Annotated in this window: 47 protein-coding genes and 1 pseudogene (1 of these 48 only partly in view); 15 read left to right on the top strand and 33 right to left on the bottom strand. The window is 62.9% G+C overall.

Annotated elements, in window-relative coordinates; genetic code table 11:
• The 4 genes from adhP to RIF72_RS06490 form a co-directional block, all read right to left on the bottom strand.
• Positions 1-924, bottom strand: the 5' portion of a protein-coding gene (adhP, locus tag RIF72_RS06505; RefSeq protein ID WP_309074037.1) for an alcohol dehydrogenase AdhP. The gene continues 99 nt to the left of window position 1, outside the view; 924 of the gene's 1,023 nt are visible here — the first part of the coding sequence; its start codon is at positions 922-924; its stop codon lies beyond the left edge, outside the window.
• Positions 925-958: 34 nt separating this feature from the next.
• Positions 959-2,482, bottom strand: coding sequence for an aldehyde dehydrogenase family protein (locus RIF72_RS06500; RefSeq protein WP_309074036.1), 1,524 nt, complete (start codon positions 2,480-2,482; stop codon positions 959-961).
• Between the two features lie 96 nt (positions 2,483-2,578).
• Positions 2,579-3,922 carry a GAF domain-containing protein gene (locus RIF72_RS06495; RefSeq protein WP_309074035.1) on the bottom strand — a complete coding sequence of 448 codons (1,344 nt, stop codon included), beginning with the start codon at positions 3,920-3,922 and terminating at the stop codon, positions 2,579-2,581.
• A gap of 89 nt (positions 3,923-4,011) precedes the next feature.
• A complete protein-coding gene (locus RIF72_RS06490; protein ID WP_309074034.1) occupies positions 4,012-5,445 on the bottom strand; it encodes an FAD-dependent oxidoreductase in 1,434 nt (477 codons plus the stop codon).
• A 116-nt stretch (positions 5,446-5,561) separates the two neighbouring features.
• Between RIF72_RS06490 and rarD the strand changes: the two genes are divergently transcribed.
• Entirely contained in the window at positions 5,562-6,647 is a 1,086-nt protein-coding gene (gene rarD / locus RIF72_RS06485; RefSeq protein WP_309074033.1) for an EamA family transporter RarD, read from the top strand.
• 98 nt (positions 6,648-6,745) lie between these two features.
• Here the strand turns inward: rarD and gabT are convergent, their stop codons facing one another.
• Complete coding sequence (gabT, locus tag RIF72_RS06480) at positions 6,746-8,101, bottom strand: 4-aminobutyrate--2-oxoglutarate transaminase (RefSeq protein ID WP_309074032.1); 1,356 nt, start codon at positions 8,099-8,101, stop codon at positions 6,746-6,748.
• A 46-nt stretch (positions 8,102-8,147) separates the two neighbouring features.
• Positions 8,148-9,578, bottom strand: a complete 1,431-nt coding sequence (locus RIF72_RS06475; RefSeq protein WP_309074031.1) for a gamma-aminobutyraldehyde dehydrogenase — start codon at positions 9,576-9,578, stop codon at positions 8,148-8,150.
• A gap of 144 nt (positions 9,579-9,722) precedes the next feature.
• Here RIF72_RS06475 and RIF72_RS06470 point away from each other — a divergent pair, with 144 nt between their 5' ends.
• The 3 genes from RIF72_RS06470 (at position 9,723) to RIF72_RS06460 (ending at position 13,204) form a co-directional block, all read left to right on the top strand.
• On the top strand, positions 9,723-11,165 hold the full coding sequence (locus RIF72_RS06470) for a PucR family transcriptional regulator (RefSeq protein WP_026005258.1): 1,443 nt from the start codon (positions 9,723-9,725) through the stop codon (positions 11,163-11,165).
• Between the two features lie 75 nt (positions 11,166-11,240).
• Positions 11,241-12,527: an MFS transporter gene (locus tag RIF72_RS06465; RefSeq protein WP_309074030.1), complete on the top strand. Its 1,287-nt coding sequence runs from the start codon at positions 11,241-11,243 to the stop codon at positions 12,525-12,527.
• A complete protein-coding gene (locus tag RIF72_RS06460) occupies positions 12,524-13,204 on the top strand; it encodes a FadR/GntR family transcriptional regulator (RefSeq protein ID WP_207594331.1) in 681 nt (226 codons plus the stop codon). The genes RIF72_RS06465 and RIF72_RS06460 overlap by 4 nt, the downstream gene beginning before the upstream one ends.
• 12 nt (positions 13,205-13,216) lie before the next feature.
• On the opposite strand, the gene RIF72_RS06455 is transcribed toward RIF72_RS06460, so the two are convergent.
• From RIF72_RS06455 to RIF72_RS06430, 6 genes are all read right to left on the bottom strand, one after another.
• Positions 13,217-14,596 (bottom strand): MBL fold metallo-hydrolase, encoded by a 1,380-nt coding sequence (locus RIF72_RS06455; protein ID WP_309074029.1) that lies wholly within the window; start codon positions 14,594-14,596, stop codon positions 13,217-13,219.
• Positions 14,597-14,690: 94 nt separating this feature from the next.
• Positions 14,691-16,157: an FAD-dependent oxidoreductase gene (locus RIF72_RS06450; protein ID WP_309074028.1), complete on the bottom strand. Its 1,467-nt coding sequence runs from the start codon at positions 16,155-16,157 to the stop codon at positions 14,691-14,693.
• 102 nt (positions 16,158-16,259) lie between these two features.
• Positions 16,260-17,531 (bottom strand): uroporphyrinogen-III C-methyltransferase, encoded by a 1,272-nt coding sequence (cobA, locus tag RIF72_RS06445; RefSeq protein WP_309074027.1) that lies wholly within the window; start codon positions 17,529-17,531, stop codon positions 16,260-16,262.
• Between the two features lie 90 nt (positions 17,532-17,621).
• A complete protein-coding gene (locus RIF72_RS06440; protein WP_309074026.1) occupies positions 17,622-18,362 on the bottom strand; it encodes a DNA alkylation repair protein in 741 nt (246 codons plus the stop codon).
• Between the two features lie 15 nt (positions 18,363-18,377).
• A complete protein-coding gene (locus RIF72_RS06435) occupies positions 18,378-19,289 on the bottom strand; it encodes a glutaminase (protein ID WP_309074025.1) in 912 nt (303 codons plus the stop codon).
• 4 nt (positions 19,290-19,293) lie between these two features.
• Positions 19,294-20,940: a helix-turn-helix domain-containing protein gene (locus RIF72_RS06430; protein ID WP_309074024.1), complete on the bottom strand. Its 1,647-nt coding sequence runs from the start codon at positions 20,938-20,940 to the stop codon at positions 19,294-19,296.
• Between the two features lie 337 nt (positions 20,941-21,277).
• On the opposite strand from RIF72_RS06430, the gene RIF72_RS06425 reads away from it, so the two are divergent.
• Both RIF72_RS06425 and RIF72_RS06420 read left to right on the top strand, forming a co-directional pair.
• Positions 21,278-22,756: an amino acid permease gene (locus tag RIF72_RS06425; protein ID WP_309074023.1), complete on the top strand. Its 1,479-nt coding sequence runs from the start codon at positions 21,278-21,280 to the stop codon at positions 22,754-22,756.
• A 28-nt stretch (positions 22,757-22,784) separates the two neighbouring features.
• A complete protein-coding gene (locus RIF72_RS06420; protein ID WP_309074022.1) occupies positions 22,785-25,502 on the top strand; it encodes an aminotransferase class I/II-fold pyridoxal phosphate-dependent enzyme in 2,718 nt (905 codons plus the stop codon).
• Here RIF72_RS06420 and RIF72_RS06415 read toward each other — a convergent pair.
• Together RIF72_RS06415 and RIF72_RS06410 are read right to left on the bottom strand one after the other, a co-directional pair.
• Positions 25,499-26,536: an LLM class flavin-dependent oxidoreductase gene (locus RIF72_RS06415; RefSeq protein ID WP_309074021.1), complete on the bottom strand. Its 1,038-nt coding sequence runs from the start codon at positions 26,534-26,536 to the stop codon at positions 25,499-25,501. The two genes, RIF72_RS06420 and RIF72_RS06415, sit on opposite strands and share 4 nt — an antisense overlap.
• A 35-nt stretch (positions 26,537-26,571) precedes the next feature.
• Entirely contained in the window at positions 26,572-27,129 is a 558-nt protein-coding gene (locus tag RIF72_RS06410; protein WP_309074020.1) for a dihydrofolate reductase family protein, read from the bottom strand.
• Between the two features lie 702 nt (positions 27,130-27,831).
• Between RIF72_RS06410 and RIF72_RS06405 the strand changes: the two genes are divergently transcribed.
• The gene (locus RIF72_RS06405; protein WP_309074019.1) at positions 27,832-28,452 is read left to right on the top strand and encodes a DUF305 domain-containing protein; all 621 of its coding nucleotides are present in this window, start codon (positions 27,832-27,834) and stop codon (positions 28,450-28,452) included.
• A 125-nt stretch (positions 28,453-28,577) separates the two neighbouring features.
• On the opposite strand, the gene RIF72_RS06400 is transcribed toward RIF72_RS06405, so the two are convergent.
• The 9 genes from RIF72_RS06400 to RIF72_RS06360 form a co-directional block, all read right to left on the bottom strand.
• Positions 28,578-29,519, bottom strand: coding sequence for an ABC transporter permease (locus RIF72_RS06400; protein ID WP_309074018.1), 942 nt, complete (start codon positions 29,517-29,519; stop codon positions 28,578-28,580).
• Positions 29,509-30,240 (bottom strand): ABC transporter ATP-binding protein, encoded by a 732-nt coding sequence (locus RIF72_RS06395; protein WP_309074017.1) that lies wholly within the window; start codon positions 30,238-30,240, stop codon positions 29,509-29,511. Before RIF72_RS06395 ends, RIF72_RS06400 begins: the two co-directional genes overlap by 11 nt.
• Positions 30,241-30,300: 60 nt before the next feature.
• Positions 30,301-31,449, bottom strand: coding sequence for an ABC transporter substrate-binding protein (locus RIF72_RS06390; protein WP_309074016.1), 1,149 nt, complete (start codon positions 31,447-31,449; stop codon positions 30,301-30,303).
• 150 nt (positions 31,450-31,599) lie between these two features.
• Positions 31,600-32,553, bottom strand: a complete 954-nt coding sequence (mmuM, locus tag RIF72_RS06385) for a homocysteine S-methyltransferase (RefSeq protein WP_309074015.1) — start codon at positions 32,551-32,553, stop codon at positions 31,600-31,602.
• Positions 32,554-32,651: 98 nt separating this feature from the next.
• Positions 32,652-34,064, bottom strand: coding sequence for a GTP-binding protein (locus tag RIF72_RS06380; RefSeq protein WP_309074014.1), 1,413 nt, complete (start codon positions 34,062-34,064; stop codon positions 32,652-32,654).
• Positions 34,065-35,126 carry a sulfate adenylyltransferase subunit CysD gene (cysD, locus tag RIF72_RS06375; RefSeq protein ID WP_309074013.1) on the bottom strand — a complete coding sequence of 354 codons (1,062 nt, stop codon included), beginning with the start codon at positions 35,124-35,126 and terminating at the stop codon, positions 34,065-34,067.
• On the bottom strand, positions 35,123-35,875 hold the full coding sequence (locus RIF72_RS06370; protein WP_309074012.1) for a phosphoadenylyl-sulfate reductase: 753 nt from the start codon (positions 35,873-35,875) through the stop codon (positions 35,123-35,125). Before RIF72_RS06370 ends, cysD begins: the two co-directional genes overlap by 4 nt.
• Positions 35,872-37,614 carry a nitrite/sulfite reductase gene (locus tag RIF72_RS06365; RefSeq protein WP_309074011.1) on the bottom strand — a complete coding sequence of 581 codons (1,743 nt, stop codon included), beginning with the start codon at positions 37,612-37,614 and terminating at the stop codon, positions 35,872-35,874. Before RIF72_RS06365 ends, RIF72_RS06370 begins: the two co-directional genes overlap by 4 nt.
• 153 nt (positions 37,615-37,767) lie before the next feature.
• Positions 37,768-38,535 (bottom strand): sirohydrochlorin chelatase, encoded by a 768-nt coding sequence (locus RIF72_RS06360; protein ID WP_309074010.1) that lies wholly within the window; start codon positions 38,533-38,535, stop codon positions 37,768-37,770.
• On the opposite strand from RIF72_RS06360, the gene RIF72_RS06355 reads away from it, so the two are divergent.
• Complete coding sequence (locus tag RIF72_RS06355; RefSeq protein WP_309074009.1) at positions 38,536-39,207, top strand: TRIC cation channel family protein; 672 nt, start codon at positions 38,536-38,538, stop codon at positions 39,205-39,207. It begins immediately after the preceding gene.
• Between the two features lie 13 nt (positions 39,208-39,220).
• Positions 39,221-39,646 (top strand): hypothetical protein, encoded by a 426-nt coding sequence (locus RIF72_RS06350; RefSeq protein WP_309074008.1) that lies wholly within the window; start codon positions 39,221-39,223, stop codon positions 39,644-39,646.
• Between the two features lie 183 nt (positions 39,647-39,829).
• On the opposite strand, the gene RIF72_RS20090 is transcribed toward RIF72_RS06350, so the two are convergent.
• The 5 genes and pseudogenes from RIF72_RS20090 to RIF72_RS06330 all read right to left on the bottom strand — a co-directional run bounded on the left by RIF72_RS20090 (position 39,830) and on the right by RIF72_RS06330 (position 44,531).
• On the bottom strand, positions 39,830-40,294 hold the full coding sequence (locus RIF72_RS20090; RefSeq protein WP_375164204.1) for an endonuclease domain-containing protein: 465 nt from the start codon (positions 40,292-40,294) through the stop codon (positions 39,830-39,832).
• Between the two features lie 276 nt (positions 40,295-40,570).
• A pseudogene (locus RIF72_RS20085) lies at positions 40,571-40,699 on the bottom strand (hypothetical protein); the annotation flags it as partial.
• A 585-nt stretch (positions 40,700-41,284) separates the two neighbouring features.
• Positions 41,285-42,388: a polyprenyl synthetase family protein gene (locus RIF72_RS06340; protein ID WP_309074006.1), complete on the bottom strand. Its 1,104-nt coding sequence runs from the start codon at positions 42,386-42,388 to the stop codon at positions 41,285-41,287.
• 9 nt (positions 42,389-42,397) lie between these two features.
• Complete coding sequence (locus RIF72_RS06335; RefSeq protein ID WP_309074005.1) at positions 42,398-43,741, bottom strand: geranylgeranyl reductase family protein; 1,344 nt, start codon at positions 43,739-43,741, stop codon at positions 42,398-42,400.
• A 28-nt stretch (positions 43,742-43,769) separates the two neighbouring features.
• Positions 43,770-44,531, bottom strand: coding sequence for a demethylmenaquinone methyltransferase (locus tag RIF72_RS06330; RefSeq protein ID WP_309074004.1), 762 nt, complete (start codon positions 44,529-44,531; stop codon positions 43,770-43,772).
• Positions 44,532-44,622: 91 nt separating this feature from the next.
• Between RIF72_RS06330 and RIF72_RS06325 the strand changes: the two genes are divergently transcribed.
• The 4 genes from RIF72_RS06325 (at position 44,623) to RIF72_RS06310 (ending at position 48,628) form a co-directional block, all read left to right on the top strand.
• A complete protein-coding gene (locus RIF72_RS06325; protein WP_309074003.1) occupies positions 44,623-45,978 on the top strand; it encodes an isochorismate synthase in 1,356 nt (451 codons plus the stop codon).
• A 158-nt stretch (positions 45,979-46,136) separates the two neighbouring features.
• Complete coding sequence (locus tag RIF72_RS06320) at positions 46,137-46,934, top strand: ABC transporter substrate-binding protein (RefSeq protein ID WP_309074002.1); 798 nt, start codon at positions 46,137-46,139, stop codon at positions 46,932-46,934.
• Positions 46,935-47,033: 99 nt separating this feature from the next.
• Positions 47,034-47,825 carry an amino acid ABC transporter permease gene (locus tag RIF72_RS06315; protein WP_309074001.1) on the top strand — a complete coding sequence of 264 codons (792 nt, stop codon included), beginning with the start codon at positions 47,034-47,036 and terminating at the stop codon, positions 47,823-47,825.
• 11 nt (positions 47,826-47,836) lie between these two features.
• Positions 47,837-48,628: an amino acid ABC transporter ATP-binding protein gene (locus RIF72_RS06310; protein WP_309074000.1), complete on the top strand. Its 792-nt coding sequence runs from the start codon at positions 47,837-47,839 to the stop codon at positions 48,626-48,628.
• A 103-nt stretch (positions 48,629-48,731) separates the two neighbouring features.
• Here RIF72_RS06310 and RIF72_RS06305 read toward each other — a convergent pair whose 3' ends face one another.
• The 5 genes from RIF72_RS06305 to RIF72_RS06285 form a co-directional block, all read right to left on the bottom strand.
• On the bottom strand, positions 48,732-49,685 hold the full coding sequence (locus tag RIF72_RS06305; protein WP_309073999.1) for a hypothetical protein: 954 nt from the start codon (positions 49,683-49,685) through the stop codon (positions 48,732-48,734).
• Positions 49,686-49,935: 250 nt separating this feature from the next.
• Positions 49,936-51,645 carry a 2-succinyl-5-enolpyruvyl-6-hydroxy-3-cyclohexene-1-carboxylic-acid synthase gene (gene menD, locus RIF72_RS06300; protein WP_309073998.1) on the bottom strand — a complete coding sequence of 570 codons (1,710 nt, stop codon included), beginning with the start codon at positions 51,643-51,645 and terminating at the stop codon, positions 49,936-49,938.
• A 531-nt stretch (positions 51,646-52,176) separates the two neighbouring features.
• Complete coding sequence (locus RIF72_RS06295; protein WP_309073997.1) at positions 52,177-54,264, bottom strand: PhoX family phosphatase; 2,088 nt, start codon at positions 54,262-54,264, stop codon at positions 52,177-52,179.
• Between the two features lie 76 nt (positions 54,265-54,340).
• On the bottom strand, positions 54,341-55,357 hold the full coding sequence (locus RIF72_RS06290) for an o-succinylbenzoate synthase (protein ID WP_309073996.1): 1,017 nt from the start codon (positions 55,355-55,357) through the stop codon (positions 54,341-54,343).
• Between the two features lie 61 nt (positions 55,358-55,418).
• On the bottom strand, positions 55,419-56,027 hold the full coding sequence (locus tag RIF72_RS06285; protein ID WP_309073995.1) for a hypothetical protein: 609 nt from the start codon (positions 56,025-56,027) through the stop codon (positions 55,419-55,421).
• A 100-nt stretch (positions 56,028-56,127) separates the two neighbouring features.
• On the opposite strand from RIF72_RS06285, the gene RIF72_RS06280 reads away from it, so the two are divergent.
• Complete coding sequence (locus RIF72_RS06280) at positions 56,128-56,754, top strand: DUF2510 domain-containing protein (RefSeq protein WP_309073994.1); 627 nt, start codon at positions 56,128-56,130, stop codon at positions 56,752-56,754.
• Between the two features lie 78 nt (positions 56,755-56,832).
• A partial coding sequence (locus tag RIF72_RS06275; RefSeq protein ID WP_309073993.1) for a LacI family DNA-binding transcriptional regulator occupies positions 56,833-57,671 on the top strand: 839 nt, incomplete at its 3' end.

Below are 57,671 nucleotides of genomic sequence, written 5' to 3'. Positions count from 1 at the left end.
GATCTTTCCCTGGGCGTAGAATTCCAGTGCTTCCTCGAGGTCCTGCCGTGTTCCCACGATCGAGCCGCGGACCGTAAGGCCCTTGAGGACGATCTCGAAGATCGGCGCCGGGAAGTCTCCCGGAGGCAACCCATTGAAAACGATCGTTCCACCACGGCGCGCCATACCGATCGCCTGGCCGAACGCCGAAGGGTGAACCGCTGTCACCAGGACACCATGGCAGCCACCCGTTTCACGTTGGATGACCTCTGCCGGATCCTCATGCAAGGCGTTGACGGTCAACTCGGCGCCGTGTTCGCGGGCCAGTGCCAACTTGTCATCGGCAATGTCCACTGCCGCGACCCGGAGCCCCATGGCCACCGCATACTGCACGGCGATGTGCCCCAGTCCCCCGATGCCGGAGATGGTGACCCACTGACCAGGCCTGGCCTCGGTCATCTTCAGGCCCTTGTAGACCGTGACCCCGGCACACAGAACCGGCGCGACTTCCACCGGGTCCGAGCCTTCCGGGATGCGGGCAGCAAAGCGCGTGTCAACCAGCATGTACTCGCCGAACGAGCCGTCAACGCTGTAACCACCGTTCTGCTGAGACTCGCACAGGGTTTCCCAACCGGTGCGGCAATACTGGCAGTCTCCGCAGGCGGACCACAGCCAGGCGTTCCCCACAAGATCGCCCACGGCAACGTCCGTGACGCCCTCGCCAAGGGCCACAACTTCGCCCACTCCTTCATGGCCAGGAATGAAGGGTGGTGTCGGCTTGACCGGCCAGTCGCCTTCGGCGGCGTGGAGATCTGTGTGGCAAACCCCCGACGTTATGACGCGGACCAGCGCCTGGCCGGGACCCGGCGTCGGGCGTTCCACCTCCTTGACTGTAAGGTCGGTTCCGAATTCCGTAACTACTGCAGCTTGCATGGTTGTGGACATTGACGATCTCCTTTGATCGGTGAACAGGACTGGTTTAGAAGAAGCCGAGCTTGTTCTCGTTGTAGCTGACCAGGAGGTTCTTGGTCTGCTGGTAGTGGTCCAGCATCATGGCGTGGTTCTCACGGCCAATACCTGAGGACTTGTAGCCACCGAAGGCGGCACCTGCCGGGTAGGCGTGGTAGTTGTTGACCCACACGCGGCCGGCCTGGATTTCCCGGCCCGCGCGGTAGGCAACGTTTCCGTTGCGCGACCATACTCCGGCACCCAAACCGTAGAGGGTGTCGTTGGCGATGCCGATGGCGTCGTTGTAATCGCTGAACTTGGTGACGGATACTACCGGGCCGAAGATCTCTTCCTGGAAAATCCGCATCCGGTTGTGGCCCTCGAAAATGGTGGGTTGGACGTAGTAGCCGCCGGCGAGGACACCGGAAAGCTCGGCCCGGGCGCCGCCGGTGAGCACCTTGGCGCCCTCCTGCTTTCCGATGTCGATGTAGGACAGGATCTTCTCCAGTTGGTCGTTCGAGGCCTGGGCGCCAACCTGGGTTTCTGTGTCCAGCGGGTTGCCCTGGACGATCTTGTTGGTCCGGGCAACGACGTCCGTCATGAAGGAGTCGTAGATGCCTTCCTGAACCAGTGCACGGGACGGGCAGGTGCAGACCTCGCCCTGGTTGAAGGCAAAGAGTGTGAAACCTTCCTGGGCCTTGTCATAGAAGGCATCGTTCTGCGCCGCGACGTCGTCGAAGAAGATGTTCGGGCTCTTGCCGCCGAGTTCCAAGGTGACGGGAATGAGGTTGTTGGACGCGTACTGGCTAATGAGTCGGCCGGTGGTGGTTTCACCCGTGAAAGCGATCTTACGGATCCGGGAGCTTGAAGCGAGCGGCTTTCCAGCCTCAACACCGAAGCCGTTGACCACGTTCACCACACCTGCCGGCAGGAGGTCGCCGATGAGTTCCATGAGGACCAGGATGGACGTGGGCGTTTGCTCGGCGGGCTTGAGTACCACGGCATTGCCGGCTGCCAGTGCCGGCGCCAGCTTCCATACGGCCATGAGGATGGGGAAGTTCCACGGAATGATCTGGCCGACAACGCCCAGCGGCTCCTTGAAGTGGTAGGCGGTGGTGTCCTCATCCAGCTGGGAGAGGTGGCCTTCCTGCGCACGGACGGCTGAGGCGAAGTAGCGGAAGTGGTCGGCCGCCAACGGGATGTCGGCGTTGAGGGTTTCGCGGACGGGCTTGCCGTTGTCCCAGGTTTCCGCGACCGCCAGGAGCTCCACGTTCTCATCGATGCGGTCGGCAATCTTGTTCAGGACGGCTGCGCGCTCCGTGGCGGAGGTCTTGCCCCAGGAAGGTGCCACTTTGTGGGCGGCGTCCAGCGCCAGCTCGATATCCTCGGAGGTGCCGCGGGCAACTTCGCAGAAGGCCTTGCCCGTGACGGGGGTGATGTTCTCGAAGTAGGCGCCCTTGACCGGGGCAACCCACTCGCCGCCGATCCAATTCTCGTAGCGGTCCTTGAAGGTGACCTTGGAACCCTCGGCACCTGGCTGTGCATAAACGGTCATTGCTAGCTCCTTTGCTGCGAATCACGGTGGCTGTCGCCGTTGATCCGAGCCTAGGAGCGGGGAGGTTGCAGCTACGTTGCAACCGTGTGAGTCAGCTCACGCTTTGAGTTCCGTTTCGATCCGTTCAAGGTCAGCCACGACGGCGGCCCGCTTGGGTGAGCGCGGCGGCAGCAGCTTCAGGACGGCAAGGCGGAGGTCGACGTCGTACTTCGCCTCGGGCAGCTCAGCGTACTTGAGGAGCGAATCGACGCTGCCGTCGCTGAGCAGCGCCTCGCGCAGCAGGTGCGAGACCCGTTCGCGCAACTGCACGACGCCGGGCGCCTCCGAGCGTGGCAAGAGCCCGCCTTTGTAGATTTCCAGGGCAATGCGGTGGGCGCCGCGCTGGAGGCAGCTGAGGACCTGGCCGGAGTCGGGCAACAGCTCAACCGGCAGGCGGTAAGGACGGGATCCGGGGACCGCCTCCGGGCTGAGATCCTGGATGACTTTGCGGAGCCGCACCATTTCCGCCCGCAGGGTCACGTTGGAGCCGTCGCCCGGATACAGCTGCGTGCACAGGTCTTCAGCGCTGAGCCCGGCAGGGTGGTTGCTCAGGATGGCAAGAATTTCGCTGTGCCGGGCAGACAGGGAAACCGTCCGTCCGTTGATACTGAGCAGGGCTTGGTCACGGCCCAACAACTGGAGACTGTTCCGGTAGAGCGCGTGACCAGAGGCAGCGACCGCGCTCCGGCGTCGAGGTTTGTCCTTGACGGCGGCGGCGAGCGTCAGTCGTTCAATGCGGAGCTGCGCCTGGGCGGCGGCAACGGTAGCCTCCACCAACGAAAGGGTGTGCGCGGCGACGGCAGTTTCCGTGCCAGTGATATCCACAACGCCCAGGACGGCACCGGAGTCGGGGTCGTGAAAAGGAACCGCCGTACAGCTCCAAGGATGGACGGAGCGCTTGAAGTGTTCCGCCCCTGAAATCTGGATGCTGCGGTCCAAGGCCAGCGCAGTCCCGGGTGCGCTGGTCCCCACGGAGGCCTCGGACCAGTCGGCACCGGCGACGAACATCATGCCTTCGGCCCGGCGCTGCATCACAGGATCGCCATCCACCCACAGGAGCCGGCCGACGTCGTCACCCACTGCCACCAACAGGCCGCTGTCATGGCTGGGCTGAACCAAAAGCTTCTTGATCACCGGCATGATCGTGGCCAAGGGGTGCTGCCTGCGGTACTCCTCAAGCTCATCGCGGTCCATTGCGAGCGGCGCCTCGGCCACGTCCGGGTTGGCCTGCAGAGTTGCCGAGCGTTGCCAGGATTCTCGTACCAACCGGCGCAATCCGACGATGTCCTCAGGCATCCCGAGGCGCAAGGAGTCCAGACGCTCGTGGCCCGTGAGGGCACGCTTCTGCAACAGCTCCGCGGCATCGCTGCCCGGAACCGGCGGATGGACTGGATTCCTCATCGAACTCCCTGGTAGTCCGCAATTACAGTGCGCTGCACATGTGGTGGGCGGGACGGTACCGAGAAGTCTAGTTCGGGTGGAGATGAATGTCAGCCTCGGGAGATCCGGATCATTTCCTCGCGTGGCACAACCTTGATGCGCTCGCGGACCACACCGTTATCTTCGCCGGCGGTCCACTCAGCACCAAGGGCGGCTTCGTGGGCGTCAAGCCTGTTCCAGCCTTCCCACGTGGTGTATTCGACGCCGCGTTCCTCAAGGAGGTCGATGATGGCTTGGGGGTCCGGGTTTTCCGCCGGGGGCAGATTGAGCCTGTCCTCGAGGAGGAAGCCGATGGTCTCCAGGGCATCACCCTTCGTATGCCCGATCAACCCCACCGGTCCCCGCTTGATCCACCCCGTGGCGTAAATTCCCGGGACGGGCTTGCCGTCGGCATCCAGGACGCGACCGCCGTCGTTCGGTATGACGCCGCGGCGCGCATCGTATTCAAGTTCCTCCAAAGGGGAACCGTGGTAGCCGATGGCGCGGTAGACGGATTGAACGGGGTATTCGATGAACTCGCCGGTGCCCTTGACGTTGCCGGTTCCGTCCAACTGCATGCGCTCAAACTTGATGCCGGAGACCTTGCCGGGCGTCTCAGGCGCGTCGAGGATCTCCACGGGGCTATGCAGGAAGTGCAGGTGCAGGCGCCGCGACGACGGCTGCTCCGATTCTGCGTGCTCCTCCACCAGCCAGTTGGTCATGGTGTTGACCATGGTCTTGATCTGGTTGTTCGTCTTGATGGCTTCATCCGAGGCTTCGTCGAACTCGAAGTCCTCCGGATACAGGACGATGTCCACGTCCTTGCAGTGGGACAGCTCGCGCAGCTCCAAAGGCGTGAACTTCACCTGGGCAGGGCCCCGGCGGCCGAAGACGTGAACGTCGGTGACCGGCGACTTCTTGAGCCCCGCGTAGACGTTGTCCGGGATCTCGGTGACCAGGAGTTCCTCGGGGTGTTTGACCAGCATGCGGGCCACGTCCAATGCCACGTTGCCGTTGCCGATCACGGCAATTTCCTTGGCATCCAAGGGCCAATCCCGGGGAACGTCAGGGTGTCCGTCGTACCAGGAAACGAAATCCGCGCCGCCAAAAGAGCCCTGCAGCTCGACGCCGGGGATTCTCAAGTCAGCGTCTTTGATGGCACCCGTGGAGAAGATCACGGCGTCGTAGAAAGCACGGAAATCGTGGAGAGTAAGGTCCTTGCCGTAAGTCACGTTGCCGAGGAAGCGGATATCGCCGCGGTCCAACACCTTGTGCAGCGCGTTCACGATCCCCTTGATCCGTGGGTGATCGGGCGCCACGCCGTAACGGATCAGACCATACGGTGCCGGATATGCCTCGAAAAGATCGATGCTGACCTCCACATGCCCGTCTTTGACCTCGTTCGATTTCGTCAGGATGTCCGCGGCGTACACGCCCGCGGGTCCTGCACCAACGATCGCAACGCGAAGCGGACGATTGGGGGTTGTTGCGGCTGAGTTGGACACCGATACCCTTCCGAAGCAGTGAGCCACGCCGTTGTTGGGGCGCGCAGATTCCAATTCTAGATGTCGACCCTACGCCGGACCGCCTATATGGCAGGAGTCACGGAAATTGCTAAAGATTGCGGAATATTGCGCGCGCAGGTGGTGTTGGCGACAATGTGTCGACTCCGGAACAGATAGCTGCCAACTCTCCCTCTTCAAACCAGCCAACGACGACGACGGTCGGGGGCGGCGGTGGAGGTACAGGCGGTCCTGCTAAATCGCGCAGCAAGCCCGTGCGGAGCGAGTCGACGGCGGGAATCCTGTTCGGTATCGGCGCTTACGGCCTGTGGGGCCTGCTTCCGCTGTACTTCTTCATCCTCATGCCTGCCAGTGCAATCGAGATCGTGGCGAACCGGATCGTTTGGTCCTTGCTCTTCTGTGCGCTGCTCATCACCATCACGCGGGCCTGGAAGACACTCTGGGCGGCCGTGAAAGATGGCAGCGTTTTCGGTCCTCTGGCGCTGGCGGCAGTTCTCATCGCCATCAACTGGCTCACCTACACTTTCGGGGTCACCACGGGCCATGCCGTTGAGACGTCGCTGGGCTACTTCATCAACCCGTTGGTCTCGGTTTTGCTCGGCGTTTTCGTCCTCAAAGAAAAGCTGCGTCCCCTGCAGTGGGCAGCTGTGGGCATAGGCTTCGTGGCCGTGGGCGTCCTGACGTTCTCCTATGGGCAACTACCCTGGATTGCGCTGATCCTGGCCTTCAGCTTCGGGCTTTACGGCTTCGTGAAGAAGCGCGTGGGGCCCAAGGTGGACGCACTCACGAGCCTCAGTGTGGAAACTGTGGTGCTGGCCCCCTTTGCCGCTATCACCATGGTTGTTCTCGCTGTAACCGGCGTCGAAACTCTGACCACGCTGGGTGCGGGCCACTTCTGGCTGCTGGTGGCTTCCGGTGTCATCACGGCCGTACCACTTCTGTTCTTCGGCGCCTCAGCCCGCCGTCTGCCCATGACCACCATCGGCTTGCTGCAGTACTTCGCACCGGTGCTCCAGTTCGTTGTGGCGCTGACCGTGTTCAACGAGACGATGACCACTGCCCGCTGGATCGGTTTCTGCGTGGTGTGGTTGGCGCTGGTGTTGCTGACAATCGACATGCTTCGGGCAACACGGAAGAACTCGGTACTCAAAAAGCAGGCCCGCTTGGCCGCTGCTGGCTCGTGAGGCGCACTTCTGCGGTGCGCCACGGCGGCGCACCGCTTTAAACGCGGAAGGAGGGCCGGGTAGAAACCCGGCCCTCCTCCTAAAACAAGCGATGAAACTTACGCGTGAGCCTTGATGGCTGCTGCGAGGACCTCGAGGCCGTCGATGAGCAGGTCGTCGCTGATGACCAGCGGCGGAAGCAAACGGATCACATTGCCGTAGGTGCCACAGGTCAGGATGATGACGCCTTCCTTGAGGCAAGCGGCAGCAACAGCCTTGGTGAGCTCAGCGTTCGGTTCCTTGGAGCCGGGCTGTACGAGCTCGATGGCCAGCATGGCGCCGCGGCCACGGATGTCGCCAACCACGGAAACTTCTTCAGCCAGTTCGCGGAGCTTGCCCAAGGCGAGCTCTTCGATGTGGCGGGCACGGCCGTTGAGGTCGTGCTGTTCCATGGTGTCGATCGCTGCGAGTGCTGCGGCGCAAGCAACCGGGTTGCCACCGTAGGTGCCGCCGAGTCCGCCCGGGTGGACGGCGTCGAGCAGGTCTGCGCGGCCGGTGATAGCGGACAGCGGGAGGCCGCCGGCGATGCCCTTGGCCATGGTGATGATGTCCGGGACAACACCCTCGTGGTCAACGGCAAACCATTCGCCCGTGCGGCAGAAACCGGACTGGACCTCGTCAGCGATGAAGACGATGCCCTTTTCCTTGGCCCAAGCGGACAAAGCCGGGAGGAAGCCCTCGGCCGGGACGATGAAGCCACCCTCACCCTGAATGGGCTCGATGATGATCGCGGCAACCTGGTCGCCACCGATCTGCTTCTCGATCATGGTGATGGCGCGCTTGGCAGCCTCGGCACCGGTGATCTCCGGGTTCTCTTCACGGAACGGGTAGCTCATGGGCATGCGGTAGACCTCCGGCGCGAACGGGCCGAAGTTGGTCTTGTACGGCATGGCCTTGGCAGTCAGCGCCATGGTCAGGTTGGTGCGGCCGTGGTAGGCGTGGTCGAAAGCTACTACGGCGTCGCGACCGGTTGCGAGACGTGCAACCTTGACGGCGTTCTCCACAGCTTCAGCGCCGGAGTTGAACAGGACCGTGCGCTTAGCGTGGTCGCCCGGGGTAAGGCGGTTGAGCTGCTCGGCAACTGCAACATAGCCCTCGTACGGGGTAACCATGAAGCAGGTGTGCGTGAAGTGCGCAGCAGCTTCCTGGACAGCGGCGACGACGGCGGGATCGGATGCGCCGACGCTGGTCACGGCGATGCCGGAACCAAGGTCGATGAAGGAGTTGCCGTCGACGTCGCGGATGATGCCGCCGTCGGCGTCTTCAACGTAAACGGGAACGCCCGAGGCGACGCCGGCAGCAACGACGGCGGAGCGGCGCTCGGCCAGTGCCTGCGACTTGGGGCCGGGGAAGGCGCCGTTGATGTTGCGCTTCTGCTCGATGCGGTACGAGAGTTCGTTCGCGGTTGTAGTCATGGGGTGGTTGCCTTTCTGGGAAATTCGTACGGGTTACGCGAACGCGCTATGCGTCGAGTGCAGACATGACGTGCTTGATGCGCGTGTAGTCCTCAACGCCGTACATGGAGAGGTCCTTGCCGTAGCCGGACTGCTTGAAGCCGCCGTGCGGCATTTCAGCCGTCAGCAGGATGTGGGTGTTGATCCAAACCGCACCGAAGTCCAGGTCGCGGCTCATGCGCATCGCCGTGCCGTGGTCGGTGGTCCAGACGCTTGAAGCCAAGGCGTATTCGACGTCGTTGGCCAGCTCGAGCGCTTCTTCTTCGGTGCTGAACTTCTGGACGGTGATAACCGGGCCGAAGGTTTCCTTCTGCACGATGTCGTCAGTCTGCTTCGCACCGGAGACGATGGTGGGCTCGAAGAAGAAGCCCTTCTCGCCTGCGCGGTGGCCACCGGTTTCGATCTTGCAGTTGGCCGGAAGGTTCTCCACCACGGACGTCACAGCGTTGAAGTGGTTCACGTTGTTGAGCGGGCCGAAGTAGTTGTCTTCGTCGTTCTGCGAACCCGTGCGCAGGGTCTTGGTGTGCTCCACCATTGCCGCCACAACGTCGTCGTGGACGGAGTCCTCCACCAACACGCGGGTGATGGCCGTGCAGTCCTGGCCTGCGTTAAAGAACGCGAACTCGGCGATGGCGGCTGCGCTCTTCTTGATGTCGGCATCCTTGAAGACGATGGCGGGAGCCTTGCCACCAAGTTCCAGGTGGGCACGCTTGAGGCCCTTGGCTGCGCCGCTTGCCACAGCGATGCCTGCGCGGACGGAACCTGTAATGGACACCAGGCCGGGGACCTTGTGGTCAACCATCATTGCGCCGGTTTCGCCGGTGCCCAGGACAACGTTGAGGACACCGGCCGGGAAGATCTCGCTGGCCAGACGTGCCAGGACCAAGGTGGACTCAGGGGTGGTGTCGGAAGGCTTCAGGACAATGGTGTTGCCTGCGGCCAGGGCGGGGCCGATCTTCCAGATGGCCATGAGGAACGGGTAGTTCCACGGAGCAACCTGGGCTACGACGCCGATCGGTTCGCGACGCACGTAGGAGGTGTGGCCCTCGAAGTATTCACCTGCGGACTTGCCTTCCATGATGCGTGCTGCACCGGCGAAGAAGCGGAGCTGGTCAGCACCTGCGGCAACTTCTTCGGAGGCAATCAGGGATCGGACCTGCCCGGTGTTGCGGTGCTGAGCTTCCACGAGTTCGTCGCTGTTGGCCTCGACGGCGTCTGCAAGCTTGAGGAGCATCAGCTGGCGCTGGCCAGGTGTGGCCTTCTTCCACGACTTGAAGGCCTGATTGGCCGCGGTCATGGCGGCGTCCACATCGGCCTGAACCGAAATGGGCGACTTGGCAACGATTTCCCCGGTGGCGGGGTTCACGATGTCGAGAAGACCCGTACCTGCCGGCGTAACGAATTCGCCGTTGATGAAGTTCTGCAAGGTTTGAACCACGGTGTGCAACCCTCTTTCGGAGTCTGGGCATGGGTTTAGCTGATCAGAGCCTATGCCAGGGAGGGGGTCCAAGGAATAGCCAGCTGCACACACAAGGACCCCCCGCTTAGTGCGCTTGACCAGTGCCGGGTTACGCTTTAAAGCATGGCAATGTCCCTCGCTTCGCTCGTCGCTGTTCCCTCCCTGAAACTCCGCCAAGCCGGCCTTGCCGAAACCACGTGGAACCAGGACATCAGCTGGGTTGCCGTGACGGAACTGGAAGATCCCCAGCGCTTCCTCAGCGGCGGAGAATTGGTCCTCACCACCGGCCTGCGCCTCAAAAGCGCCGCCGACCAGCGGCGTTTCGTCCGCCAAGCCCAACGCGCTGGTGCCGTGGGGATCGGTTTTGGCATCGGCCTCACCCACGAGTCCGTTCCGGAAGCACTCATCGCAGAAGCCAACCGCTGGGGCCTGCCCTTGGTGGAAGTCCCCTACGAGATCCCCTTCATCGCCATCGGTAAACTCGTGGCGGAATCACATTCTGCCGACCATTACTCCAATCTGGAGCGACTCCTCGCCGGGCATCAGATCCTGGCACGCTCGCTGCTCACTGGTGGAGGCCTGAACGAACTCCTCAAGCAACTGGGCAGCATGCTCCGCACTGACGTGGTGCTTACCCAGTTCAGCGCGCAGCTCTACAACAGCGTGGCGGGGAAACCGGCGCCGACGGCGGATGGCTGGGCTTCGTATCCGATTCCCACCGGCCGTAGGGACGCCTGCACGCTCTGGCTGCGGCAACCCTTCGTCGACTCCGGAATCGTCAGCTACGCGCAGAACCTCATCAGCGTGGAGCTCAACAACATGGTCAAGCAGCGGCAGGCCCAGCGCGCCATGGCAGGTCAGGTGCTGGACGACGTCATTCACGGCACCCTTGAGAGCATCGAGGCCGCCCGGCGACTGGCAGGCGTGGGCATCAACAGCACGCGAAAGAACGTCGTTCTAGTGGCAGAGTCCACTGCACACCACAAACAACTGATCAGCATTTCGCTGCCCCAAGCGCTGGAGGCCGGCGTCAGCGCCGTCGTCGGGAAGGACCTGGTCACGGTCATCAGCGACGACGGCAGCTCGGCTACCGCCTTGGCCAAGAGCCTCAGCGACCACCTGCAGGAAGCCGGTATCCACGCCGTTATTGGTATCGGCGGCGCCTACACCAAGCCGAACGGCCTGCGTTGGAGCTACTTTGAAGCGCGCGACGCCGTGGCGCATGGCTTGCCGGTCAACGAGCCGGAGCGCCTGAGCCTGACATCCCTGCTGCTTGCCAGCGAGGATGTTCCGCTGGCGGACATGGCCAGCGAATCCCTGACCCCGCTGCGGAAGTTCGACGCCGCCCACGGGGCCGAACTTGTGGCCACTTTGGAAAGCTACCTGAACCACAACGGGTCAGTGGCGGCCGTGGCCGAAGCCCTCACCCTGCACCGCAACACTGTGCGTTACCGTTTGGCACAGATCACCGAATTGACGGGCTACGACCCCTCCCAGACACAGGACCGTGTGCAGCTTTGGTTGGCGTTGGCGGTCCAACGATTGGGGTCGCGCAACCCCCGCTAGCCCCTCCACGAACCGGCGCGGAGAGCTTCGCCACAAAACCCTAGACATTAGACGTCAAACGTCTAACCTTTAGATATGGCCGCGACGACTCCTCTTACCCCCAGCACCGGAAACATCCCTACTGTGAGCCCTGCCCAGGCCGCCCCTGAGCTTTCGGCAAGTTCCGCAGTCCCCAAGACGCGCGTCGTCGCCGTCGTCGGCATTATTGCCGTGGTGCTCATCGGCCTGAACCTGCGCGCCGGCATCACCAGCGCCGCCGCCCTGTTCCATGACCTGCAACAGGTGCTGGGTTATGGCGCCCTGGTGGCGTCCATTCTGCCTTCCATCCCGCTGCTGTGCTTTGCGGTTGCGGGCATGGGAACGTCCTGGCTGACCCGCCGGGTGGGTGTTGAAAAGGCCATCGCCATCGCGTTGGCCCTGCTGGCCGGCGGATTGCTGGTCCGTGGCGTTCCGGTGACGGGCGCACTCCTCGGAGGCACCGTCCTGGCGATGTCCGGCCTGGCCGTGTGCAACGTGGCCATGCCGTCGTTCATCCGTGAGCACTACTCAGAGCGCACCTCCATGATGACGGGTCTCTACACCTTCACCATGTCCGGCGGCGCTACCTTCGCCGCTGCCGTGAGTGTTCCGCTGGCGCACGAGCTCGGCTCGCCGTCCATGGGCTTGGCAGCTTGGGGAATCCTGGGCGTCGCGGCCCTGCTGGGCTTCCTGCCGGTTGTCCTCCACACCCACCGCAACTCCACCAAAACGGACCGGCCGCGGGTGTCCATGTGGCCGTTGCTGCGTACCCGCCTCGGCATCCTGATTACCGCGATCTTCACCTTCCAGGCATTCCTTGCCTACGCCGTGATGAGCTGGTTCGCCTACATCCTGACCTCGCAAGGTCTCAGCGCCTCCGAAAGCGGCCTGCAGTTCGGTGTGATGCAGTTGGTCTCCGTCGCCGCCGGCATGATCCTGCTCGCCTTCGGCTCCCGCCCCCGCATGCTCCGCCCCGCGCTGTATCTGGCCAGCAGCTCCACCTTGCTGGCCATCGCCGCAATGGTCTGGCTGCCGACGTCGTTGGCGGTTGTGCCTGCCGTGCTGTTCGGCTTCGGCTTGGGCATCTTCCCGCTCGTCTTGGTGATCATCAGCCGCAGCGGGCGTTCGACGGCGGAAACCACCGCGCTCTCCACCATCGCCCAATCGCTGGGATACTTGATAGCGGCAATTGGCCCGTTCGGCATGGGCCTGCTCCACAGCGCCACCGGCGGCTGGGTGCTGCCGCTGAGCCTGCTGTCCATCGTGGCGGTAGCGCTCATGGTTACCTGCCACCTGCTCACGAGCAAGCGCACTGCCACCAAGACCGGACCGAGGACAGCATGACCCTGACCCCTTCGCATCGCCCGGCCCTTGCCGAGGAGATCACCGCCAAGCTGCGGGACATGATCAAGTCCGGTGAGTGGCCGCTTCAGGAGCGAATCCCTGCCGAGCCCGAGCTCATGTCCACTCTTGGTGTTTCGCGGGGAACTTTGCGCGAGGCCATCAAGGCGCTGGCCCACTCCGGCATGCTGGAAGTGCGGCGAGGGGACGGCACCTATGTGCGGGCCAACAGTGAGATGTCCGGCGCGGCGCAGCGCATGTACCTGGAGCACACTCAGGAGCACATCGTGGAAGTCCGGCTCGGCCTGGATACCCAGGCTGCCCGATTGGCCACCAAGCACGCTACCGCTGAGGACCTGGCCGAAATGCGCCGCCTCCTCGCGCTCCGCCACGACGCCTGGCAAGCCGAGGACTACCCCACGTGGGCCAGCGCCGACTGGGAATTCCACGAACGCGTCGCCTTGGCTTCAGGAAACCCCTTGCTCCACCAGCTCTATGTTTCGTTCGGCGGCGTATTCCACAACGACCTCCTCCGCCAGCAACGAAAGGGTGGCTTCAACGGCATCCCCCGCGAAGGCCACGACGAACTGGTTGACGCACTGGAAGCACACGACCCCGATGCCGCCGTCCAGAGCGTGTACCGGAACTTGGACTACTGCTCCGACCAGGCGCCGCGGTAACTCAGCCAGTGTTTACGGCGTGGTCTCGACTCCTGCACCGGATGCGTCCTTGAACCTGGCGTTGATGAGCACCACCTCGCGCCCGGCCCTATCCAGCAAACTCGCTGCGACACTCGCCCGATATCCCGTGGCACAGTGCACCCAGATCCTCGCGTCCGGCAGCTCTGTGATTCTGCTGAGCAACTCGTAGACCGGAATGTTAATCGCTCCTTTGACGTGGGAGGCCTTGTATTCGTCCGAGCGGCGAACGTCCAGGACCATGTCCTCACTGGTCCTGTTACTGAGGAGAGCAGCCCAGTCCCCGTGCTCGTAGCTCGCCTGGGGATGGTCAGGTGCCAACGCTCCAACGTTCAGAACTGCGGCTTCAGGCCCGACGGCGGCATCCGGGCTGTCGATGCCGATCCTCGCCAAGTCACGGATCGCCTTTTCAACCTCGTCGATGGGCCCCAACAGCGTGAGCGGCTGGTTCCACGGAATCACCCAACCGAGGTAGCTGGTGAAGTTGTCCCCACGGCCGTACTCAAAACTCACGCTGCCTTGGAGATGACTGTCCGCGAAAGCCACGCGATGCCGCAGATCCACCACCCACTCTCCTGCCCTCAAGCGCCGGCCCAGTTCCTCAGCGTCCACGGAGTCCGGCACGTCCAGGATTGCCGGGTACGGACCGGCGGCATTCAGCGGGCTCATGTGGGCGTAGTACGCGGGGTAGGCCGTGATGTTCTCCAGCAACTGCGACACAAAGTGTTCCTCGTCCGGATCTGTCAGGGCGTGATTGGACCCGGTTTGCTCACTGATCGTCGAGCTCTCTTGATGGCTCGCCGGGCCGATGGAACAGAACGAGCCGAATCCATGCGTTGGGTAGAGGGCTGCTTCGGGCGTCGCCGAGTCCACCAGGCGCCGGACCGAGGAGTACTGATCATGGGCCAACTTCGCGGTGTCCTGCGGGGAGACCAGGTCCGTCCTCCCGACTGAACCGTAGAGCAAGCTGCCGCCGGAAAACACAGCCTCCATGCCGCCGTCGTACGTGTCGTCCCGCACCACATAGGAGAGGTGCGTGTGCGTGTGGCCAGGCGTGGCCACCACCGTCACGGAAAGCCGGCCAATCCGAAGCACCTGGCCGTCCGTGACAGGGACACGCCTGAAAGAGACCTCGTCAGCGGCGTTCACCAAGTATGCAGCGCCCTGCTTCTCCGCCAGGACGAGGCCGCCTGTGACGTAGTCGTTGTGCAGGTGCGTTTCGGCAACATGCGTGATCCGTACGCCAGCCTTAGCAGCCGCCGCTTCCACCCGGTCGATGTCCCGCTGGGGGTCGATCACCAACGCCACTGAGCCGTCGTGCACCAAGTAGCTGCGATCACCCAGCTGCGGAGTTTCAATGACGACGACGTCCATGACTCAGGGTACCGCCGGGTGCCACAGTGGCGAGCCTAAAAGCAAAGCGGGGCCACTCAGATTGAGTGACCCCGCCAGCCGTGAAACGGAAGAACTAGACCTGTGCGGCTACGCCATCACGGGAAATGTTGACCATGTCCTCGCGCGGCACAACCTTGATGCGCTCACGCTTGACCTCAACGCCGTGGGAGGTGCCGGCCTCGGTGGCTGCTGCGCCGAGAGCGAGCTCGTGTGCGTCAAGGGCCAGCCAGCCTTCCCAGCTGGTGAACTTCACGCCGCGGGCATCGAGGAGATCCACCACGGCGTCCGCCGCGGGAACCTCGGCGACCGGCAGGTTTTCGCGGTCCTCCAAGAGGTAGGTGACGGTTTCGAGGGCATCGCCCTTGGTGTGGCCGATGAGGCCAACGGGACCGCGCTTGATCCAGCCCGTTGCGTAGAGGCCGGGCACGTGCTGGCCGTCGGCGTCCAGGACACGACCGCCGTCGTTGGTGACGACGCCCTTCTTGTGGTCGAACTCGACGTCCGGCAGGGCCGAACCGAAGTAGCCGATGGAGCGGTACACGGCCTGGACCGGGTAGTCGATGAACTCGCCGGTGCCGCGGGCGTTGCCCGTGCCGTCCAGCTCGGTGCGCTCGAACTTGATGCCGGCTACCTTGCCCGGGGTTTCCGGGGAGTCCACGATTTCCACCGGGCTGTGCAGGAAGTGCAGGTGCAGGCGGCGGGAAGCCGTGAGCTCGGAGAGGTCCTCGGGCTGCTCGGCGATCCAGTTGGTGAGCGTGCCAACCATGGTCTTGGTCTGGTTGTTGGTCTGGACCTGGCGGTCGGACTCTTCGTCGAATTCGAAGTCCTCGGCGTAGAGGATGATGTCTACGTCCTTGGAGTGCGAGAGTTCGCGGAGTTCCAGCGGGGTGAACTTCACCTGGGCCGGACCACGGCGGCCGAAGACGTGAACGTCGGTGACCGGGGAGTTCTTCAGAGCGGCGTAGACGTTGTCCGGGATTTCGGTGACCAGGAGGTCATCGGCGTGCTTGGACAGGACGCGGGCCACATCCAGGGCCACGTTGCCGTTGCCGAGGACAGCGATTTCCTTGGCATCCAGCGGCCATTCGCGGGGAACGTCCGGGTGTCCGTCGTACCAGGACACGAAGTCGGCGCCGCCGAAGGAACCTTCGAGTTCGATGCCGGGGATGTTCAGGTCTGCGTCCTTGATGGCGCCGGTAGCGAAGATGACGGCGTCGTAGTGCTTGCGGAGGTCATCAATGGAGATGTCCGTGCCGTAATCCACGTTGCCGAAGAAGCGGATGTCGCCGCGGTCCAAAACCTTGTGCAGGGCGTTGACGATGCCCTTGATGCGGGGGTGGTCCGGGGCAACGCCGTAGCGGATCAGGCCGTACGGTGCCGGGTAGCGGTCGAAGAGGTCGATGCTGACGTTGAGTTCGCCGCTCTTGACGGCCTCGCTCTTGGTCAGGATGTCCGCTGCGTAAACGCCGGCCGGGCCGGAGCCGATGACAGCGACGCGAAGCGGACGGTCCGCAGAACCTACGGGAGTGCTAATTGACACGGCTGTGTTCCTTCTTCTTGTTCAGTCCTCCCAACTAGGTCGCAGTTCACGTCGTTTTGAGGGCTCATAACGACGTGAACTGCTACCTAGTTGGGCCGGGGGCTAGTTACTGCGGACGCGGGGACGATTCGGGGTAATTGTGCTGTAGTCAGCGGTCTTGAAATGCTGCGGTGCAAAGGGGCTGACACGGACCACATCGCCGATCACAATGACCGCCGGGTTGGCCACGCCGACGGCTTCCGCCTGGTCCGCGATGGTTCCCAGAGTGCCGATGGTGACGCGCTGGTCCGGCAAATACCCGTTCTCTACGATACCTACTGGTGTGTCCAAAGGCAGACCCGAGCCGGCCAGCTCAGCCGCGGAATCGCGCAATTGCGCCACTCCCATGAGCAACACCACAGTGTGATCAGGGCGTGCCGGGACTTCGGACAACTCTTCGTGGCCGGTCACCACGCTGAAACCCTTGGCCAGGCCGCGGTGTGTCACAGGGATACCCGCAGCCGCCGGAACGGAGATTGCAGACGTCACGCCGGACACCACTTCAACCTCGACGCCGTTCTGGCGGCAGAACTCCGCTTCCTCGCCGCCGCGGCCCAAGACGTAGGGGTCGCCGCCTTTGAGGCGGACCACCCGGTTGCCCTTGAGGGCTTCCTCCACAAGGATCCTGTTGATCTCGAGCTGCGGCACGGGATGGTGGCCGGGCGTCTTGCCTACCTCGATCACCCGGACGTCCGGGGCAAGTTCCTTGAGCAGCTCGCGCGGGCCAAGACGGTCAGCAACCACGACGTCGGCCTGGCCCAGCAGGCGACGACCGCGGACTGTGATGAGTCCCGAGTCGCCGGGACCACCGCCGACCAAAGCGACCGAGCCAACGAAGCCGTCCGTTCCCGCCTTGCGATGACGGCGGAGCGGCAGGTCCCCGGTTTCGAGGGCAGTGGCTACAGCGTTGCGGAGGGCCATGGCACGGCGAGGGTCTCCCCCGGCATTGATGGCGATCTTGACGTCGTCCACCACGGCAACGGCGGGTGTCCAAGCGGCTGATGCTTCATGGTCCGAGGCGTTGACACACCAGATGCGCTGCGCCTCGGCGTCGGCGGCTACCTGGGTGTCCACAGCTGCTGTGCCAGTGGCGGTCTGAGCGAACCAGACGCCGTCGAGGTCGGACGTGCGGTACTCGCGCTGCTCCCAGGTGAGGAGACCGGAAGTGGCGAGACCGCGAAGTGTTTCGGTGGCAAAGGGAGCGACCACGGTGACTTTCGCACCGGCGTCAAGCAGTCCCTTGGCGCGGCGCTCCGCGACGGGGCCGCCGCCAACCACCAGCACCGGGCGGCCGAGCAGCCGCAGCGCGGTGGGGTAAATGTCCTGTATTGCCATGAAAAAACTGTAGGGCGGCGCCGTAACATGCTTCAAAGGCTCGGAAACACCCGGTAACGCTGGGTAATCCAACGTCACATAGTTCCCTGCCTAATTCGGGGAAACACGGTCTTTCAGCGTCAGGTAATACGCGCGCTGTTCCTTGCCCAAGTGCTCAATCGCGTAACGAAGAGCCGTCCGCGGCATGGTGGCTGCGTGTTCGTCGAGGAACGCCAGCAGACGCTCGCGGCTGCTGCGCCCGGCATCGCGGACCCAACCGCCCACCGCCTTATGGATGAGGTCTTCCTTGTCATGAAGGAGGATCTCAGCGATGGCGAACGTGTCATCCAGTTGGCCTTCCCGGATGAACGCCGACGTCGCGACGATGGCCGTCCGACGCTCCCACATATTCTCCGAACGGGCCAGGTCATACAGCGGATCCCGCGGCTTATCCATGAGCCAACCGCCCACCACTCGCCCGGCTCCCAGGTCCACCAGGTCCCAGTTGTTGATGCGGTCATGCCTGCGCAGGTACAGCTCGTACAGCTCCTTGCGCCGCTCTTCCGTGGTCTTCTTTTTCTGCGTTTGCAGCGCCATGATCTTCACAGCTCCGGCGCGGGCCTCGTGGATGTCCTCTTCCAGGAGCTTCTCGATTTCAGCCGGGGGCATGGCCGCGAATTCCTTGCCAAGCGTGAAAACCTCGCCCATGCGGACGCCCATGAAGAAGTCACCCTCGGCGTAGTCGCCCTTGCCTGTCTTGAAATACCGCTGGTACTTGAGCTGCTCGACGTCGGATTGCCTCGCTTGAAGCCGTGCCAGGAACTCGACGGCGCTGGGCTGGGTACCTGTCATCCCTCAATAATGCGCCTAAAAGACCGACCAGCCAGTACGCGTGGTGAATTCGTCCAGAGCGGCCACGCCGGCCACGGAATTCCCGGACCGTCCCAGGCCAGGGCTCCACACACTGATGGAGCACTTGTTCGGAACCACGGCTACGATCCCTCCGCCCACGCCGCTCTTGCCAGGGAGGCCCACCCGATACGCGAATTCGCCTGCGGCGTCGTACGTTCCGCAGGTGAGCATGACGGCGTTGATCCTCTTGGTCTGCGCCGGCGACAACAAAAGGGTTCCGTCCGTTCCCAAGCCGTTGGCAGCCAGGAAGCGGGTCGCGAGCGCCAGGTCCTCACATGTCATGGCGAGGGCGCACTGCTTGGCGTAGGAGTCCAGGACCTCGTCCACCGGGTTCTCCAGGTTGCCGCAGCTCGCCAGGAAATGGGCCAGCGAGGCATTGCGGTGGCTGTTGGCCAGTTCGGACCCGGCAACGTGGTGATCGGTATCGATGCTTTCCTTGGTGGTCTCTTGACGCATCAGATCCCTCACTGCGTGCGCGGCATTGCCGGTGATGCTGAGGAGCCTGTCCGTCACCACGATTGCGCCGGCGTTGATGAAAGGGTTCCGGGGAATCCCTTCCTCGCTTTCCAGCTGGATCAGCGAGTTGAACGGGTTGCCTGAGGGCTCCCGGAAGACTCGCTTCCAGATCCCGTCGCCGTCGAACGCCAACACCAAGGCGAGCGCAAATACCTTGGAGATGCTTTGGATGGAGAAGTCCACGTGGGCATCTCCGGCTGAATAGACCTCGCCGTCCCGGGTTGCCACGGAAATCCCGAATTGTTGGGGATTCACGGCCCCGAGCTGCGGGATGTAGCGGGCTACATTGCCTTGGCCGACATGCGGCTGCACAGCCCCGACGATGTCGTCGAGGAGATTCTGGATGTCCACGCTTCTAGCCCTTGGTCCCTGCGTAGGTCCAGAGCCTGATCTGAAGGTGCGCCAGAAGGCGTTCGTCTGCGGACTGCAGGTCCAGTCCCGCCACTTCGCAGGCGCGACGCAGCCTGTAGTGGACTGTGTTGCGGTGGACGGCCAGTTCCTCGGCGCAGCGGTTCACGTCGCCAAAGAACTCCAGGTAAGTCAGGAGCGTCAGGGCGAACTCCGGATAGCGGCTGCACAGCCGGGTGATTCCGGCATGACGCAAGGTGGTCCGTGACTCCAGCAACTCCAGCAGCTCCCTGGTGAGGACCGTCGTTTCCACGTCGCTGTACGAGGCCACGCGAACTTCGGGAGTTGCCTCCATGACTTTCAGGACGCTGCGCACGTGATCAAGGGTGGCGTGCAAGGCGTCCAGGCGCGGAACGATGGGACCCACGGCTGCCTGCACTTGAAAGTGAAGGTGGGTGGTGGCATCACGAACAATCGTATTGACCAGCCTGTTGATGGCAGGAAGCGATTTCAGAGGGTCGAGGTCGGGCAGGATGATGGCCGTTTCCATTCCGAGAGCCCCCACCACTGCACCGGGCCTGTACGCTGCAGCGTGAATTGATGCCACCTTGGAAAGTTCTCCCCTGCGGAGTTGGAGGCCGGCGGCGCTCTGGCTCAAACCGCCCGCAGAGATCAGGACCAGGGCTGCTGGTTTTGATGGATCAATCCCTGCGGACTGGGCCTGCGAGTGCACCTGCGCCGTGCCGCTCAGGAGGCTTGAGACCCGGTCCTCCCGCATCGATTGGGACTGTTCATTGCGGTGCCGGACCAATTCGATCGCTGCGTGGCGGGCTGCTCCCACCATGATGCGGTCCGTGTTGGCCGCCAAAGGTTCAGCACCCTCCTGCAACCAGATGTACCCCATCACACGGCTGCCGGCATGAATACCGATTGCTACTCGTTCCCGAAGACCCGCATCCATGTTGGCTTCCACATGAATCGGCGCTTCAGTAGCCTGAAGGTGCTTGTAGACCCCTGATTCCTTGAGCAGTTTTTGGTATTTCTCGGGCCCCCGCCGCGCCAGGATGGACAACCTGCGGAGCTCATCAACATCATTGGACGCCGGCGAGTAGGCAAGCACTTTGTTGCCTGGATCTTCAATGACCACATGGCCGTTGGTTAGGGTCGCGGTTGTTTGGGCGATCGCAAACAGGTCCCGATGCACTGACGTGGTGCTTTCGCCGGGCACATCGCTGAAGCGGCCGTCGTTTTCGCGGACACGGTTTTCGTGGACACGGTCCAAAGCGACGCTTTCGAATTTGTCCCACCGCAGACCCGGTGCGACCGCCACCAGCCCGATGCCCGTGGGTCGCAGTAACTCTGCTGCGGCTTCCAACTCGCGTTCGTTGCCCTTAACGGCTATTGCCGTGGGACGGTCGGCAACAATCCTGCGAAGTGCCGGGAGCGCCGCGCGTCCGCGGGCGCCGATGAGCATGACCAATGCCCCCGGGCGGATCGCGTCGTCGTCTTCAGCGTCAACAATGACAGTTTCACGAACGTTTCTGTTGTCCTCTGCCGGGGCCAACAGCAACCGTGCGTTGTGGACGCCCAGGTCTTCAAGGACATCGCTCAATAAGGTGACGACACCGTCGTCGTCAATTTCCAGGGCTTTCAACGAAGCTATCGCTTCCTCTCCTCATCAGTTCACTTCAGCAGGACGCTCCCTCGCCATTGAGGGGCTCCGCCGGTACATGTACGCGGACACGCACAGCGAGAAACATTACCGGCCCTTCAGAACACCAGTGTTGTCCCCTCGGCACAAGAGCCGGGCCCTGAATTTGGTTCGCCAGCCAATTTGTTGGCGACGGCGGACACCTAGAGTTGGTGACTGTCCCAAACACCACAAAGACTGCCTGCAGCGCGGCCAATTTCAGGCGCAGCTGCCCGACAGCCACCGTTTTTGGAGTATTGAGCCACCTGAGGTGGCACCGGAGTCAAAGGAGACCCCAGAAGTGATACCCACCCCTGCATCTACAAAAACCCTTCCGTCCGCACCAGGCTTAGCCACCCGAACGTCGTCGAGCGCTTTCGCCCAAGAGGAAGCCGGTTACCGCAAAACCCTCAAGCCCCGGCAGATCCAGATGATCGCCATCGGCGGTGCGATCGGTACCGGGCTCTTCATGGGCGCCGGCGGTCGCCTCAACGGTTCCGGGCCCGCCCTGATCCTGGTCTATGCCGTCTGCGGGTTCTTTGCCTTCCTGATCCTCCGGGCACTGGGCGAGTTGGTGCTGTACCGCCCTACGTCGGGCTCGTTCGTTTCCTACGCCCGGGAGTTCTACGGCGAGAAAATGGCATACACCGCCGGCTGGCTCTACTTCCTGAACTGGGCCATGACCTCCATTGTGGACGTCACCGCAGTTGCCCTCTACGTCAAGTTCTGGGGCCAATACTGGGCACCCATCAACGACATCCCGCAATGGTTGATTGCGCTCATCGCCCTAGTGGTGGTGCTCGCCCTGAATCTGGTGTCCGTGAAGATCTTCGGCGAGATGGAGTTCTGGTTCGCCATGATCAAGGTGGGTGCCTTGGTGACGTTCCTCGTGGTGGGGATCTGCTTTATTGTCTTTGGCGGCCGGACGGATGTAGGCGTTCCGGGCTTCAACGTCATTGCAGAGAACGGCGGCATGTTCCCCATGGGGGCTGTGGCACCGCTCCTGGCGATCAGCGGCGTGGTGTTTGCCTACGCTGCCGTGGAACTTGTGGGAACTGCGGCCGGAGAAACGGCCAACCCGCACAAGGTGATGCCAAAGGCCGTAAACACCGTGGTCATCCGCATCGGAGTCTTCTACGTGGGCTCGGTCCTGTTGCTTTCGCTCCTGCTTCCCTTCACGTCCTACAAATCCGGCGAATCACCATTTGTCACATTCTTCTCGCACCTCGGGGATCCGCAGGCCGGAGCCATTTCCGCATCCGTGATGAACTTCGTGGTCCTCACCGCGGCGCTCTCCAGCCTCAACGCCGGCCTCTACTCCACCGGCCGCATCCTTCGCTCCATGGCGGTGAACGGCTCGGCTCCGCAGTTCACGGGAAGGATCAGCGCGTCCGGCGTGCCCTACGGCGGCATCCTGCTCACAGCGGTCATTACCTTGGTGGGCGTTGGATTGAACGCCGTCGTCCCGTCGCAGGTCTTCGAGATCGTGCTGGAAATCTCGGCGGTGGGCATCATAGGCGGTTGGGCCACCATCATGCTCTGCCACATCAAGCTCCAATCATGGGTTCGCAGCGGCAAAGTTGTCCGGCCGGCGTTCCGGCTGTTCGGTGCGCCGTTCACCTCCTACCTGACGCTCGGATTCCTGGCCTTTGTGCTGGTCACCATGGGGTTCTCAGAGACGGGCCGCTGGGTGCTGGCTTCCTTGCTGGTACTGGCACCACTGCTGATCGCAGGTTGGTACGCGTATCGCGGCCGCATCCGCGCCGCCCAGACGTCCTAGCCACATCTTGAGTTTGAAAGTGAAACACATGAGCAACCCCTCCCCGTCCCTCAAAATCGGCACTCCCAGCCGGGCATGGCGGTCCCGTGCCGATGCGTGGGAGTTCTTGGGATACGCCCTCAGGCAGCTTGCATCAGCCCGACACCAGGAGTCCGGTCTGCTGTCCCAGATCGATCGGACTTTTGCCCTCCTGATGTCGGTGGAACCGTATTGGGCAGAACCGGGAGTCGGCGCCGTGGTCCAGTTACGCCAGTTGATCGACGACGGCGAACCCCAGGCCGCGCTCCAGCTTCTGGGCGGATTGTCCAACCTTCCGCTCGCCTCCTTGGGGGAAGCGGCTGCGGCGCCGCGCGGGGAGACGGTGGAAGACGAAGCTGTTGACCAGTCCGAGCCGGCTGAGCGGCCACGCTTTGAGGTAGTGGTGGTTGACACCGTTGACCCTGACGAAGCCGAAGCACTGAAGAACACCATGGCTGCGCAGAGGCGGCCCTCTGATGCTTTCACTTACACCGTCAACGTGGTTCCCAGCTACGAAGATGCCCTGGTTGCCGTCATGCTGAACCCCGCTATCCAGGCTGTTGTCCTGCGCCCGGGTTTCGCACTCCGGAGTTCACATCTGCTGGGCAGTGACCTCCGTCGCTTCCTGGCCCGGCATACCTCCGCGGACTTGCAGGACTCGCGGCCCATCAAGCGGATCCTTGGGTTGGCCGACGCCATCTCAGCGCTTCGGCCCGAGCTGGACGTCTACCTGGTGGCAGGGGTCTCCATCGAATCACTGGCGGGATCACTCACCAGGAAGTTCCGGCGGATCTTCCGCAGGCAGGATCATTTGGACCTGCATCTGTCACTTCTTTCCGGGGTGGCGGAACGCTATGAAACCCCGTTCTTCACCGCGTTGCAGGATTACAGCCGCCGCCCGGCCAGCGTCTTCCATGCCCTGCCGATTTCCAGGGGCGCTTCCGTCGGGAGTTCGCCGTGGATCCGGGGCATGGCCGATTTTTATGGGACGAACCTGCTGTTGGCCGAAACCTCCGCCACCTCGGGCGGGCTGGACTCACTGCTGGATCCTCACGGATCCATCAAACGGGCACAGGAGCTGGCCGCCCGTGCATTCGGGGCGCAGCGAACGTACTTCGTTACCAACGGCACGTCCACGGCCAACAAGATCGTGCATCAATCGCTGCTTGCTCCCGGCGACGTTGTCTTGGTGGACCGTAACTGCCACAAGTCGCACCACTACGCCTTCGTGCTCGCCGGTGCCCGCGTTTCGTACTTGGACGCCTACCCCTTGGACAAGTACGCCTTCTATGGCGCTGTTCCCCTGGCGAGCCTGAAACGCAGGCTCCTGGAGTACCGGCGGGCAGGCAGGCTCCATGAGGTGAAGATGGTGACCCTCACCAACTGCACTTTCGACGGCGTTGTCTATGACGTCGAAAGGGTCATGGAGGAATGCCTGGCCATCAAACCGGACTTGGTTTTCCTCTGGGACGAGGCGTGGTTTGCCTTCGCCCGCTCCCACCCGGTGTACCGCCGTCGAACCGGCATGGCAGCTGCTGCCGCTTTGGAGGCCTCGTTCCACAGCCCTGCCTACGCTGCCCGGTACGCCGAACAGGCGGCCGCCTTGCATGACCCGGTCACCGGCGAACCCGTGGATGACGATGCTTGGGTGAACACCCGGCTGATTCCCGATCCCGCGAAGGCGCGGATCCGGGTCTACGCCACGCAGTCCACGCACAAGACCCTGACATCCTTGCGGCAGGGTTCCATGATCCACGTGTTCGATCAGGATTTCGCCGGCTCCAACCAGGAGTCGTTCCGCGAGGCTTACATGACGCACACCTCTACGTCACCGAACTACCAGATTCTGGCGTCCTTGGACATTGGAAGGCGGCAGGTGGAGTTGGAAGGTTTCGGCCTGGTTCAACGCCAATCCGACCTTGCGGTATCTGTGGCCCAGGCCGTCGCCAGGCATCCCCTGCTGAAGAAGTACTTCCGGGTACTGACGTCGCGGGACCTCATCGGCGGGCGATACCGCGAAACCAGCTCCAGCATGCCGCTGCGGGATGGGCTGGCTGAACTGGAGGATGCCTGGCAGCGGGACGAGTTCGTCATCGATCCCAGCCGGCTCACACTGGACATCAGCAAGACAGGGATCGACGGCGATACTTTCCGCCACAGCTACCTCATGGACGATCACGGCATCCAGGTGAACAAAACGTCCCGGAACACTGTGCTGTTCATGACCAACATCGGCACCTCCCGCAGCTCCGTGGCCTACCTGATCGAGGTCCTGGTAAAGCTGGCCGAGGGTTTCGAGAATCCACATCCTTCTGCGCGACGGCGGACGCTCCCCGCGGAGTCCGGGGCTCCCCGGCGGACTCCCCCGCTCCCGGACTTCAGCACGTTTGCCGCGCGCTTCCGTGTTGACGATGCCTGCGAGGACGGGGATATCCGGGCAGCTTACTTTGAGAGCTACAAGCCAGATTCCACTGTTTACCTTTCCGCGGCTGAAGTAGCTGCAGCGGTTTCCACGGGACAGGAAGTGGTCTCGGCAGGTTTCGTCACGCCGTACCCTCCGGGCTTCCCCATCCTGGTCCCGGGGCAAGTGATCACCCGGCAGACCCTTCAATTCATGGATGCCTTGGACACCCGCGAAATCCATGGATTCGATCACGAACGCGGGTATCGGGTTTTCGTTGAGCCTGTCTCGTTTTCGGTTGCCGGGCTGGCGGCGGTGGCTTCCTAGGCCTTCGCGTTCCACCCGATCGTCGGGGCGATGTGTTTCGCGACGTTGCCCAAAAGCTTTGCGTTGTAATCCACGCCCAGCTGGTTGGGTACCGTGAGCAGGACGGTGTCTGCCGCTTGGACTGCGGCGTCCTTGGCCAGCTCTTCAGCCAGGGCGTCCGGCTCGCCGATGTAGCTCTTCCCGAAACGGGACAACGCGCCGTCGAGAATTCCTACCTGGTCCTGGCTGTCCGCTTGGGCGCGGAGGCCGAAGTAGTGGTTGTCGACGTCGTCCACAATGGGGATCACGCTGCGGCTCACGGAAATTCTGGGTTCAAAGTCGTGTCCGGCTGCGGCCCACGCCTCGCGGAACATCTGAATCTGCTCTGCCTGCAGCTCGTCGAAGGGCACACCAGTGTCCTCGGTGAGAAGGGTGGAGCTCATGAGGTTCATGCCTTGCTCGGCTGCCCAAACGGCTGTTTTCCGTGTTCCGGCGCCCCACCAGATTCTTTGCGGGAGGCCGGGAGACTGGGGCTGTATGGGCAACAGACCTGTGGCTCCGCCGGCGTAATGGGGATCCGCTTCGGCAACGCCGTGCCCGGCAACCGCTTTGCGGAACAGGGCTGTGTGGCGTCGGGCCATGTCGCCGCCGTCTTCACCGTCTTCCGGGACGTACCCGAAGTTCGCGGCCCCGTTCCGTGCGGGTTCCGGTGAACCACGGCTCACGCCTAGCTGCAGACGGCCGTCGCTGATGAGGTCCGTGGCCGCGGCTTCCTCGGCCATGTACAGCGGGTTCTCGTAGCGCATGTCGATCACGCCGGTGCCCATTTCAAGGCGCGTGGTTCGGGCTGCGATGGCTGCAAGCAACGGGAAGGGCGAGGCCTGCTGCCGGGCGAAGTGGTGGACTCGGAAAAACGCGCCGTCTATACCTAGCTCCTCGGCGGCCACCGCCAGTTCGATTCCCTGCTTGAGTGCTTCTCCGGCCGTTGGTACGAGGGAACCCGGGACACGTGCCCAATGTCCGAAGGAAAGGAAGCCGATCCGTTTGTTGTGCATGTTCGGGACAACACGTCGAGCGGTGTGGTAATTCCTCAATCAGCCCGTCGATAGTGCATGGCCACCGCACCGTTGCTGAGCGGATCGGCCGAGATCAGCTCCAGGCGCCGGGTGCCGGGCAGTCCGCCCTGATACAGGGTGGGGCCGTGGCCGGTGATCATGGGGTGGACGAGGAATTTGTACTCGTCGATCAGATCGAGTCGGTCCAGTTCCGTGGCAAGTTTGCCGCTGCCCACGAGCACACCGTCTGGAGTCTTGTCCTTGAGTTCCTTCACCACCGTGCGCAACTCACCGACCAGGTGATGGCTGTTGGTCCATGGGAAGACGCTCCGCGTTGCCGATACGACGTACTTGGGTTTGGTCTCCAGACTAAGCGCCCACTCGCGTAGGGCTGGTGGTGCGTCCACCTCGCCGCGGGCAACCAACGGCCAGTAGTCCTCCATCATTTCGTAAGTAGTACGGCCCCAGAGCATTGCCCCACTCTGGTCCAGGAGGCGGGTGAAGTGGGTGTGCGTCTCGTCATCGGCGATGCCCTCCCTATGATCGACGCAGCCATCGAGCGTGACGTTGATGCTGAACGTTAGAAGGCCCATCCGACGATTCTAGGCGTCGAAGGAAATCGAGCATAGAGTAGAGCATTGTCGAATTGCATACCCACCGGGGGTATACTCTTGCTGTCTGGAACATCCGCAGAGGGACCGCGAAGGAGGTAGTGGAGCATCGTGAATTGGCCGACGTCCCCTCAAACCCCTGCGGCCGGCCTCGGGCCCCTAACCTTCCTCCGGAAGGCATCGCTACTGCTTCTGGTAGCAGCTGTCATTACGGGCATTTTCGGAATGCACGTGGTCAGTGGATCTCATGGCACCCACCCTGCGAACCCTGCTTCACCTGTCATAGCTGCCGAACCTACGCCCCACGGGCACCACACTCCGCAGCTCCATGGGACTCCGCAGCCCTATGGGAGTTCGCCTGCTGAAGCGGACAAGTGCACGTCTGGAAGTTGCTCCTGTACCGAGGCGGCGGCCACCAACTGCATCCCTTCGCTACAAACAGGTTCCCTGGCCGCTCCGCCTCCAGCCGTTGCTGTCGGCGTAATCCCTGCCTCACGGGAACTTCATGTTCTGCCCCTCTCTTGGTCCTACCAGCCCCTCGGTCCTACACCCGGGAAGCTCTGCATCAGCCGCACGTAAGCACTGGCGCGGCCCGCGACTGGTGGGCCGGTTAACCCTTCACCATCTGCTTACCCCTCGGCGGCTGACAGACGGCCGCCTGAATTGGCAAAGGACGTTTTTCTGATGAGTAGGACACACTTCATTTTTACCGGCGCCGCTATCGCAAGCCTGATTGCGCTGGCTGGTTGTGCCACCAACTCCGGGTCCGATTCCATGCCCGGCATGGACCACGGAGGTTCCGGCGCTTCCGCGCACCCTTCAGCGAACAGCAGCGACGCCGGGCACAACGCAGCAGACACCATGTTCGCCCGGATGATGATTCCCCATCACGCCCAAGCGGTGGAGATGTCCGACGCCATGCTGGCGAAGGCTGGCATCCCGCCCGCAGTAACGGCCCTGGCCGTCAAGATCAAAGAAGCTCAGGCACCCGAGATCGCGAAGATGACGGTTTGGCTCAAGAGCTGGAACGAGGACGTCACCATGCCCTCGGACGGCCATGGCGGTCACGGCATGGACGGGATGCTGAGCGACGCCGAGCTACAGAAACTCAACGACGCCCAAGGCGTGGAAGCTGCCAAGCTCTTCCTGACACAGATGATCGCGCATCATGAAGGCGCCGTCAGCATGGCCAAGACAGAGATCAGCCAAGGCAAGAATCCCGAAGCCGTTCAGCTTGGCAAAGACATTGTCACTGCCCAGGAAGCCGAGAATCGGGAAATGCAGGATCTCCTGGCCGGACTATAACCTCACGGTTTGGTGACGCAAAGGCCCGACGGCGGGAGGTCGCCGTCGGGCCTTTGCGTGTTCGTTCTGTTGGCGTCAGAAGGGTGCTGACTCAGCGAAGAACGGGTGCGCCCGCCTGCCAGGACCTACCGGCTGCTGCCCGCCAGCAAACCCCGACGCTGCAGCAAACGCTTCTCGATCGGCCCGAACACCAGAATCTCGATCAGAATGCCCACGAACAGGATCAGCAGGATCGCGGACATCACGATTGTCATGTCGGAAAGGATCCGGCCTTGATCCAGCAACGAGCCAAGTCCGAAGCCGATGGTGCCGCCCACTGCGATGATTTCCGCGGCCATGAGTGAGCGCCAGGAGAAGGCCCAACCCTGCTTCAGACCGCCAATGTAGCCGGGAAGAGCTGCGGGCAGGACAATCTGCAACGCCATCTGGAGCCGGTTCGCACCAAGGACTGTACCCACGCTGCGGTACTGCGGCGGGATCTGGTCCACACCTGAGATGAGCCCGTTGATGATGGAGGGGATGGCACCCATGAACACCACAAAGTACACGGTGGCGTCGGTCAGGCCGAACCAGATGATCGCGGCGGGAACCCAGGCCACGGAAGGGAGCACCTGCAATCCGGAAATGAGCGGCCCGAACGCACGGCGCAAGGGAGCCACCTGAGCCAGGATCAACCCCACGGGAGTAGCGATGACCACCGAAATGAGGAAGCCGACCACACCACGCTGCAGTGATGTCCACACTGCTTCCTGGACTTTGCCTTCACCCCACATGGTCACGAACTGGGTGAGGACATCCAGCGGCCCGGGAACGAGGTCGCGCCGCTTGAACTCCAGTGAAACGTAGAACTGCCACGCGAGGATCAGGACAGCCAGTGCGGCAACGGGCAACAGCACCCGCTTCCAGTCAATGCCGGCCTTACCGCCGCTGTCAGACTGAAGGTTGTCCAGGCCGGCTTCAAGGTCCCGGAGCTCGGAGGCGTTGCCCTTCAGCGACGGCGAGGTGATGTGCTCTTTGGATTCAGTCACGGGAAGGGTCCGCTCTTCGGTGGTGGGGTTACTTGGCATGGCGGCGGATCTCCTCGCGAAGCCGGCGGGTGATAACTCCGGTCAGCTCCCCAGCGCGGCCGGCATCAGTGCGGTGCTCCTCCGTGACATCCCATTCAGCCACCACACGGCCTGGACGCGAGGACAACAGCAGCACGCGCTGCCCCAGACGGACAGCCTCGCGCACGTTGTGGGTAACGAACACGATGGTCCGACCCGTTTCCTTCCAGATCCGCTCGAGTTCGTCGTGGAGGAGGTCGCGGGTGATCGCATCGAGGGCAGCAAACGGCTCATCCATCAACAGCAACTGCCGGTCCTGAGCCAAGGAACGGGCCAACGCAACGCGCTGCCTCATGCCTCCGGACAGTTCGTGGGGACGCTTATCCCCTGCGCCACCCAAGTGCACCAGTTCCAACAGTTCAGTGGCACGGATACGCCGGCTCGCCTTAGTACTGGACTTGTCCGCCAACTGCAAAGCCAGCTCGATGTTGCCCCGCGCCGTCAGCCACGGGAACAGGGCTGCGTCCTGGAACATGAAGGCAGCGCCGTCGCTGGGTACTTCAAGAGCGCCCGACGTCGGCGGTTCCAGTCCCGCCATGATGTTCAGCAAGGTGGACTTACCGCAGCCGGACGCACCGAGGAGGGCGACGAACTCGCCTTGAGCGATGGTGGCGTTGACGTCGTCCAGCACCGGGGCGCCGTCGCCGAAGCGCTTGCCCAGGTTCTCGAGTACGACTGGCATGGTCCCGTCCTTCGTGTTGATTGGTAGAGCTGATGTGGCTGCAGACCAGCCTGTTGCTGCTTAGTCCTGGCCGAGTCCTGCAGCTGAGGTCTTGTTGCCTTCAACCTCGTTCAGAGTGCGGAGGTCGAAGATGCCGTTGATGTCGGCCTGCTTTGTGGTGCCGGCGTCCACGCCGTCCTGCAGAAGCTTGGGGTAGGTTCCCGCCAGCGGGTCCGTTGTGAACGTGATGTTCTGGAGAGCACGTGCAATGACGTCTCCCGGAAGCGGTTTGCCTGCAGTGTCCTTGAGGACAGCGTTAATGGTGGTGGCCTTCTCTTCAGCCGAGGCCGAGTTCAACCACTTCACGGATTCCACATGGCCCTTGAGCAGCGCCTTTACCGTCTCAGGGTGTTCGGCAGCGAACTTCTTGTTCACGATCAGGATGGTGGTGGTGAAGTCGCCGTTTTCCCACAGATCCTTCTCGTCCACCAGGACCTTCGCTCCGGCCTCGAGTACAAGCCGGGACGCCCACGGCTCCGGCAACCACGCGCCGTCGAGCTTTCCGTCGGTGAAGAGCTTCAGCGACTGGGCGTTTTCGGTCGGGTTGATATTGACGTCGCCGCTGCCGTCGGTGTTGGTCTTGAATCCTTGGTCACCCAACCAGGCGCGGAGGGCCACGTCCTGGGTCCCGCCGAGCTGCGGGGAGCTGAGGACCTTGCCTTTGAGGTCCGCAGCCGAGTTGAACTCCGGCTTGACCACCAGCTGGGCACCGCCGGAAGCGGCACCGGCGATGATGCTGATGGACTCGCCGTTGCTCTTGACATAGGAGTTGATGGCCGGGTTCGGACCGATGTACGTGGCATCGATGGCGCCGGCGTTCAGGGCTTCGATCGCGGCGGGGCCGGCGTTGAAGACCTGGGTGCTGAGCTTGGTATCGCCAAGTTCCTTGGCGATGATGCCCTGGCTGGTGCCCACCAGCGCCGGGCCGTGGGTCACGTTGCTGAAATAGCCAAGCTTCAACTCAGCGGCGGGTGACGCCGTGGGAACCGGCGCAGTCTCATTGCCGCGGGAAACTGCGGAAGCTACTGCAGCGCCTGCACCGATCAGCAGGACCAGGCCAACGGCCAGCGCGATCTCAACGGCACGGCGGCGTTTGGGTTTGTTGCTCTGGCCGGCGACGATCCGGACGGTGCCGGGATTGGGTTTCTGTGATTCGGGCGTGTTTGCCATGAAGGTTCCTTAGGAGGTGCGGGATGCGGAGGGCGTTGTTCAGGCCCTGTGACATCGCCCATCATGGGCAAAGAAGGACCAGTCCGAAGAGGTCATGCCTTCACAGTAGGGACTGTCATATTTACGCTTCAATCCCGTAGAAACCAAGGTTCACGCAGGGTCACTTGGCGTCATATTCGCCGCCAGGGCTTCAATGTCTCGCGGGGTTGTGCGGCAGCAGCCACCGATCAGCCGGGCACCGTTTCCCCGCCACCCGGCCGCGTTGCCTGCCAGTGTCCCCTCCCCCGGCCCGCTGGCGGATGGACCCCAGGTTTTGGTCACGGCGTCGTAAGTCTCACCGGAGTTCGGGTACGCAACCAACGGCGCATCCGTAGCATTATGCAGGGTCCCAAGCGCATCCGTCACCAGTTCCAACGGCACGCAGTTAACGCCGACGGCGGCAACGCGCGGTTCCGCGCGGAGAAGCGCAGCCACGTCCGCCAGTGGCGTTCCGTCACTGATGTGGCCGCTGTCCCGCAGCGTGAACGTAAACCAGGATTCGACGTCGAACTCCGCCACGAGCGCCAGGAGCGCCTCCGCTTCAGCGTAAGACGGCAGCGTCTCGCACGCCAGGAAATCCGCGCCGGCCTCCACCAACGCAGCGATGCGGGGGCGGTGGAAGTCCCGGAATTCCGCGGCGGAAAGCGTGTAATCGCCCCGATACTCCGAGCCATCAGCGAGGTAGGCGCCGTAGGGACCCACGGATCCCGCCACCATAAGCGGTCCGCTCGCAGAGCCCTCCGCCACGGCTTCCTGGCGGGCTTCGTCGGCCAGCCGGACACTCAACGCCACCAGTTCCAAAGACTCCGCAGCAGGCAACCCACGCCGCGCGAATCCCTGCGGCGTGGCTTGGTAGCTGGCGGTGATGGCCACGGAGGCTCCGGCGTCGAAGTAGTCGCGGTGGACCTGCTTGATCAGGTGCGGCTGTTCCAGCAGGACCTTGGCCGACCACAACGCGTCCTCCAGGTCACAGCCGTGAGCCTCCAGTTCCGTGGCCAAGGCGCCGTCCAGGACAAGGTCCTTGCCGGAGGCCAAATAAGTGCTGAGCGTGGTGTTCTGTGGCATGGGTCCTTCCCAAAAAGAAAACCGCAGCCTGTTCGAGATTCCCGCCGTACAGCGTGAGGAGTCGCGAACAAGCTGCGGTTATGTGACTACGTGTGACCCTAGATGACGTAACGTTCGTCTTCGTGGTCGCCCGGGTGGTCTTTGACCAAACCGGCGGCCAGTGTGTTGCCGTCGATGGGGTCGATCACCAGGAAAGCACCCGTGCGCCGGTGGTGCAGGTAGTTCTCCAGCGGCAAGGGAGCTGACAACCTGAGCTGTGCGTGCCCGATGTCGTTGAGCTCAAGGTTGGACGCGGGCTCCACGTTGAACGTGGCCAGGTCCAGTTTTCCGGTGACGTTGCGGACCAAAGCCTGGACCGTGCGCGTACCGTGCTTCACCAGGACCTTCTGGCCCTCACGCAACGGCTTGGGCGAGAGCCATGCCAACGACGCGTACAGGTCAGCTGTGCTCTCACGGACAGTCCCGGCAGCAGCGATGGTGTCACCGCGGGCGATGTCGATCTCGTCAGCCAAACGGACGGCCACCGATTGCGGCGCCGCGGCCTCGTCCAGCGACTGGCCGGCGAAGTCGATGCCGATCACCGTGGTGGTGCGCGGCTCGTGGCCCGGGCTGATGACGGATACTTCGTCGCCAACCTTTACGGAGCCCTCAGTGATCTGTCCGGCGTAAGCACGGTAATCGCGGTAGGCCTCAACATTCAGCCCGGCAGCAACAGCATCCGGAGCCAGGGCACCCTGTGGACGGATCACCAACTGAACCGGGAAGCGGAAGCTCTCCAGTTCGGCCTCGAGCTCGTCAGCAGCCGGGAGGGTTTCGAGAACCTCAAGCAGCGCAGGACCGGTGTACCAGGGCGTGCGCTCCGAGCGGTCCACCACGTTGTCGCCATCAAGGGCCGAAACGGGAACCACCAGCAGGTCAGCAACGCCATCGGAACCCAAGCCAAGCTCGCGGGCAACCTTCTGCACGTCGGCTTCGATGTCGCGGAACACCTGCTCGCTGAAATCAACGAGGTCGATCTTGTTCACGGCAACAATCACGTGGGCAACACGCAGCAGCTGCAGCACGGACAGGTGCCGTCGGGTCTGCTCCAGCACGCCCTTACGGGCGTCGATAAGTACGACGACGGCATCCGCAGTGGACGCGCCGGTCACCGTGTTCTTCGTGTACTGAACGTGGCCGGGGCAGTCCGCCAGGATGAAGCTGCGGCGGTCCGTAGCGAAGTAGCGGTAAGCCACATCGATGGTGATGCCCTGCTCGCGCTCGGCACGCAGTCCGTCAGTCAGGAGGGCGAGGTCAATCCCGCCCTTTTCGCCGCCGAAGCCGCGGTCCGCTGAGGTGCGGGCGACGGCGTCGAGCGTGTCAGCAAGAATCGCCTTGGAATCGTGAAGGAGGCGGCCCACCAAAGTGGATTTGCCGTCGTCAACCGAGCCGGCGGTAGCGAAGCGGAAGAGCGTAGAGGGAAGCGCTTCGGAGTTGAGTCCGGCGTCCAGGAGTGCGGTTTCGGTGCTCATTTAGAAGTAGCCGTCCTTCTTGCGGTCTTCCATGGCTGCCTCGGAGATGCGGTCATCTGCTCGGGTGGCGCCACGTTCGGTCAGGGTGGAGGCAGCGACTTCAACAACGACGTCGGCCACAGTGCGTGCATCGGATTCCACAGCACCGGTGCAGGACATGTCGCCCACCGTGCGGTAGCGAACCAGCTTGGTGATGACTTCCTCGTGCGGCAGGGGTTCGGAAACCTCGCCCACTGCACGCCACATGCCGTCTCGGGCGAAAACCTCACGCTCGTGGGCGTAGTAAAGGCCAGGGAGCTCGATGTTCTCGCGCTCGATGTAGCGCCAGATGTCCAGCTCGGTCCAGTTACTGATGGGGAACGCACGGACGTGCTGGCCCACCGTGTGGCGGCCGTTGTACAGATTCCACAGCTCAGGACGCTGGTTACGCGGATCCCACTGGCCGAACTCGTCGCGGAGGCTCAGGATGCGCTCCTTGGCGCGGGCCTTGTCCTCATCGCGACGGCCGCCGCCGAACACGGCGTCGAACTTGTTGCGCTGGATGGCGTCCAGCAGCGGGACGGTCTGCAGCGGGTTGCGAGTGCCGTCGGCACGCTCGGCCAGCTCACCGCGGTCGATGAATTCCTGCACAGAGCCGACAACCAGCTTCAGGCCCAGGCGCTCAACCGTGCGGTCGCGGAAGTCGATGACCTCCGGGAAGTTGTGGCCCGTGTCCACGTGCAGCACAGGGAAGGGAACCTTGCCCGGCCAGAACGCCTTGGTGGCCAGGTGCAGCATGACCACAGAGTCCTTGCCCCCGGAGAACAGCAGCGCAGGCTTCTCGAACTCGGCAACAACCTCGCGGATGATATGAATGGCCTCGGACTCGAGGGTGTCCAGTGAGCTCAGGCGGGACGAGCCGCCGTCTGCCGCCCCCGCCCCTACGCCGCGCGGCTGATCTTCGATCAGCCCAGCGCGCGGCTCCGACAGGCCCGATGCCACTCCCTGGGCGGCAGACGGCGTCTCTAGGTCGCTTTCCAGCACGTCCAGCTCCAGTTCCTCGTTGGTGGTTTGAGTGCTCATGTGTGTAGTCCGCATTCTGTCTTGTCGGATCCTGCCCAGCGGCCGGCGCGGGGGTCTTCGCCCGGAGCCACTTTGCGGGTGCAGGGCTGGCAGCCGATGGACGGGTAGCCCTGGCTCAGGAGGGGGTTGACGGGAAGGATGTTGTCCTCGGAGTACTCGATCAGTTGATCGAAGGTCCAGTCGACCATCGGGTTCACCTTGACCAGGCCGAAGCCCTCGTCCCAGGTGACCACGGGCGTGTTGGTGCGGGTGGGACCCTCGTCGCGGCGGACACCGGTGAACCACACCTCGTAGCCGGCCAGTGACCGGCGCAGCGGCTGAACCTTGCGCAGCGCGCAGCACTGTGCGGGGTCCCGGGCGAACAGGTCCTTGCCCAGAAGGCGGTCCTGCTGTTCCACGGTGTTCTCCGGAAGGACGTCCACCACGTTGACGCGGAGGTTCGCTGCGACTTCGTCGCGGGTCTCGTACGTTTCCTTGAAGTGGTAGCCGGTTTCCAGGAACAAGACGTCGACGCCGGGAAGCTGGTCCGCGACCAAAGCCGGCAGGACGGCGTCGGCCATGGAGCAGGCAACCGTCACTGTGGGCAGCTCGAAGTTGCGGGCCACCCAGGCGATGACGTCCCGAGCCGGGGCGTTCCAGCCGAGCTCAGCGGCGCCGGCCTCGGCCAATGCCTTGAGCTCTTCGTGTGACCGGAGGGCGGGCCGTGCGGCTGCACTGGCGAGGTTGGTTATGGTGACGGGATCTGTCATTGGAGATCTCCTTCATCTGCCGAGTGCGCCCACTCCGCGAAGGTCTGGCCTTCGGCGCCCACGGCGACGAATTTACGGACCACTCGCTCCACGTAATCGGGCAGGTCCTCCACCGTGACTTTGAGGCCGCGGACGGTACGTCCCAAGCCGGCTTCCTCGCGCTCGTTGTTAGCCAGCCCGCCACCGAGGTGGACCTGGAAACCCGGGGTGGGGTCGCCGTCGGGCGTTGGCAGCATCATGCCCTTCAGGCCGATATCGGCCGTCTGGATACGTGCGCAGGAGTTCGGGCAGCCGTTGATGTGGAGGGACAGTGCCGAGGGCAGCTGCTTGGTCTCCACGAGGTCGGCCAGGCGACGCTCCAGCTCAGCGATGGCCGTTGCTGCCGTGACCTTGGTTTCCACGATGGCCAGCTTGCAGAACTCGATGCCCGTGCAGGCAATGGTGCCACGGCGGAATACGGACGGACGAGCCGAGAGGCCCAAGGTGTCCAGCTCTGCGATGAGCGGCTCAACCTGCTCCTTCGCGACGTCCAGGATGACCAGCTTCTGGTGAGGAGTAGTGCGCAGGCGGTAGCTTCCGTGCTTCTCCAAGGTGTCCGCAAGCGTGACAAGGGCCTCGCCGGATGTGCGGCCCACAGTGGGGGTCACGCCGATGAAGAACTTGCCGTCCTTCTGCTCGTGAACGCCGATGTGGTCGCCGGGAGCCGTGGGCTTGGGAGCGGCAGGACCATCCGGAAGCTGGAAGCCGAGGTATTCGTCTTCAAGGATCTGGCGGAACTTGGCCGGGCCCCAATCGTTCATAAGGAACTTCAGGCGGGCCTTGGTGCGCATGCGGCGGTAACCGTAGTCGCGGAAGATGCTGGTGACGCCGAGCCATACTTCAGCGGCAACGTCAGCTGAGACGAACACGCCAAGGCGTTCGGCCAGGCGCGGGTTGGTGGACAGGCCGCCGCCAACCCAGAGGTCGTAGCCGGCACCGAGCTCGGGGTGGACAACGCCTACCAGGGCGAAGTCGTTGATCTCGTGCACCACGTCCTGGGACGGGTGGCCCGTGATGGCCGTCTTGTACTTGCGCGGCAGGTTCGCCAGCTCGGGGTCGCCAATGAAACGCTCGGCGAGCTCGTGGATCAGCGGGGTGGGATCGATGATCTCGTCCTTGGCGATGCCCGCAACCGGGGAGCCAAGGATGACGCGGGGAACGTCGCCGCAGGCCTCGGTGGTGGACAGGCCGATGGACTCGAGGCGGCGCCAAATCTCCGGCACATCCTCAACGCGGATCCAGTGCAACTGGATGTTCTGGCGGTCCGTAAGGTCGGCCGAGCCGCGGGCGAAGTCCACGGAAATCTGGCCGATGACGCGAAGCTGCTCAGTGGTCAGCGCCCCACCGTCGATGCGAACGCGCAGCATGAAGTACTTGTCTTCGAGCTCGTGCGGTTCAAGCGTTGCCGTCTTGCCGCCGTCGATCCCGGGCTTGCGCTGGGTGTAGAGGCCCCACCAGCGGAAACGGCCGTGAAGGTCGGTGCCGTCGATCGAATCGAAGCCCTCTTTGGAGTAGACAGACTCAATCCGCTCACGGACGTTCAGCCCGTTATCTTCCTGCTTCCAGGTCTCGTTGGCGTTGAGCGGTGCGGTGCCGTCAACCTTCCACTGGCCGTGGGGCTTGGCGGCAGGGCGGGTGCGCGCCGGACGCGAGGGGACTGCGGTGTCCGAGGACGCACCGGCTACAGCTGTATCTGTCATACATCGACTGTAGGTCTGGCCAGTTTTCGCCAGCAAAGGTCCGGAAACGCTAAGTCACCTAGGGAAACATTTCGTCACGAACACGCCAGCGGCCTTGTCCGGAGGACCTGTTTTGTGCAGGTCCAATTGCTCCCATTTCCGCGTAAATAAAGGTTAGGAGAGCCTTTCCAACACTGCGTCGTACCGTTCCAGCGCGATCTCGGCCAACACAGGAGACGGCAGCAACGGCGCCGCAACAATGTCCGCGCCCGCCTTGGCCAACTGGTCGTGGAAATAACCCGTAGCCAAGAGGTACGAGGCTATGAAGACCCTGCCTGTCCCACCGTCAGCGGCGAGTTCTTCGCGCAAGGAGGCGACGCCGTCGGGCACTGTGGGCTGGGCACTGGCGCCATAGGCGACGCGCACCTTGTTCGGCAGCAGCTCGCCGAGCAGTCGCGCCTGCTCTTCAGAGTCAACCGAGCCGTCCGGAAGGGACGATCCCGCGGCGGCCAGCAACACGCCGTCGTCCTCCTTCAAGCCCGCCGCACGCAAGTGGGTGGCCAACAGCTCAGCCAGCCGCGGATCCGGACCCAAGGGCCTGGCGGCCACTACCTCGGGCCGGCTCTTGATGGCTTTGGGCACGTCCACCTTGATGTGGAAACCGGTAGAGAGCAAAAGCGGTACGACGACGGCGGCAGTCCCCTGGGGCAGGCCCTCCACCACGCCGCCTAACTCGGGTTCCTGGACGTCAACGTACGCCTCAACAACGCGCAGTCCGGGGCGGAGAGTTTCAATTTCTGCCATCACGCGTCGGATGGCAGCCTGGCCTTCGGCGTTGCGGGTTCCATGGGCGCAAGCGATCAAAACGGGGCTGTTCATGGGAGCTAGCGTAACGTTGAGCCAGCACCTGTTGTGAAGCACTTTAAGAAAGAACCAGTCCACTTGATTTCCTTTGACATTGTTCTTCTTTGGCTTGACCTCGTCGGCGTGTTCTTTTTTGCTGTGTCGGGCTCGTTGTTGGCCGCCCGTAAACAATTCGACTTTGTTGGTTCGGTGCTGCTCGCTTCCATCGCGGCGCTGGGCGGTGGGGTGATCCGTGACATCGTGATCAACGCCGGACCCCCGATCGCCTTCACGAACCCGGCGTATCTGGCTCCCCCGCTTCTTGCGGCGATGCTGGTCTACTTCCTGTTTTCCTCTGTCCAGCGCTTCACGTCCCTTTTGACGCTGTTCGACGCCGGCGGATTGGCGTTGTTTTGCATTACCGGCACCCTGAAGGCCATCAGTGCCGGCATGAACCCGGTGGCTGCGATCCTCCTGGGAGTCACCACGGGAGTGGGCGGCGGCCTGCTCCGTGACATCACCGCCAACGAAGTCCCTACCCTGTTCAACAACCGCGATATCTACGCACTGCCTGCCTTCGTGGGCGCCGGTTTGACCACGTTGCTGTGGCACCTTGGCCTGTTCAGCGGGCTTACCGCCTGTGTCATTGCCGGTGTTGTTTTCACTTTCCGGGTAACCGCCTGGCGCCGCGGTTGGTATGTGCCCCTGGCTGTGCGTGGTTGGCATCGCGCAGGCACCGGTGGGGGCGCAATTTCGGGTGCCCGGGATTAGCTAGGATAAGAGCATGACTGACATGTTCCTCGAGAAGTTCCGCGCGCTGGTCCCAAAGTATCTCGAGGATGAATGGCAGGAAGAAGACGGCCTCACGCCCGACGAACTGGACGACGCCCTCGCCGATCACTCCTTCACCATCCCGCTGGTTCTGCGCGAGTTCTACCTCGCAATCGGCGGCTGCGAGGACCTCATGGAGGCCTACCACTACTTCTGGGACCCCGAGGAACTCGAAGTCGATGACGAAGGTTTCCTCATGTTCCTTGAGGACGAGGAAGAGCAGTTCACCTGGGGCTTCCGCACCGCCGACCTCAGCATCCCGGACCCCATCGTCTGGCGCCGCAACAACGCCCGCGGCCAGTGGAAGAGCGAAGAAGGCACCTTCTCGGAGTTCGTGTTCGACATGTTCGAGTGGGCATTCAACGACGACGAAGACTAACTTCCCGGTTTCGAGCAGCCCCTTCCCTGACTTCTTAGTCAGGGAAGGGGCTGTTTTGCTTTGGCGGTCTGCGCGTCCACCACCCACTTTGATTCTGGAACTGCCCTGACGCGCCGCTTAGGGGGTGTGTCGCCAGAAAGTTGGGGCCAAAGTAGGTGGTGGCGGTACGGCGGGGACGGGAACTTACGACGGCGGAACCCACCAAGGCGCGTACCTCGCCGGCGCGAAGCGGCCAACTTCCCTGTTGAACAGGACTGCCACGACTTCGGCCACCATGCGCTCCGGGTGATGAACGACGTCGGCGTAGTAATAGTGAAGACTCAGCAGACCTCCGCGCATGGCAGCGTTGTTCCTGTAGTGGTCCTTCTTAACCTGTTTTCCCTCCAGGTGGGTGCCACCGTCGAGTTCTACGATCAAGCATTCGTTGACCAAGCAGTCCACCTCTCCCACTCCGGGCAGTTCCACATGCATCTGTACCCGGAGGCCTGCCCTTGTGAAATGGGTGTGCGCGAGTATTTCCAGGAGTGAGTCGGCCCTCGGCAGAACGAGATCCAGGATTCCCCGAATCTTGCCATTCCTGTTGCCAGGGAGCTTTGATCTCAGGAAATCGGTGGAAAGGAGCGCCTGGCTTACAGCACTCTGCACCATGACGAGCGCTTCAAGTTCCGGCAGACATCTGAGGGCGTGGATCAGGACATCGGCCACCCCCGCTATCGGGAGATACGAGTGGACTGGATGCAGGCAGGCTCCGTGGTGGACTACACCGTGTCGCGCTTGTCCCGTGCAGCAGCTGAGATGGAGTGACCTTGCGTCCTCGAGTGTCCACAAACGATAAAAGCGCGCTGCCGAGATGCAAGTAAGCAGCCCGTCGGCTCGAAAGGCAGCAACGACGTCGGGGTCTGATGCCCGGGAAGTGTAGACACCTCGATGAAGCCTGTGGATCACCCCCGTCTTCAAAGCACCGGCTACCGCCCGCCGAGTGAATCCAGCCCGGCGAAGCGAATCCGTTGTAGCTGCGCCGAGGCGGCTGGCTAGGAATTGTGTGATGTCCATAGGCCAATGCTCGTGGGCTCACCGGGCAACCTGAGCTGGGAATTCGTCGTATGTGGACAACCCGGCGGTCTCCCACCACTAGGTTTGGCGGCCCTGAGGTTATGACACACCCTAACTCCGGAGAGGCCCTCACTTCCGAAATTCAAAGTTGGTGGTGGAGGGCCAGCGCCTTGCTGTAAATCGCGCTGCAGGAACGGGAAAACCATTGACGCATGGAGTTGCATATGTGACAGGATTGTCATAAGCTTTTCACGGATCCACTAAATGCCTCCGGTGGGTCTGATGCGAACGGAGATTGTGGTCCCGGTTCGGTGCAGCGTAAGACTCGTAACGTTGCAGCGAGCCGGGGCCATTCCGTTTTTCCGGGAGGGTAAGAGTTTGGCCGCTAACCGCGTACGGCCACCACCCACTTTGATTCCACCGGCGCCGCAACACACCGCAACCACCGGCGTGTCACCACACTCGGACCTTCGAAGTAGGTGGTGTAGGCCCGAGGAACTCCAAGGCCTGCACCCAAATTGTGGGCAATAAAAAAGCAGGCGCCCGGCCTATGAAGCCCGGACGCCTGCCAAAGCAAGGGAAACCCTAGCTGCTGCGGTCCACCACGGCATGCGCGAAGTTGGTCAGCGAGGCCTTCACAACGCCCTCCGGCAGCGGGTCCAGGGCGGCAACTGCCTCAGCGGACCACTGGCGGGCAATTTTCCAGGATTCGTTGGTGACAGGGTGCTCCCGCAGACCGGCTACGGCCTCAGCCAGGGCAGAGTCAGAGGACAGGTCGCCGTCAATCAGTTCCAGCAGCGAAGCAGCCGAGGCATCGCCCGCAGCAGCATCACGGCGAAGCAACAGGACAGGCAAGGTGGGAACACCTTCACGGAGGTCGGTCCCCGGGGACTTGCCGGATTTGACCTTCACGCCGGTGACATCGATGACGTCGTCAGCGAGCTGGAAAGCAACGCCCACCTTTTCGCCGTATTCCACCAGCAGGTCCTCGAAGGACTCGTCGGCACCGGCGAAGATTGCCCCGAGCTGGCCTGACGCTGCAACCAGTGAGCCGGTCTTGTCAGCAATGACGGACAGGTAGTGCTCTACGGGATCCTCGTCTTCACGGGGGCCCACCGTTTCGTGGAGCTGGCCGAGGCACAAGCGCTCAAACGTGCGTGCTTGGATGCCAAGCGCACGCGAACCGAGCTCGGACACCAGGATGGAGGCGCGGGCGAAAATGAGGTCGCCGGTAAGGATGGCCACCGAGTTGCCCCATACTTCGTGGGCGGTAGGAGCACCGCGGCGGAATGGAGCTGAGTCCATCACGTCGTCGTGGTACAGCGTGGCAAGGTGCGTCAATTCCACTACAACTGCAGCCTGCACAACCTCGGGACGTGATGCATCGCCGAGGTGGGCACACAACAGAGTGAGCAGCGGACGGATACGCTTGCCGCCGGCTTCCACTAGGTGGCGCGACGTCGCGTCAGCCAAGGGGTCCGAGTTGGAGATGGCTTCGCGGAGCTTCTTCTCCACCCGGGCAAGATTGGTGGTGATGGCAGGGCCGAGCTCTGGATCGCCCGCAATCGCGGCGAATCCGGCGGGCAGCTGGAGTCCCGTTGCGATCGCGGTGGTGTTGGGTGCAGGCTCAACAGTCTGCGGCAAGCCGTGCCCGGCGTGCGTCCAGCTGTGTTCGGCAGAGTTCGTCACGGGTTAACCCTAACTAGTTGTTGCGGAAACCGCGGAGTTGGTGCCTGCCGGCGTAAGGGCGCCGGCAGAGGAAGTGTTGGACGTAGCCGGAACCAGCATCTCGAGGACCCGGATCACGCGGTCTTCGAAGCCCTTGGCGGACGGATCCGTGAGGTTTGCGAGCATTCGGACCACGAATCGCATGAGCACAGGAATTGGCATGCCTGTGCGCAATGCAAGCTTCATCACCGCAGGCTTTCCAATCAAGGACGCAAACATCCGGCCAAGGGTGAAGTGCGATCCCCACTGTTCCCGCACATAGTCCGCGTACCGCGAAAGGTGGGCATCGGCGTCGTGCGTGGACCAACCGGCAGAAGCCGACCGCGAAGAAGCGTCAATCAAGAACTCGGCCGCGAACCGGGCCGATTCCATCGCGTAGGAAATGCCCTCGCCGTTGAACGGGGACACCATGCCGCCGGCATCGCCCAGCAGGAGCAGCCCGGGCGAGTAGTGCGGCGTGCGGTTGAAGCCCATGGGCAGCGCGGCGCCGCGGATCTCCCCCACTTGGTTTTCCGGAGTGAAGCCCCATTCGGAGGGCATGCCGGCGGTCCATTCGCGGAGGACCTGCTTGTAGTCGAGCTTGCCGAATTCCTTGGACGAGTTAAGGATGCCGAGGCCCACGTTGGACGTGCCGTCGCCAACACCGAACACCCAGCCGTAGCCGGGCAGTGGCTTGCCGGACTTGCCGGGAAGTTCCAGCCAACCTTCCATCCAGTCGTCGTCGTGCCTTGGCGAGGTGAAGTAGGTGCGCACCGCGACGCCCAGCGGACGGTCGTCACGCTTGTGCATACCCAGCGACACCGCGGTCCGCGTCGAGTTTCCGTCCGCGGCAAGTACGACGTCGGCGTGGAAGTCGCGCGTTTCGCCCGTTTTGCGTCCGGACACGTCCAGGATGGAAGCCCGGGCGCCGATGACGCGACCGTCCTCCGCAGTCAGCGCGGAGGTGACGCTGTGGCGTTCAAGCACGACGGCGCCCGCGGACTGAGCGTGACGGGCCAGGTCCTCGTCGAAACCGAGCCTGGTCCGGATCAGGCCGTACGTGGGAAAGTCAGCTACCTCGGGCCAGGGAAGTTCAATGGTGCGACCACCGGCAATGAGACGGAGGCCCTTGTTGCGCCGCCACCCTTCGGAGACCGCGTGGGGAAGTCCGAGCTTCTGAATCTCGCGGACGGCGCGCGGAGTCAGGCCGTCGCCGCATACCTTTTCACGGGGAAAGGAAGTCTTTTCCAGCACCGTGACATCGATGCCCTGCTGGGCGAGGTAATACGCAGCGGTGGACCCTGCCGGGCCCGCGCCAACAATCAGTACTTTCACAACGTCCTAATTCAACAGGCAGTGCTGGTTAGCCGGCTTGGTGGCGCGGCTTTATCTGACGGCGGAGCTTGGCCACGGGAACACTCTCGCGGTGCTCATCGGGCTTCTGTGCACGGTGAACAGCAACGATGCCGCCGCTGAGGTTGCGGTACGTGATGTCCGTCCAGCCGGCATCACTGAGCCACTGGGCCAAGTGGTCCTGGTCCGGCCACGCACGAATGGACTCGGCGAGGTACACGTAGGCGTCCGGGTTGGAGGAGACCTTGGTGGCGATGGCAGGGAGCGCACGCATCAGGTACTCGGTGTAGAGGTTGCGCCACAGCGGAACCACGGGGTGGGAGAACTCGGCGATGACCAGGCGTCCGCCGGGCTTGGTGACGCGCAGCATTTCCTCGAGGGCCTTGCGGGGTTCCACCACGTTGCGGAGCCCGAAGGAAATAGTGGAAGCATCGAAGCTGTTGTCAGCGAACGGCAAGTTGGTGGCGTCACCGGCGATGAAGTTGATATCCGGGCGGCGGCGCTTGCCCACTTTGAGCATGCCCAAGGAGAAGTCGCAGGCCACTACGTCCACGCCCGCATCGGCGTAGGGTTCGCTGGAAGTGCCCGTTCCGGCGGCGAGGTCAAGGACCTTCTGGCCAACCTTCACATCCATGGCGTCAACCACGATCCGCCGCCAGCGCCGCGTCTGTCCCATGGACAGGACATCATTGACGACGTCGTATTTTGGGGCGACATCATCAAACATCGTCGCAACTTCGTCCGGACGCTTTTCCAAGGATGCTCGGTTCACCCTGTAATTGTCTCAGACATTCAACCGACTTTGCTGCGCTGTAGAAGTCGGCTCAGATTCTGGCTGCGCGCGGGAGTACTGTTGTTCCATCATGACGAGCACGCTCCGTACCTTGACAGTCCCCCTCGATGTTGAATCATCCTCCGGGGGGCTGCCGTCGTTTCTGGTGCGGGACGACGTCCTTTGCTGGTCCCGCCGTGAGGCCGGCCTGGTGGGTTATGGCGAGCTGACGCGCTTCAATGCCACCGGACCCGAGAGATTCCTTGAGGCCGATATCTGGTGGCGGCACCTCATTCTTGAGGCGGAAATCACGGATCACGTTGAGATCCCAGGCACTGGCCCTGTGGCTTTCGGCTCGTTCGCTTTCTCCAAAACCTCCCCGCACGTTTCCCGCCTGATCCTTCCCGAACTGGTGGTTGGCATCCGCGACGGCCGTGCCTGGGCCACCCAATTAACGTTCGACGACGGCCCCCTCACCGAGGCGGGCGTCCTCGCCTCGGTGGACCGCTGGCTCACTGAGCCCGAGTCCAACGGCGACGGTTTAGCGGCAGGAGGGTCCGACGTCGGACTCTCACCTGACGTTGTTGCTGCGGACGGTTCTGCTGGTCACCTCAGTCGCGGTTCCCTGAGTGAGGCAGCTTGGATGCAGGCCGTTTCCAATGGTGTGGAGGAGATTCGCTCCGGGAAGCTCGAGAAGCTTGTGTTGGCGCGCGACGTCGTGGCCAACCTGCCCGATGGCGTCAACGCCGCGGAGGTGCTTCGTCAGCTCGCCGCAAGGTACCGGGAATGTTGGACGTACGGTGTGGACGGACTCGTGGGTGCTACGCCTGAGATGCTGATTCAGGTGGAGGGCCGCACTGCACAGGCGCGCGTGCTGGCAGGAACCTTGGATCGCCGTGATGCCGACGGTATGGACGGCTCCCCCATGGCCTACGCGGAGCGGGTACTGGCGGGATCCGAAAAGCAGCGGCACGAACACGACATCGCCATCGATTCGCTGACGCGGCAGCTGGCTCCCTTCTCCGAAGCGATGAATTCCCACAGCGAGCCGTTCATTCTGGAGCTGCCCAATGTGTGGCATTTGGCCTCGGACGTGAAGGCTGAACTGGCGGATATCGAAGGCCATGTGCCGACGTGCCTGGCCCTGATCAATGCTTTGCACCCCACTGCGGCGGTCTGCGGAACACCCACGCTGGTAGCCGGCGCGCTGATCCGCAAACTCGAGCATCTGGACCGTGGCCCGTACGCCGGACCTGTGGGTTGGCTCGATGCTGCAGGGAACGGTGAATGGGGTATTGCGCTCCGCGGCGCAGTCATCGAAGACGCCAACAGGGTGCGCCTGTACGCGGGTTGCGGCATCGTTGAAGGCTCCCAGCCGGAGGCAGAGTTGGCCGAAACGTGGGCCAAGTTCCGGCCAATGCTGGAAGCGCTGGGCATCAAGCGCTGAATCTGGGATTCCAGACACGGCCGCTGCCGGGGTGGTTGATAAGTGGGTAAACTTGTTATCCAATAGTGAAACTTCGTTTCCTGTGATGCACATCTCACGTTCGGCGCTACACTAAAACCGACTCAGTTCAGCATCCACCGCAACAAAAGGTAAAAAACATGCAGATCTCCCGTTCGGTTCTGTCCGGCACCAAGATTGCCGCCGTGCTCGCAGCCGGCGCCCTGGCCCTGACCGCTTGTGGTGGTTCCTCCACCCCCGCTGCCACCAACGAGGCGGGCCTGGCGCTCATCAACGCGGGTAAGCTCACGGTCTGCTCGGACATTCCTTACGAGCCCTTCGAATTCCAGAAGGACGGCAAGATCGTCGGCTTCGACATGGACATCGCCGCCGAGCTCGCCAAGGACGTCAAGGCCGAGCTCAACGTGGTGGACAGCTCCTTCGAAGCCATCGAGACCGGCACCGCCCTAACCGGTTGCGACGTCTCCATCTCCTCGATCTCCATCACCGACGTCCGCAAGAACGTCATGGACTTCTCCACTCCCTACCTGGACGACGACCTGACCCTCGTGGCCACGTCCGCCTCCGGCATCGAAAACCTCGACGGCGCAAAGGGCAAGAAGGTGGGCGTCCAGCAGGCCACTACCGGCGCCCAGTACGCCAAGGACAAGGGAATCGACGCCCAGCAGTTCGAAGACTCAGGCCTTCTGGTCCAGGCCCTCAAGGCCGGCACCATCGACGCTGCCGTCGGCAACCAGTCCGTCCTGGGCTACGCCATCAAGGACGATTCCAACCTCAAGCGCGTTGAAGACTACGCAACGGGCGAGCAGCTGGGTATCTCCATCAAGAAGGGCAACACCGCCATGACGGAGGCTGTGAACGCCACTCTGAAGCGCATCACCGACGACGGCACCCTGAAGAAGTTCGAGACCACCTGGTTCGGCGAAGCCACCAAGTAGTCCGAGCCCGGCTCCCCGAGAACAACGCAGGCGGGCCCCGAAACGATCTGTTCAGGTCCTTTCGGGGCCCCACCTGCGCAACATGAATGTGAGAACCCCATGGCAATGACTGCACGTCAACGAGCCAAAGTCAGTTTGTACGTCCAGGCCGGAATCTTTGTTGTGGCCGTGGCCGCCGTGATAATTGCCGTGGACTGGAAGACGGTGGGCAACAGCGTCTTCAACTTCGCCAAGATCGGCCCGATGTTCCCGGATATCTTCCTGGTGGGCCTCAAGAACACCCTCATCTACACGGCCCTCGGCTTCATTGTGGGCTTGTCCGGCGGCCTTCTGCTCGCCCTGATGAAACTCTCTTCCTTCCCTCTGTATCGCTGGCTCGCCACCGGCTACATCGAGTTCTTCCGCGGCGTTCCCGCCCTGCTGGTCTTCATCGCCTTCGGATATGGCGTTCCCCTGGCATTCGGCGTTCAGTGGGACGTGTTCGTGATCGTCATGATCTCCCTGGGCATGGTGGCAGCGGCGTACATCGCCGAAACCCTGCGCGCCGGCCTTCAAGCCGTACCCAAGGGCCAGATGGAAGCAGCCCGTTCGCTGGGTATGCCGCACTGGCGGGCCATGGTTAGCATCGTTATCCCCCAGGCCTTCAAGATCGTCCTGCCGCCGCTCACCAACGAGGTCATCCTGCTCACCAAGGACTCCTCGCTGATCTACGTCCTGGGCCTCACCGCATCCCAGTTCGAGCTCACCAAGTTTGGCCGCGACGGCATCTCCAGCCTTGGCGCCGGCTTGACCCCGCTTCTCGTGGCAGGTGCGTTCTACCTGGTCATCACCATCCCCTTGAGCCTCCTGGCACGGAAGTTCGAAAGCCGCTCCGCGCGGACCAAGCGATAGGCAGGACAGTCATGAATAACTCCACTGGGAGCACGGCCGCCGTTCGTGCCGCTGGCGTAAATATCAAGGATCTGCGTAAGTCCTACGGCAGCAACGAGGTCCTCAAAGGAATCTCGCTGACGGTCGAACCGGGTCAGGTTGTTTGCCTGATCGGACCCTCCGGCTCGGGCAAGTCCACTCTCCTTCGCTGTGTCAACCTGCTTGAGCAGCCGAACGCGGGCACCATTAACGTTGGCTCTTTTGAAGCCACCGATCCCGACGTAGACCTCAACAAAATGCGTCAGAGCGTGGGAATGGTGTTCCAGCACTTCAACCTCTTCCCGCACCTGAGCGTCCTGGAAAACTGCACCATCTCCCAGACCAAGGTCCTCAAGCGGTCCAAGTCCGAGGCCTCTGATGTGGCCCGCCGAAATCTGGAACGCGTTGGCCTGGGACACTTCGCCGATCGTTTCCCGGACCAGCTCTCCGGTGGCCAGCAGCAGCGCGTCGCCATCGCGCGTGCCCTGTCCATGGACCCGCAGCTCATGCTCTTCGATGAGCCCACTTCTGCCCTCGACCCCGAGACCGTGGGCGACGTCCTGGCCGTCATGCGCAAGCTTGCCCAGGAAGGCATGACCATGCTGGTGGTTACGCATGAGATGGGCTTCGCCCGCGAAGTTGCCGACCGCGTGGTCTTCATGGACGCCGGCGTTGTGGTGGAAGAAGGGCCGGCAGAGAACGTCATCAGCGCCCCCACTCAGCCCCGCACCAAGGAATTCCTGCGCCGCGTCCTCGACCCCACGCACATTGACGTGGCGGACTAACTCCTTCGTTCGCGCCACGCTGACGCCGCGCATCTTCTTTCGCGCCGCTGAAACGGGAGGGTGACACCCATATTTGGGAGGCACCCTCCCGTTGCCGTCTCGCCTACGAATTTGGGTGTCCTAATGAAGCACGACGGCGGCGGGGAACCCCGGCTGCCACAAGCTCGCGTTCCAGCTTGCCAACTGTCAAGTCACTCCACACCAACCGGAACACACTTCGGCCGGTGGCGCGGATGGCATTTTCGCGGTCCTTTTCTTCGATCACTACTTGGGAAGGCGTACGTCCCTTCAAGTACTCCGGCTTCATGTACTTTTCGCGGCCATCGAATTCTCCCACCACCTTGACGCCCTTCCAGTAGTAGTCCGTGTAGACGACCCCCACTTTCGTTCGAACTTCATACTGCAACTCGGGAGCAGCGAAACCGGCGAGGTGCACGAGTCCCCTGCAGTAGGACTCCCCCGGCGAACCCGAGTTTTTAACTGCAAACTGAACAACCGCCGCCACGCGCTTGGCGGCGGCCTTCGAATACCGGGCATCAATAGCATTCAACAGCTCATCCCTTGTTACGGGGTTGCGACGACGTCCAGGGGATAAGAGGAAATCCACGGGAACAACAGCCTCGGCAAATGGCACGGAGGCTGCGATGTCCAGTGCAGTCCTGACCCGGCCGGTGACCAGGAAACCATTCGTTTCCTCGGCTTCCTGGTGGCCATCGCTAACATAGTGCCGTCGAACACCTGCCCTGGACCTTCCTCCGCCGGCATAAGAACTGAGCGCGTGAATGGGTTGTCGTCCGAGGATGGTCGGAATGTCATGAATGCTGGCCGCAGAATGGTGTGAGAACACGGTGGCGGACGTGAAAGTCTCCGCCGCCGCCTCGACCCTCAGGGCATAGCGATCCCAACTCTCCAACAGCGCCCACTTCTGTGCGTCGACATACACCCCATGCCTGATTCTCACGAGCTTTCCCGCCTTGGATGCCTCTGACAATTTCCGGGAATCCCCGCCGATGAGTGACAGGTCCTTGGCGAGGATCAGTTTGGGTAGGCTCCGCATAGCACTAGCCTTCGGCTTTGCCGATGCCTTGAGTAGGCCTTCTCCGCCGTATGTGGAAACTCCCGATCCACCGCCGCTGCTGCGACGGACCAATGACACCCAGATTCGGACGCCGCGCAATCCGGTTCACGACGCTCAAAGTCTTGGCCGACACCCAAATTTCATGGCGACACCCGAATCCGCGCAGCGTGGATCTGTATGCGCAGCGTTGGAGGATCTTGGAGGCGCAGGCGAGTTGGGCCGCCGGGGACTAGCCCGCCGTCAGAACCTGGCCTACTGCGGCCGAGATGGCCTCCTTGATCCGTGCATGGAGCTCGCGGAGGCCCGCCCGGTCCACGCGCACCTCCACGATGGTGCGACCCTTCAACGGCGACTTCAGGGCCGCGGCGAGTTCCGCCGTCGTGGTCACCGCTTGGTGCCCGACGCCGTATGCCGCCGCGAGTGCCGCGATGTCCACTGAGTGCGGGGTGCCAAAGAGGCGCTCGACGGCGGTGCCGTAGGCGCCTGAGCCCTCGACCGCCCCGTGTTCGAGGAGACTGAAGATGGCGCCGCCAGAGTCGTTGAGCACAACGATTCGGAGGTCCGGTACAGGTTCCCCATGCCCTAGGAGCAGTCCGCCGGCGTCATGGAGGAAGGTGACGTCGCCCAGGAGGACAGTGGTTTCGCGGCCGCTGCCGATTGCGACGCCAGTGGCTGTGGCGATGGTGCCGTCGATGCCGGCGAGGCCGCGATTGGCGTACACCGTTGCAAGGGGTTCGCTGTGAGGATGTCCGGCTAGGTCCACGTCCCGGATGCCGTTGGAGGAACCCAGCACCAGCTGTCCGCGGGAGTGCTCCCAGACGGTAGCCCCAACGGATGGTCCGTTCGCGAGGCCCTCCCCGGACAACACGCCATCGAGGGCATGCTGGGCAGCGGCACCTGCGAGAAGCCAGGAGTCGAGCCACTCGGCGGAGCCAAGCCCGGCGAATTCGGCAAGCTCTGGCAGGGTTTCGATGGGGGTTTCACGCCGCCGTCCAGCCTCGTACCAGGCCACGGGGACGGGCTGGTAGATGGCGGACTCAACAGACTCGTGTGCCAGGAGGGCGGCCACCGGACGGGAGAGAGTAGCCCGGCCAAACAGGACCACGCGTTCGATCGGCGTCGGCGAACCAGGTCCGAAGTGCGCCAGAAGTACCCGGTAGGGCCCTACCGCGTTCGGCCCGAAGCGTGCGTTCGATGAAGGTTCCGCCAGCAAAGGCAAACCATGGGCGCGGGCAAAAGCCTCGGCAACGGGGCCGGCGTCGTGACCTGCGAGGACCACCGTGCGTCGCTCAGCGAGCTCGTTGGATGCCGCCGGAAGATCCAGCGCTTGGGGACCGGCGTCGTAATGGAACACGCCGTGTCCCGCGGCGGCCGGAAGGGCGTCGCCGTCCGCCGGTACCAAAGGATCGCGGAAGGCAAGGTTCACCTGGACGGGGCCCGGAGGGGTGTCTTCGAGAGCGCCGGTGGCTGCATAGAGTGCGGTCGCAACAGCCTTCTGTGGATGATCTCCCGCAGGGACGTCGACGGCGAATCGAACGTGATCGCCGAAGAGGTCCAGTTGGGTGGTGGTCTGGTTCGCCCCGGTCCCGCGAAGTTCTTCCGGCCGGTCTGCAGAGATGACGATCACGGGGACAGCTGAATGGTTGGCTTCCATGACAGCGGGCAGGAGATTGCCCACCGCTGTACCGGAGGTGGTGACCACAGCCACCGGCGCCTCGGTGGAAAGCGCCAAGCCCAGGGCTGTGAACCCGGCGTCCCGTTCATCGATGCGCACATGGAGCCGGACGCGGCCTGCAGCTTCCGCTTCGGCCAAGGCGTAGGCCATCGGGGCTGATCGCGAACCTGGCGCCACCACCACGTGCCGCACACCGCCGTCGAGCAGTGCTGTAACAGCGATCCGGGCGGCGCCGATGGAAGTCAGAGAGTCCTGGGAATTCACCGTTCCAGTCTATTGGCGTGCCCGGCCCCAAACCGTCTCTCACATCCCGAGCCCTTCCGGCCAACCGTCTCTCACATCCCGAGCCCTTCCGGCCAACCGTCTCTCACATCCCGAGCCCTTCCGGCCAACCGTCTCGCACCCGGGTGCCGCTGGGGTTCGTAGACGTCCAGCAATACCTGGCTAAGGCGCAGGAACCGGGGCATAAAGTGAGGATCGAAACGCGCGAACCCTGGCGAACCGGTCGGTGTCAGAACGGCCAGCAGGAGGGCCTCCCTCAGCGCAACAGTATGGCGTTTGAAAGGCCAAGGCTCATCCATTGCCTACGAATCGTGACACAGCAGACAACACCCTAGGCACCTTACGGATTTTGACCCCGGGGTTATGGCAGAGCGACGGGCCCAAACACGCGGGACGTGAAAGAGCGACCGGCCCAAACACGCGGGACGTGAAAGAAGGTTCGAAGAGACGAAATGCTCCCCTTCCCGGGATCCCGGGAGGGAGAGCATTCGTCAGAATCGGGAGAAACAGGCCTTACTTGCGGAAAACCTGTACCACCGAGGGGCGGGGAGCCCTTGCCGCACCCGCTGAGGGGGTAGCTCCTGCTGGGACGTAGTCCGGGAAGAAGGAGTTCTGTGCCTCGAACGAGCCGTCCTCGCCAGGGTGCTGCACGGCGACGAACACGGTGCGCTCTTCGTCGTGGATGATCGGACCACAGGTTTCGGCGTCACGGGGAACGGCGAGGAACTGTTCCACCTTGCCGCGCTCAGGACCTTCGAGGGTGACCTTGAACAGGCCGTCGGCGTAGCCAATGGTGCCTGGAGCGCCGTCGGTGGAGATCCAGAGATTGCCCACGGAGTCGAAGGCAACGTTATCCGGGCACGAGATGGGTGACACCTTGTCGGCCGGGAATCCGGAGAAGTACGTGGAGGTGTTCTTTGCGGGATCCCCGGCTACCAACAGGAGGTTCCAGTTGAACTTGATGCCCGTCTGCTCGCGTTCTTCGGTGATTTCCACGACGTGGCCGTCACGGTTCAGGTTGCGCGGGTTGACCTCCGTGGCGCCTTCCTTGCCGGGCTTACCGCGGTCGGAGTTGTTGGTGCAGGCAACGTAAACCTTGCCCGTGCGAGGGTTGGGCTCAACGTCTTCGCAACGGTCCATCTTGGTGGGCCCAACCTTGTCGGCGGCGATGCGGGTGTAGACGAGGACCTCCGGCACGGTCATGCCCGGCACAGCTGAGGTGCCGTTTACGACCAACGGCAGCCATTCGCCTGTGCCGTCGAAAGCACCGTCGGCGGGGAGCTTGCCAGTACCGTCAATGTCCGCAGGAGAGTCACCCGTGAAGCGAGCCACGTAGAGGTCGCCCTCGGAAAGCAGGCTCATGTTGTTCTTGCGTGCTTCCTTGGAGTCACCGGCCTGGTACCTGCCCTTGGAAACGAATTTGTAGAGGTAGTCAAAGCGCTCGTCGTCGCCCATGTAGGCAACTATGTGACCGGAAGGGGCGACTATGACGTTGGCGCCCTCGTGCTTGAAGCGGCCCATGGCGGAGTGCTTCTTGGGAGTGGAGGTGGGATCAAAGGGGTCCACTTCCACGATCCAGCCGAAGCGGTTGGTTTCGTTGGCGTACCCGGAGTTGCGGGTATCGAAGCGCGGCTCATCAAGTTCCCACTGACGAGTGGTTGCCTTCGAGGAAATTCCGTAGCGCTTGTCACCGTCGCTGGTGCCAGGGGCAGCGAAATAGCCGTTGAAGTTCTCTTCACCGGAGAGGATGGTTCCCCACGGGGTGGTTCCGCCGGCGCAGTTGCCCAGCGTGCCCTTGATCCAGCGGCCAGCGGGGTCGTCAATGGTCTTGACCAGGTTGGTACCGGCTGCGGGTCCGGTCAACTCGTAGACAGTGTCCATGAGGAAGCGCCGGTTCAGGGGTGCTCCCTGGACGTAGCTCCACGGCTTGTTCTTGTTCTTGCGCTCGAGTTCCACCACGGCCAACCCATGTCCGGCACGGCCGATTGCCCGTGCCTCGGTGGGATCGAAGCCTTCCGGAAGCATGATGTTCTCGTTGGTGTACTCGTGGTTGCTGAAGAGCACGGCACGGCGATCCTTGGAACCCGGGATCGGCAGGATGTCCGTGTAGTCGTTGTTGTAACCGAACTGGCGTGCCTGGGCTGCAGCAGTCTGCGCGTTGAGGTCAAAGGCCGGCGAGTCGGCAAAGAGGGGGTCGCCCCATCGGATGATCGGCTTCCAGTCGAACCCCTCGGGCACGGTGAACGCATCCACGGCTGCATCCACAGGCTTGATGGCGGTGAACTTGAGCTTGGACTTGTTGAAGCCCTTCTTGGCGGCCTCAGACAGTCCATTGCCCGAGTCGGCCACGGCGGTGTCACCGCCGGTCACAGCACCGCCGAGTACGATGGCGAGCGCTCCTGCGGCTCCCAGCCCCAGGGCTGCGCGGCGGGACATAGCCGTTGAAGCAATGTCGCGGAAGTAGCCGTTGGCACTGGTGTTGCAAACATCGCCCGAACAGGCGTTGTCGCACTTCAAAGCACACGTGACGGCGCTGCGCTTGCCCTTGGTGTGGCCGAGCATGGGGAGCAGCGGAAACGTGCGTCCGGTGGTTTCAGACATGGGGAAGACCTTCCAGAGATGTACGAGGTTCCCGCTGAGCCTTTCAGCGGAATCCGAAATTGAGAGGTCGCTCTGGTTAAGGCCCGGTGAACAAACCGTGCTGGTTTCGCACCAGTACCGAGTGCACCCGACGGAGTCGGTCCCGCCACCAGTCCCGGCGCTCCCTCGATGCCGCGTACCGCTCAAGCAGCCCGGGGTCGGCCACCGTGTCACGTAACTGAATAGCGCCGTCGTCGGCCACCAGCGGGTCCAGCGTGATGTCCGAAGCGAACAGCGAAACGGTGCCAAGGCCACAGGCATAGGGAAGGGACGGCAGGGACGCTGCGAGCGCCAAACCGGCACGGATGCCCACTGAGGTGTCCAACGCGGAACTCACGACGGCGGGCAGCCCGGCCCGCTCCACGATGTCCAGTGCACGCGCGACTCCCCCAAGTGGCGCGACCTTGACGACAATCAGGTCAGCTGCGCCTGCCCGCGCAACACGAAGGGGATCCTCTTCCTTGCGTACGCTCTCGTCTGCGGCGATAAGGACTGGTGTTCCGGCGGCAGCGAGCCGACGGCGAACTTCGGCAAGGCCATCAATGGTGGGAACAGGTTGTTCGGCATACTCGAGTTCAACCGCGGAAAGCTTGCCCAGGGCTTCCACGGCCTGGTCTACGTCCCATCCCCCGTTGGCATCGACCCGGATGGCGGCGGCAGGAAAGGCCTCGCGTACTGCGTGTACTCGCGCAACGTCCTCCCCCAACGACTGGCCACGCTCGGCAACCTTGACCTTGACGGCGTCCACCCTCCCGAAGCGTGCCAACACTTCCGGGACACGCCCTGCCGGAACTGCGGGAACCGTGGCGTTGACCGGAATCTTGTCCCTGAGGGGCGTGGGGAAACCTAGCCAGCCCGCTTCCAAGGCTGCTGCGAGCCAGCGGGAGGATTCGTCGTCGTCGTATTCGGGAAAGGGACAGAACTCACCCCAGCCCAGCGGTCCTCGCAGAAGGAGTGTCTCGCGCTCCATGATGCCGCGGAACTTCACGCGCATGGGCAACGAGACTACGTGAGCCGAATCGAGAAGTTCTTCGAGGGAGGGAAGTGCAGGCATATTGCCACTGTACCGGCGGCCTCCCGCCCAACTTGCAGGCCAATCAGGCTATGTGGAAAAGCTACTCGGACCAGTAGTTCAGCACCCGGCTCAAGGCTTCAGCCAGTTGCACCCCCGGCAGGACGAGCGAGCATTCGGGGATCCCCAATGCTTGCCACCGCACCACCAGCGTTGTGTCCTCTTCCACCGGCAAGGGCCACAACCAATAGCGGCCGGTGAACTGGACATACTCGTCGTTGTTGCTCCCTCCACCGCCGCCCAAGGTTGTCAGCACGGGGCCAGCTACTTCTTCAGCCTCTGGGAAGGTCGATGGTCCGTGGATTGCCGCAACAGCCTTGCGTCCGTCCGCAGTAGCGACCCCTAATTCGAGCCCTGTCCTGGTGTCCAAGCTGGATCGCGGGTGGTTGTAGCTCGCCTCCACGGTCTCCCGCCATTCCTGGTCCGATTCGTTGCCTCGCCGTACGGACCACACCAGCTCCAACAGGCACCCCGTGGAATACACCTCAACCAGTTTCAGCGCCACCACCATCCGCTGGCTCTTGTGAAAGAACCCGCCAACGAGCGCTACGCCGGGCAGTTCGTCCGACGGCGGACCGTACCATCCGGGCTGGACAGGCTGCGTTTGGCGCGGCCGCGGGGGCTGCTCGGGGAGGTCGTCGAAGAAGCTCATGCTCCATCCTTGCACCGCCACATGGTCACTGGGGAGAGGCTCCTGGCAAGCGAGAGGCAGCAATCGCGATATTCTCAGAACCACGACTCAAAGTGGGGGAATGATGACTCAACCAGTGCCCGGTTCAACTACGCCTTCCGGCTGGTACCCGGATCCTTGGGACCCGCGTCTCGTCCGATGGTGGGACGGACGTGCATGGACAGCGCACCAAGCGCCCGCTCAGTTCCAAGCGCCGGTCCAGGCACCACGTCCTGAGCTCAGCCCCGAGACGCCGGTGTACAACCCGTTCATCTGGGCTATCACCTTGTTACCGCTGGTTTCCATCCTGCTCCTGTTAACCTGGCAGCCAGAGTTCAGGATGATCACCACGCGGCAGGGGGTTACCACCATGGACCCCTTCTCCATGTACACGCCCGGCTATTTCCTGCTCATGGGTTCAAGTTTCCTGATCTACGGGCTCTCGGTGTTTTTCGCTTTCCTGGACCGTCAACGCCTACTCCAGTCCGGCGTCGTGCGTCCTTTCCACTGGGCTTGGGCGTTCCTTAGCGCGATTGTGTACGTGATTGGCCGCTCTGTGATCGTCAATAAAGTGGCGCCCAAGCGAGGGCTATTGCCGGTCTGGGCCATCATCGCGGTGTTCGTTATCAGCATGGTGGTTACCGGTATCTGGATGTCCAACTTCATGCAGTCGATGTACTCCCAGTTTGGGTATTCCGTCTCGACCTAATGCCTCGGACCTCACGCCGGACCCGCAACCTCACACGCGTTAGGTAGACTGCTGACAATAAGGACGGAAGGACTTCCCATGAACCGCAAGGCCACCGCACTGGACGTCGCTAAAAGGGCGGGCGTCTCCAGGAGCGCGGTCTCGCTGGTTCTGAACGGGCGTGGAGATGGGAACGTGGCCAAGGAGAGCCAGGACCGGATCCGACAGGCCGCCGAGGAGCTCAACTACTCCCCGAACGCCATCGCACTGAGCCTGCGGAATAGACGGTCACGCGTGATCGGCATTCTGTCCGACGAAGTAGTGGTCAGCCCCTTCGATGGCAACATCATCGGCGGGGCAGATGATGTTGCCCGAAGCCGCGGCTTCGTTACCGTCGTCATGGATACGGAGCGAGACACCGCGAGGGACGCGAGCGCCGTCGAAACCCTCTTGGATCGGCAGGTTGATGGGCTCATGTACGTGACTGTCGGCCTGAAACCCATCGACGTTCCGCACGGGATGCTCCGCGTGCCATCGGTCCTTGCCAACTGCTATGACAACCACCCCCAGCCTCAGTTGCATCACGTCATTCCTGACGAAGTAACGGGTGGCAGGGAGGCCACTGAGCACCTTTTGGAGCTTGGCCACCGGGACATCGCACTGCTTGCCGGGTTCGAGGATTCGCCTGCGGCCCCCTTGCGCGTTCAGGGTTACCGTGATGCCCACGCCACGGCTGGCACCGCGGTCCGTGAAGACCGGATCTTCATGGCAGGCTGGGATATCGACGCCGGCTACCGGGGAACCATGAAACTGCTCGACGGCGTGTCCCCGGCTGATCGGCCCACGGCCATCATGTGCGCGAACGACCGCCTGGCAGTCGGCGTCGCCCTGGCCGCAGCGCGCCTGGGCCTCAGTGTTCCCCAGGATCTGTCCATCAT

It is taken from the genome of Paenarthrobacter sp. (genome assembly GCF_031180005.1).
Classification (GTDB): Bacteria; Actinomycetota; Actinomycetes; order Actinomycetales; family Micrococcaceae; genus Arthrobacter.
This window is presented reverse-complemented; position numbering and strand designations above follow the sequence as displayed.

Bases quoted from the DNA above. Each gene is read 5' to 3' on its own strand.
- gabT (WP_309074032.1), bottom strand. From the start codon at position 8,101: ATGACTACAACCGCGAACGAACTCTCGTACCGCATCGAGCAGAAGCGC.
- RIF72_RS06500 (WP_309074036.1), bottom strand. From the start codon at position 2,482: ATGACCGTTTATGCACAGCCAGGTGCCGAGGGTTCCAAGGTCACCTTC.
- RIF72_RS06280 (WP_309073994.1), top strand. From the start codon at position 56,128: ATGATGACTCAACCAGTGCCCGGTTCAACTACGCCTTCCGGCTGGTAC.
- RIF72_RS06290 (WP_309073996.1), bottom strand. From the start codon at position 55,357: ATGCCTGCACTTCCCTCCCTCGAAGAACTTCTCGATTCGGCTCACGTA.
- RIF72_RS06370 (WP_309074012.1), bottom strand. From the start codon at position 35,875: ATGACAGATCCCGTCACCATAACCAACCTCGCCAGTGCAGCCGCACGG.
- RIF72_RS06380 (WP_309074014.1), bottom strand. From the start codon at position 34,064: ATGAGCACCGAAACCGCACTCCTGGACGCCGGACTCAACTCCGAAGCG.
- RIF72_RS06285 (WP_309073995.1), bottom strand. From the start codon at position 56,027: ATGAGCTTCTTCGACGACCTCCCCGAGCAGCCCCCGCGGCCGCGCCAA.
- RIF72_RS06365 (WP_309074011.1), bottom strand. From the start codon at position 37,614: ATGACAGATACAGCTGTAGCCGGTGCGTCCTCGGACACCGCAGTCCCC.
- RIF72_RS06315 (WP_309074001.1), top strand. From the start codon at position 47,034: ATGGCAATGACTGCACGTCAACGAGCCAAAGTCAGTTTGTACGTCCAG.
- RIF72_RS06395 (WP_309074017.1), bottom strand. From the start codon at position 30,240: ATGCCAGTCGTACTCGAGAACCTGGGCAAGCGCTTCGGCGACGGCGCC.
- RIF72_RS06350 (WP_309074008.1), top strand. From the start codon at position 39,221: ATGACTGACATGTTCCTCGAGAAGTTCCGCGCGCTGGTCCCAAAGTAT.
- mmuM (WP_309074015.1), bottom strand. From the start codon at position 32,553: ATGCCACAGAACACCACGCTCAGCACTTATTTGGCCTCCGGCAAGGAC.
- RIF72_RS06465 (WP_309074030.1), top strand. From the start codon at position 11,241: ATGGCCGCGACGACTCCTCTTACCCCCAGCACCGGAAACATCCCTACT.
- RIF72_RS06495 (WP_309074035.1), bottom strand. From the start codon at position 3,922: ATGAGGAATCCAGTCCATCCGCCGGTTCCGGGCAGCGATGCCGCGGAG.
- RIF72_RS06420 (WP_309074022.1), top strand. From the start codon at position 22,785: ATGAGCAACCCCTCCCCGTCCCTCAAAATCGGCACTCCCAGCCGGGCA.
- RIF72_RS06440 (WP_309074026.1), bottom strand. From the start codon at position 18,362: ATGACAGGTACCCAGCCCAGCGCCGTCGAGTTCCTGGCACGGCTTCAA.
- RIF72_RS20090 (WP_375164204.1), bottom strand. From the start codon at position 40,294: ATGGTGCAGAGTGCTGTAAGCCAGGCGCTCCTTTCCACCGATTTCCTG.
- RIF72_RS06295 (WP_309073997.1), bottom strand. From the start codon at position 54,264: ATGTCTGAAACCACCGGACGCACGTTTCCGCTGCTCCCCATGCTCGGC.
- RIF72_RS06390 (WP_309074016.1), bottom strand. From the start codon at position 31,449: ATGGCAAACACGCCCGAATCACAGAAACCCAATCCCGGCACCGTCCGG.
- RIF72_RS06455 (WP_309074029.1), bottom strand. From the start codon at position 14,596: ATGGACGTCGTCGTCATTGAAACTCCGCAGCTGGGTGATCGCAGCTAC.
- RIF72_RS06460 (WP_207594331.1), top strand. From the start codon at position 12,524: ATGACCCTGACCCCTTCGCATCGCCCGGCCCTTGCCGAGGAGATCACC.
- RIF72_RS06415 (WP_309074021.1), bottom strand. From the start codon at position 26,536: ATGCACAACAAACGGATCGGCTTCCTTTCCTTCGGACATTGGGCACGT.
- RIF72_RS06320 (WP_309074002.1), top strand. From the start codon at position 46,137: ATGCAGATCTCCCGTTCGGTTCTGTCCGGCACCAAGATTGCCGCCGTG.
- cysD (WP_309074013.1), bottom strand. From the start codon at position 35,126: ATGAGCACTCAAACCACCAACGAGGAACTGGAGCTGGACGTGCTGGAA.
- RIF72_RS06410 (WP_309074020.1), bottom strand. From the start codon at position 27,129: ATGGGCCTTCTAACGTTCAGCATCAACGTCACGCTCGATGGCTGCGTC.
- RIF72_RS06470 (WP_026005258.1), top strand. From the start codon at position 9,723: ATGGCAATGTCCCTCGCTTCGCTCGTCGCTGTTCCCTCCCTGAAACTC.
- RIF72_RS06405 (WP_309074019.1), top strand. From the start codon at position 27,832: ATGAGTAGGACACACTTCATTTTTACCGGCGCCGCTATCGCAAGCCTG.
- RIF72_RS06310 (WP_309074000.1), top strand. From the start codon at position 47,837: ATGAATAACTCCACTGGGAGCACGGCCGCCGTTCGTGCCGCTGGCGTA.
- RIF72_RS06400 (WP_309074018.1), bottom strand. From the start codon at position 29,519: ATGCCAAGTAACCCCACCACCGAAGAGCGGACCCTTCCCGTGACTGAA.
- RIF72_RS06305 (WP_309073999.1), bottom strand. From the start codon at position 49,685: ATGCGGAGCCTACCCAAACTGATCCTCGCCAAGGACCTGTCACTCATC.
- cobA (WP_309074027.1), bottom strand. From the start codon at position 17,531: ATGGCAATACAGGACATTTACCCCACCGCGCTGCGGCTGCTCGGCCGC.
- RIF72_RS06325 (WP_309074003.1), top strand. From the start codon at position 44,623: ATGACGAGCACGCTCCGTACCTTGACAGTCCCCCTCGATGTTGAATCA.